The 56,761-nt window shown below is 73.4% G+C and carries 48 protein-coding genes and 3 pseudogenes; 32 read left to right on the plus strand and 19 right to left on the minus strand.

The window, feature by feature from the left end:
• Positions 1-360: 360 nt before the first annotated feature.
• The 6 genes from rimO to ACZ3KJ_RS30595 all read left to right on the plus strand — a co-directional run bounded on the left by rimO (position 361) and on the right by ACZ3KJ_RS30595 (position 4,809).
• The gene (gene rimO / locus ACZ3KJ_RS30570) at positions 361-1,830 is read left to right on the plus strand and encodes a 30S ribosomal protein S12 methylthiotransferase RimO (protein ID WP_467531722.1); all 1,470 of its coding nucleotides are present in this window, start codon (positions 361-363) and stop codon (positions 1,828-1,830) included.
• Complete coding sequence (pgsA, locus tag ACZ3KJ_RS30575) at positions 1,827-2,558, plus strand: CDP-diacylglycerol--glycerol-3-phosphate 3-phosphatidyltransferase (RefSeq protein ID WP_467531724.1); 732 nt, start codon at positions 1,827-1,829, stop codon at positions 2,556-2,558. Before rimO ends, pgsA begins: the two co-directional genes overlap by 4 nt.
• Positions 2,555-3,100 (plus strand): CinA family protein, encoded by a 546-nt coding sequence (locus tag ACZ3KJ_RS30580; protein ID WP_467531726.1) that lies wholly within the window; start codon positions 2,555-2,557, stop codon positions 3,098-3,100. Before pgsA ends, ACZ3KJ_RS30580 begins: the two co-directional genes overlap by 4 nt.
• Positions 3,101-3,209: 109 nt before the next feature.
• A complete protein-coding gene (locus ACZ3KJ_RS30585; RefSeq protein ID WP_167997591.1) occupies positions 3,210-3,590 on the plus strand; it encodes a helix-turn-helix domain-containing protein in 381 nt (126 codons plus the stop codon).
• 285 nt (positions 3,591-3,875) lie between these two features.
• The gene (locus ACZ3KJ_RS30590) at positions 3,876-4,346 is read left to right on the plus strand and encodes a Dps family protein (protein WP_467531728.1); all 471 of its coding nucleotides are present in this window, start codon (positions 3,876-3,878) and stop codon (positions 4,344-4,346) included.
• 157 nt (positions 4,347-4,503) lie between these two features.
• A complete protein-coding gene (locus tag ACZ3KJ_RS30595) occupies positions 4,504-4,809 on the plus strand; it encodes a hypothetical protein (RefSeq protein ID WP_467531730.1) in 306 nt (101 codons plus the stop codon).
• 84 nt (positions 4,810-4,893) lie between these two features.
• Here the strand turns inward: ACZ3KJ_RS30595 and ACZ3KJ_RS30600 are convergent, their stop codons facing one another.
• Together ACZ3KJ_RS30600 and ACZ3KJ_RS30605 are read right to left on the minus strand one after the other, a co-directional pair.
• Positions 4,894-5,736 (minus strand): Fpg/Nei family DNA glycosylase, encoded by an 843-nt coding sequence (locus tag ACZ3KJ_RS30600; protein WP_467531731.1) that lies wholly within the window; start codon positions 5,734-5,736, stop codon positions 4,894-4,896.
• Between the two features lie 36 nt (positions 5,737-5,772).
• Positions 5,773-10,674, minus strand: coding sequence for an ATP-dependent helicase (locus ACZ3KJ_RS30605; protein WP_467531732.1), 4,902 nt, complete (start codon positions 10,672-10,674; stop codon positions 5,773-5,775).
• Positions 10,675-10,920: 246 nt separating this feature from the next.
• Between ACZ3KJ_RS30605 and ACZ3KJ_RS30610 the strand changes: the two are divergent.
• The 3 genes and pseudogenes from ACZ3KJ_RS30610 to ACZ3KJ_RS30620 all read left to right on the plus strand — a co-directional run.
• Positions 10,921-11,760: pseudogene (locus tag ACZ3KJ_RS30610) on the plus strand (AraC family transcriptional regulator); the annotation flags it as partial.
• Positions 11,761-11,783: 23 nt separating this feature from the next.
• Positions 11,784-12,548: an AzlC family ABC transporter permease gene (locus ACZ3KJ_RS30615; protein WP_467531733.1), complete on the plus strand. Its 765-nt coding sequence runs from the start codon at positions 11,784-11,786 to the stop codon at positions 12,546-12,548.
• Positions 12,545-12,853, plus strand: coding sequence for an AzlD domain-containing protein (locus ACZ3KJ_RS30620; protein ID WP_467531734.1), 309 nt, complete (start codon positions 12,545-12,547; stop codon positions 12,851-12,853). The genes ACZ3KJ_RS30615 and ACZ3KJ_RS30620 overlap by 4 nt, the downstream gene beginning before the upstream one ends.
• A gap of 195 nt (positions 12,854-13,048) precedes the next feature.
• Here ACZ3KJ_RS30620 and ACZ3KJ_RS30625 read toward each other — a convergent pair whose 3' ends face one another.
• The gene (locus ACZ3KJ_RS30625) at positions 13,049-13,993 is read right to left on the minus strand and encodes a prenyltransferase/squalene oxidase repeat-containing protein (RefSeq protein ID WP_467531735.1); all 945 of its coding nucleotides are present in this window, start codon (positions 13,991-13,993) and stop codon (positions 13,049-13,051) included.
• A 79-nt stretch (positions 13,994-14,072) separates the two neighbouring features.
• Between ACZ3KJ_RS30625 and ACZ3KJ_RS30630 the strand changes: the two genes are divergently transcribed.
• The 6 genes and pseudogenes from ACZ3KJ_RS30630 to ACZ3KJ_RS30655 all read left to right on the plus strand — a co-directional run bounded on the left by ACZ3KJ_RS30630 (position 14,073) and on the right by ACZ3KJ_RS30655 (position 19,644).
• Entirely contained in the window at positions 14,073-14,267 is a 195-nt protein-coding gene (locus tag ACZ3KJ_RS30630; RefSeq protein WP_467531737.1) for a DUF3046 domain-containing protein, read from the plus strand.
• Between the two features lie 60 nt (positions 14,268-14,327).
• Positions 14,328-15,584, plus strand: a complete 1,257-nt coding sequence (locus ACZ3KJ_RS30635) for an AI-2E family transporter (protein ID WP_467531738.1) — start codon at positions 14,328-14,330, stop codon at positions 15,582-15,584.
• 313 nt (positions 15,585-15,897) lie between these two features.
• Entirely contained in the window at positions 15,898-17,025 is a 1,128-nt protein-coding gene (recA, locus tag ACZ3KJ_RS30640) for a recombinase RecA (protein WP_389515867.1), read from the plus strand.
• Positions 17,026-17,028: 3 nt separating this feature from the next.
• On the plus strand, positions 17,029-17,787 hold the full coding sequence (recX, locus tag ACZ3KJ_RS30645; protein WP_467531740.1) for a recombination regulator RecX: 759 nt from the start codon (positions 17,029-17,031) through the stop codon (positions 17,785-17,787).
• Positions 17,788-17,931: 144 nt separating this feature from the next.
• Positions 17,932-18,278: pseudogene (locus ACZ3KJ_RS30650) on the plus strand (FtsX-like permease family protein); the annotation flags it as partial.
• A gap of 400 nt (positions 18,279-18,678) precedes the next feature.
• Positions 18,679-19,644 carry a sugar ABC transporter substrate-binding protein gene (locus ACZ3KJ_RS30655; protein WP_467531742.1) on the plus strand — a complete coding sequence of 322 codons (966 nt, stop codon included), beginning with the start codon at positions 18,679-18,681 and terminating at the stop codon, positions 19,642-19,644.
• 44 nt (positions 19,645-19,688) lie between these two features.
• On the opposite strand, the gene ACZ3KJ_RS30660 is transcribed toward ACZ3KJ_RS30655, so the two are convergent.
• From ACZ3KJ_RS30660 to ACZ3KJ_RS30695, 8 genes are all read right to left on the minus strand, one after another.
• Positions 19,689-20,090 (minus strand): rhodanese-like domain-containing protein, encoded by a 402-nt coding sequence (locus ACZ3KJ_RS30660; RefSeq protein WP_467531907.1) that lies wholly within the window; start codon positions 20,088-20,090, stop codon positions 19,689-19,691.
• Complete coding sequence (locus tag ACZ3KJ_RS30665; protein ID WP_467531744.1) at positions 20,081-20,653, minus strand: cupin domain-containing protein; 573 nt, start codon at positions 20,651-20,653, stop codon at positions 20,081-20,083. Before ACZ3KJ_RS30665 ends, ACZ3KJ_RS30660 begins: the two co-directional genes overlap by 10 nt.
• 86 nt (positions 20,654-20,739) lie before the next feature.
• Complete coding sequence (locus tag ACZ3KJ_RS30670) at positions 20,740-20,853, minus strand: putative leader peptide (protein WP_373428926.1); 114 nt, start codon at positions 20,851-20,853, stop codon at positions 20,740-20,742.
• 90 nt (positions 20,854-20,943) lie between these two features.
• Entirely contained in the window at positions 20,944-22,575 is a 1,632-nt protein-coding gene (locus tag ACZ3KJ_RS30675) for an FAD-dependent monooxygenase (protein WP_467531745.1), read from the minus strand.
• A 175-nt stretch (positions 22,576-22,750) separates the two neighbouring features.
• On the minus strand, positions 22,751-23,659 hold the full coding sequence (locus ACZ3KJ_RS30680; RefSeq protein ID WP_467531747.1) for an amino acid ABC transporter permease: 909 nt from the start codon (positions 23,657-23,659) through the stop codon (positions 22,751-22,753).
• Positions 23,656-24,324, minus strand: a complete 669-nt coding sequence (locus ACZ3KJ_RS30685) for an amino acid ABC transporter permease (RefSeq protein ID WP_467531748.1) — start codon at positions 24,322-24,324, stop codon at positions 23,656-23,658. The genes ACZ3KJ_RS30680 and ACZ3KJ_RS30685 overlap by 4 nt, the downstream gene beginning before the upstream one ends.
• A gap of 234 nt (positions 24,325-24,558) precedes the next feature.
• Positions 24,559-25,404, minus strand: coding sequence for a glutamate ABC transporter substrate-binding protein (locus tag ACZ3KJ_RS30690; RefSeq protein WP_467531750.1), 846 nt, complete (start codon positions 25,402-25,404; stop codon positions 24,559-24,561).
• A 93-nt stretch (positions 25,405-25,497) separates the two neighbouring features.
• Positions 25,498-26,274 (minus strand): amino acid ABC transporter ATP-binding protein, encoded by a 777-nt coding sequence (locus ACZ3KJ_RS30695; RefSeq protein ID WP_467531751.1) that lies wholly within the window; start codon positions 26,272-26,274, stop codon positions 25,498-25,500.
• A gap of 325 nt (positions 26,275-26,599) precedes the next feature.
• On the opposite strand from ACZ3KJ_RS30695, the gene ACZ3KJ_RS30700 reads away from it, so the two are divergent.
• Together ACZ3KJ_RS30700 and ACZ3KJ_RS30705 are read left to right on the plus strand one after the other, a co-directional pair.
• Positions 26,600-27,286: a response regulator transcription factor gene (locus tag ACZ3KJ_RS30700; protein WP_467531753.1), complete on the plus strand. Its 687-nt coding sequence runs from the start codon at positions 26,600-26,602 to the stop codon at positions 27,284-27,286.
• Positions 27,287-27,295: 9 nt separating this feature from the next.
• Positions 27,296-28,708: a sensor histidine kinase gene (locus ACZ3KJ_RS30705; RefSeq protein ID WP_467531754.1), complete on the plus strand. Its 1,413-nt coding sequence runs from the start codon at positions 27,296-27,298 to the stop codon at positions 28,706-28,708.
• Between the two features lie 85 nt (positions 28,709-28,793).
• Here ACZ3KJ_RS30705 and ACZ3KJ_RS30710 read toward each other — a convergent pair whose 3' ends face one another.
• Positions 28,794-29,792, minus strand: coding sequence for a TAXI family TRAP transporter solute-binding subunit (locus ACZ3KJ_RS30710; protein ID WP_467531756.1), 999 nt, complete (start codon positions 29,790-29,792; stop codon positions 28,794-28,796).
• 236 nt (positions 29,793-30,028) lie between these two features.
• On the opposite strand from ACZ3KJ_RS30710, the gene ACZ3KJ_RS30715 reads away from it, so the two are divergent.
• Positions 30,029-30,436: a pyrophosphohydrolase domain-containing protein gene (locus ACZ3KJ_RS30715; protein WP_467531758.1), complete on the plus strand. Its 408-nt coding sequence runs from the start codon at positions 30,029-30,031 to the stop codon at positions 30,434-30,436.
• A gap of 123 nt (positions 30,437-30,559) precedes the next feature.
• Here ACZ3KJ_RS30715 and ACZ3KJ_RS30720 read toward each other — a convergent pair whose 3' ends face one another.
• Both ACZ3KJ_RS30720 and ACZ3KJ_RS30725 read right to left on the minus strand, forming a co-directional pair.
• Positions 30,560-31,783, minus strand: a complete 1,224-nt coding sequence (locus tag ACZ3KJ_RS30720) for a cation:proton antiporter (protein WP_467531759.1) — start codon at positions 31,781-31,783, stop codon at positions 30,560-30,562.
• Positions 31,784-31,787: 4 nt separating this feature from the next.
• Positions 31,788-32,273, minus strand: coding sequence for a cation:proton antiporter regulatory subunit (locus ACZ3KJ_RS30725; protein ID WP_401696894.1), 486 nt, complete (start codon positions 32,271-32,273; stop codon positions 31,788-31,790).
• A 261-nt stretch (positions 32,274-32,534) separates the two neighbouring features.
• Between ACZ3KJ_RS30725 and ACZ3KJ_RS30730 the strand changes: the two are divergent.
• Positions 32,535-33,479: pseudogene (locus tag ACZ3KJ_RS30730) on the plus strand (sensor histidine kinase); the annotation flags it as partial.
• Positions 33,480-34,090: 611 nt separating this feature from the next.
• Positions 34,091-34,759, plus strand: a complete 669-nt coding sequence (locus ACZ3KJ_RS30735) for a response regulator transcription factor (protein WP_467531761.1) — start codon at positions 34,091-34,093, stop codon at positions 34,757-34,759.
• Between the two features lie 148 nt (positions 34,760-34,907).
• Here ACZ3KJ_RS30735 and ACZ3KJ_RS30740 read toward each other — a convergent pair whose 3' ends face one another.
• Positions 34,908-35,681 (minus strand): IclR family transcriptional regulator, encoded by a 774-nt coding sequence (locus ACZ3KJ_RS30740; protein WP_467531763.1) that lies wholly within the window; start codon positions 35,679-35,681, stop codon positions 34,908-34,910.
• Between the two features lie 89 nt (positions 35,682-35,770).
• Between ACZ3KJ_RS30740 and ACZ3KJ_RS30745 the strand changes: the two genes are divergently transcribed.
• From ACZ3KJ_RS30745 to ACZ3KJ_RS30760, 4 genes are all read left to right on the plus strand, one after another.
• The gene (locus tag ACZ3KJ_RS30745) at positions 35,771-36,940 is read left to right on the plus strand and encodes a cupin domain-containing protein (RefSeq protein WP_467531764.1); all 1,170 of its coding nucleotides are present in this window, start codon (positions 35,771-35,773) and stop codon (positions 36,938-36,940) included.
• Positions 36,937-37,785 carry a fumarylacetoacetate hydrolase family protein gene (locus ACZ3KJ_RS30750; protein WP_467531765.1) on the plus strand — a complete coding sequence of 283 codons (849 nt, stop codon included), beginning with the start codon at positions 36,937-36,939 and terminating at the stop codon, positions 37,783-37,785. The genes ACZ3KJ_RS30745 and ACZ3KJ_RS30750 overlap by 4 nt, the downstream gene beginning before the upstream one ends.
• On the plus strand, positions 37,785-38,504 hold the full coding sequence (locus ACZ3KJ_RS30755; RefSeq protein WP_467531766.1) for a maleylpyruvate isomerase family mycothiol-dependent enzyme: 720 nt from the start codon (positions 37,785-37,787) through the stop codon (positions 38,502-38,504). The genes ACZ3KJ_RS30750 and ACZ3KJ_RS30755 overlap by 1 nt, the downstream gene beginning before the upstream one ends.
• A 401-nt stretch (positions 38,505-38,905) precedes the next feature.
• Complete coding sequence (locus ACZ3KJ_RS30760; RefSeq protein WP_467531768.1) at positions 38,906-40,270, plus strand: FAD-dependent oxidoreductase; 1,365 nt, start codon at positions 38,906-38,908, stop codon at positions 40,268-40,270.
• Positions 40,271-40,374: 104 nt separating this feature from the next.
• Here ACZ3KJ_RS30760 and ACZ3KJ_RS30765 read toward each other — a convergent pair whose 3' ends face one another.
• Together ACZ3KJ_RS30765 and ACZ3KJ_RS30770 are read right to left on the minus strand one after the other, a co-directional pair.
• On the minus strand, positions 40,375-40,686 hold the full coding sequence (locus ACZ3KJ_RS30765; RefSeq protein WP_467531769.1) for an STAS domain-containing protein: 312 nt from the start codon (positions 40,684-40,686) through the stop codon (positions 40,375-40,377).
• On the minus strand, positions 40,686-45,068 hold the full coding sequence (locus tag ACZ3KJ_RS30770; RefSeq protein WP_467531770.1) for a SpoIIE family protein phosphatase: 4,383 nt from the start codon (positions 45,066-45,068) through the stop codon (positions 40,686-40,688). Before ACZ3KJ_RS30770 ends, ACZ3KJ_RS30765 begins: the two co-directional genes overlap by 1 nt.
• 416 nt (positions 45,069-45,484) lie before the next feature.
• Here ACZ3KJ_RS30770 and ACZ3KJ_RS30775 point away from each other — a divergent pair, with 416 nt between their 5' ends.
• The 3 genes from ACZ3KJ_RS30775 (at position 45,485) to ACZ3KJ_RS30785 (ending at position 48,400) form a co-directional block, all read left to right on the plus strand.
• Positions 45,485-45,853 carry an STAS domain-containing protein gene (locus tag ACZ3KJ_RS30775; protein WP_467531772.1) on the plus strand — a complete coding sequence of 123 codons (369 nt, stop codon included), beginning with the start codon at positions 45,485-45,487 and terminating at the stop codon, positions 45,851-45,853.
• A gap of 85 nt (positions 45,854-45,938) precedes the next feature.
• On the plus strand, positions 45,939-47,468 hold the full coding sequence (gene miaB / locus ACZ3KJ_RS30780; protein WP_467531773.1) for a tRNA (N6-isopentenyl adenosine(37)-C2)-methylthiotransferase MiaB: 1,530 nt from the start codon (positions 45,939-45,941) through the stop codon (positions 47,466-47,468).
• 215 nt (positions 47,469-47,683) lie between these two features.
• Entirely contained in the window at positions 47,684-48,400 is a 717-nt protein-coding gene (locus ACZ3KJ_RS30785; RefSeq protein WP_467531774.1) for a class III extradiol dioxygenase subunit B-like domain-containing protein, read from the plus strand.
• 331 nt (positions 48,401-48,731) lie between these two features.
• Here the strand turns inward: ACZ3KJ_RS30785 and ACZ3KJ_RS30790 are convergent, their stop codons facing one another.
• Together ACZ3KJ_RS30790 and ACZ3KJ_RS30795 are read right to left on the minus strand one after the other, a co-directional pair.
• Positions 48,732-49,001: an antitoxin gene (locus tag ACZ3KJ_RS30790; RefSeq protein ID WP_467531775.1), complete on the minus strand. Its 270-nt coding sequence runs from the start codon at positions 48,999-49,001 to the stop codon at positions 48,732-48,734.
• A gap of 24 nt (positions 49,002-49,025) precedes the next feature.
• The gene (locus ACZ3KJ_RS30795; RefSeq protein ID WP_467531777.1) at positions 49,026-49,358 is read right to left on the minus strand and encodes a hypothetical protein; all 333 of its coding nucleotides are present in this window, start codon (positions 49,356-49,358) and stop codon (positions 49,026-49,028) included.
• A 182-nt stretch (positions 49,359-49,540) separates the two neighbouring features.
• On the opposite strand from ACZ3KJ_RS30795, the gene miaA reads away from it, so the two are divergent.
• The 5 genes from miaA to ACZ3KJ_RS30820 all read left to right on the plus strand — a co-directional run bounded on the left by miaA (position 49,541) and on the right by ACZ3KJ_RS30820 (position 56,663).
• The gene (gene miaA, locus ACZ3KJ_RS30800) at positions 49,541-50,479 is read left to right on the plus strand and encodes a tRNA (adenosine(37)-N6)-dimethylallyltransferase MiaA (protein WP_467531778.1); all 939 of its coding nucleotides are present in this window, start codon (positions 49,541-49,543) and stop codon (positions 50,477-50,479) included.
• 108 nt (positions 50,480-50,587) lie between these two features.
• Positions 50,588-51,097 carry a hypothetical protein gene (locus ACZ3KJ_RS30805; protein WP_467531909.1) on the plus strand — a complete coding sequence of 170 codons (510 nt, stop codon included), beginning with the start codon at positions 50,588-50,590 and terminating at the stop codon, positions 51,095-51,097.
• Positions 51,098-51,314: 217 nt separating this feature from the next.
• Positions 51,315-52,184: a diaminopimelate epimerase gene (gene dapF, locus ACZ3KJ_RS30810; protein WP_467531779.1), complete on the plus strand. Its 870-nt coding sequence runs from the start codon at positions 51,315-51,317 to the stop codon at positions 52,182-52,184.
• Between the two features lie 300 nt (positions 52,185-52,484).
• A complete protein-coding gene (locus tag ACZ3KJ_RS30815; protein ID WP_467531780.1) occupies positions 52,485-54,830 on the plus strand; it encodes a RelA/SpoT family protein in 2,346 nt (781 codons plus the stop codon).
• A gap of 189 nt (positions 54,831-55,019) precedes the next feature.
• Complete coding sequence (locus ACZ3KJ_RS30820) at positions 55,020-56,663, plus strand: M1 family metallopeptidase (protein WP_467531782.1); 1,644 nt, start codon at positions 55,020-55,022, stop codon at positions 56,661-56,663.
• The last annotated feature ends 98 nt before the right edge of the window (positions 56,664-56,761 follow it).

A 56,761-nucleotide genomic window follows, 5' to 3' on the forward strand; every position in this document is an offset into this window, starting at 1 on the left:
AATCCACACCGAACCGGAAGGCCCTCACCTGTTCAAGACCCCTCAGCCGAGACCTGGCTCACCCGTCCACAACCTCCCGAGACAGAACACCTAGGGCGCTTCTGACGGATCTCCGCGGCGTCGCAACGCCCGGCACGCCCCCTCGCCGCACGGTGTGCAGGGCCAGGTGGCTCCGCCACATGACCCTTCACACCGCACGCCGAGGGCACGCACCGAACGCCGCTCCTTCTCCCACGGAGATCCGTCAGAAGCGCCCTACCCACCGCGTGAGGGGCCGTCGGCACCCGTCGGCCCCTCACCCAGGAAGATCGCCAACCCCGTCGGCGGGGGCTGACAGCCGGACGAAGTAGTCTTGAGCCCATGCCTGAACGCCGTACCGTCGCACTCGTCACCCTTGGCTGCGCCCGTAACGAGGTGGACTCGGAGGAGCTCGCAGGCCGTTTGGAGGCGGACGGCTGGCACCTGGTGGAGGACGCCGCGGACGCGGACGTCGCCGTCGTCAACACCTGCGGTTTCGTCGACGCCGCCAAGAAGGACTCCGTCGACGCCCTCCTCGAGGCGAACGATCTCAAGGGACACGGCAGAACCCAGGCCGTCGTGGCGGTGGGCTGCATGGCCGAGCGGTACGGCAAGGACCTCGCCGAGGCGCTCCCGGAGGCCGACGGCGTCCTGGGCTTCGACGACTACGCCGACATCTCCGACCGCCTCCAGACCATCCTGTCCGGCGGCATCCACGCCGCCCACACCCCGCGCGACCGCCGCAAGCTGCTGCCGATCAGCCCGGCCGAGCGGCAGGACTCGGCCGCCGGTGTCGCGCTCCCCGGGCACGCTCCGGCGGACCTCCCCGACGGGCTCGCCCCGGCCTCCGGCCCCCGCGCGCCCCTGCGCCGCCGTCTCGACGGCGCCCCGGTCGCCTCGGTCAAGCTCGCCTCCGGCTGTGACCGGCGCTGCACCTTCTGCGCCATCCCCTCCTTCCGCGGCTCCTTCATCTCCCGCCGCCCGAGCGACGTGCTGAACGAGACGCGGTGGCTGGCCGAGCAGGGCGTCAAGGAGATCATGCTGGTCTCCGAGAACAACACCTCCTACGGCAAGGACCTCGGCGACATCCGCCTGCTGGAGTCGCTGCTGCCCGAGCTGGCGGAGGTCGACGGCCTCGAGCGGGTGCGCGTCAGCTACCTCCAGCCGGCCGAGATGCGGCCCGGCCTCATCGACGTGCTGACCTCGACCCCCAAGGTCGCCCCCTACTTCGACCTGTCCTTCCAGCACTCCGCGCCCGACGTGCTGCGCGCGATGCGCCGCTTCGGCGACACCGACCGCTTCCTGGAACTGCTCGACACCATCCGCAGCAAGGCGCCCGAGGCCGGCGTCCGCTCCAACTTCATCGTCGGCTTCCCCGGCGAGTCCGAGGCCGACCTGGCCGAGCTGGAGCGGTTCCTGAACCACGCGCGGCTGGACGCCATCGGCGTCTTCGGCTACTCCGACGAGGAGGGCACCGAGGCCGCGACGTACGAGAACAAGCTCGACGAGGACGTGGTCGCCGAGCGGCTCGCCCGGGTCTCCCGGCTGGCCGAGGAACTCGTCTCACAGCGCGCCGAGGAGCGCCTCGGGGAAACCGTCCGCGTGCTCGTGGAGTCGGTGGACGACGAGGGCGTCCACGGCCGCGGGGCGCACCAGGCGCCGGAGACGGACGGCCAGGTGCTGCTCACGTCGGGCGAGGGACTGGTCGTCGGCCGTATGGTCGAGGCGAAGGTGGTCGGCACCGAAGGCGTCGACCTGGTGGCCGAGCCCCTGCCGGGCTCGGCCGGGTGTCGTGAGGAGGCGGACAGATGACGGGTGTCCCGGCATCGGCCGCGGGCGGCGCCTCACCGGCGAAGGGCGCCGCGGCCGCTGCGGGCGCGTCCGCCGACGACGAGACCCCGGGTGCCGGCAAGGCGCCGCGGGGCGGCAAGCTGGCGGCCGCGGCCGTCAACCAGGCGAGCGTCTGGAACGTCGCCAATCTGCTGACGATGCTCCGCCTGGTCCTCGTGCCGGGCTTCGTCGCGCTGATGCTGGCCGACGGCGGCTACGACCCGGCGTGGCGTGCGCTCGCCTGGGCGGCCTTCGCCGTCGCCATGATCACCGACCTGTTCGACGGCCATCTGGCGCGGACGTACAACCTCGTCACCGACTTCGGGAAGATCGCCGACCCCATCGCCGACAAGGCGATCATGGGAGCGGCCCTGATCTGCCTCTCCGCGCTCGGTGACCTGCCGTGGTGGGTGACGATCGTGATCCTGGGCCGGGAACTCGGGATCACCCTGCTGCGTTTCCTCGTCATCCGGTACGGCGTCATCCCGGCGAGCCGGGGCGGCAAGCTGAAGACGCTCACCCAGGGCGTCGCCGTCGGCATGTACGTGCTGGCGCTGACGGGCTGGCTGGCCACCCTGCGGTTCTGGGTGATGGGCGCGGCGGTCGTGCTGACCGTGGTGACCGGGCTCGACTATGTGAGACAGGCCATCCTGCTGCGCCGGCAGGGGATCGCCGAGCGCAGCACGGTGGCGCAGGAGACGGAAGGGTGAGTTCCACGGCCGCCGACGTGGTCCGACTACTGACCGTGACGGGCCAGACGCTGGCCGTCGCGGAGTCGCTGACCGGTGGCCTGGTGGCCGCCGAGATCACCTCGGTCCCCGGCGCGTCCAAGGTCTTCCGGGGATCCGTGACGGCCTACGCCACCGCCCTGAAGCAGGAGCTGCTCGGCGTCGACGGTGATCTGCTGGCCGCCCGGGGAGCGGTGGACCCGCAGGTCGCGGCCCAGATGGCGGCCGGGGTGCGCAAGGCTCTGGGCGCCGACTGGGGTATCGCGACGACCGGCGTCGCAGGTCCGGACCCCCAGGACGGGCAGCCGGTCGGGACGGTCTACGTGGCCGTGGACGGTCCGTCGGGGGCGGACTCCGGTTCTGCCTCTGGCGGAAAAGTGGAGGCCCTGCGGTTGAACGGCGACCGTGCGGAAATTCGTAGAGAGAGTGTACGGAGCGTACTCGCAGTGCTTCTGAAGGAGCTCGCGGGCGAACAGACCGGGAATGAGCGGGCACAGGATACGGAACAGAACGGGGGGTTTTGATGTTTGCAGCCCTGAGTGAACACGACATCGCTCCCCGCACGGCCGCAGCGCAAGGCGGTACGGTGGGGCGTGAAGGATGCGGCTACGCGGTCCGAGGAGGGAGCCACCGATGATTCTGCTCCGTCGCCTGCTGGGTGACGTGCTGCGTCGGCAGCGCCAGCGCCAGGGCCGTACTCTGCGCGAAGTCTCCTCGTCCGCCCGAGTCTCACTCGGCTATCTCTCCGAGGTGGAGCGGGGGCAGAAGGAGGCTTCCTCCGAGCTGCTCGCCGCCATCTGCGACGCGCTGGACGTACGGATGTCCGAGCTCATGCGGGAAGTGAGCGACGAGCTCGCCCTCGCCGAGCTGGCCCAGTCCGCTGCGGCCACCCCCAGTGAGCCTGTGCCCACGCCGGTCCGTCCGATGCTGGGTTCCGTGTCGGTGACCGGTGTGCCACCGGAGCGGGTGACCATCAAGGCCCCCGCCGAGGCGGTGGACGTGGTCGCCGCGTGAGAAGCCCCTCGGCGGCCGTGCCGGCCGGCGGGTGTGTGCGAGGCGTACGGCACGAGCGCGGGTGAGTCGCTCACTGCGTGTGTGAGGCCCCGGCCGGGGCTTCTCCGGATCAGGCCGGAGGGGAGCGGTCGGGGTTTTTGCATGGGGTCCTTCCCTGTTCCGGGTGTCTGGGTGGAATCAGGTTGATTCAGGAGAGCTCGGGCTGATTCAGGTCCGTTTGCCGGTCGTGCGTGCTGCGGTCATCGTGGAGGGGCATGACGGGAGCCGACCCACCCGGAGGTAGGGATGAACGCCGTCAAGAGCCCGCTGCCCGACGCCGATCTCAAGACCGTCGCCGAAGCCCTGCAGGGGGCGCTGGTCGATCTGATCGACCTCTCGCTCGTCGCCAAACAGGTCCACTGGAACGTCGTCGGGCCCCGTTTCCGCTCCATCCACCTCCAGCTCGACGAGGTCGTGGCCAGTGCCCGCACGCACACCGACGCGGTCGCGGAGCGTTCCTCGGCGCTGGGTGTGTCGCCCGACGGCCGGGCGGCTACGGTCGCCTCCGGCAGCGGCATCGACACGGTGTCCCAGGGATGGATCAAGGACGCGGACGCGGTGGGCGCCCTGGTGGCGGCGCTCGGTGCGGTGATCACCCGGATGCGGGACCGGGTCGCGGCCACCGAGGACCCCGATCCGGTGAGCCAGGACCTCCTCATCGGGATCACCGCCGATCTGGAGAAGCATCACTGGATGTTCCAGGCGGAGAACGTGTGATGTGAGGCGTGACGAGTGGTCCGCGCGGACGGTGGTGCGCCCTCCCGGTGGTACGGGTGGGCGCTTCGCCGTCCTGCCGTTCCTGCCGTCCTGCCGTGCGCAGGCGGTGGTCCGCCCGCGTCGGGCCGGTGGTGGCGGGTGGGAGGAGGTGACGGCCGTGGCGGGCCGGACAGTGGGCCGGGGGGCGTGCCTCGGGCTCGGGGTGCTGTGGTGGTGGGCCGTGCTGCGGCTCGCCGTGGTGCCCGAGGCCGGGGTGCTGGAAGGGGCCGTCGCCGCCGGGGGGTGGGGCCTGAGTCTGCTGCCGGTCCACTGTGCGGCCAAGGGGCGGGCGGTGGGGGCGGTCGCCGACGGGCGGTGGGCGGCTGCCTGGCGGGGGACGCGCGGGGGTCGGGGGGTGCCGGAGAGCGGGGGCGGGGGAGGGAGGCGGCGGGGGCGCGGCCTCGGCCGTGTGCGGCACCGGTGACGGGTGCGCGGTGCGGCCGGTGGGGCGTACGGTCGCGCAGCGCTTGCGGGAGCGCGCGCATGTTTCTCGTCGACCGGTGGGGCGTCAGACGGCCGGGTGCGAGCGGACACGGCGGGTGGCCGGGGAGCCGGGGGCCGGGGCGGGGCCGGTCTGGCAGCTCGGGCACCAGTACGTCGGGCGTTCGCGGGAGCCGTCGCCCTGGTCGGCCACCCGTACGGGTGTTCCGCAGCGCAGACAGGGGCGGCGTGCGCGGCCGTAGACGAAGAGGTCCTGGCCGCGCCGGCCCGTGGTGACGCGGGTGGGGCGGTCGCGGTTCACCTCCAGGAGCCGCTGTGCGAGGACGGGCAGTTTCGCCGCGCGGTCGGCGGGGAGCGCGCCGACGGGCAGCCAGGGAGTGGCGCCGAGGAGGAAGCAGAGCTCGCACTTGTAGACATTGCCGATGCCGGCGAGGTTGCGCTGGTCGAGGAGGGCCTCGCCGAGGGAGCGGGCCGGGTCGGCGAGGAGGTTGGCGAGGGCCCGCTCCGGATCCCAGTCGGGGCCCAGCAGGTCGGGGCCGAGGTGGCCGACGGCCCGTTCCTCCTCGGAGGTGCGCAGGAGTTCCAGGACGGGGAGGCGGTAGCCGACCGCGGTGCGGTCGTCGGTGCCGAGGACGGCCCGGATCTGGTGGGCCGGACCGCCCGTCCAGCGCTGGTCGTTCGCGTACACCTTCCAGGAGCCGTCCATCCGCAGGTGGGAGTGGAGCGTCAGGCCGCCCTCGACGCGGGTGAGGAGGTGCTTGCCGCGCGGGGTGACGTCCAGGACGGTACGGCCGGTGAGGTCGGCGGTGGCGTACTTCGGCACGCGCAGGTCGGAACGGGTCAGCACCTTCCCCGCGAGGGCGGTGTGCAGCCGCCTCGCGGCCTGCCAGACCGTGTCGCCTTCGGGCATGGGTCAAGGGTGGCACGGAGCCGCGGCCGGGCGGCCTCAGGCCCTCAGTCTGAGGCCGCGGGGGGTCGCGATGAAGCCGGCGCCCTCCAGCAGGGTGCCCAGCGGGGCGGTCAGGGCCGAGGCGCCGTTGACGCGTTCCACGGTGACCGTGCCCAGGGAGCCGGCGCGGGCGGCGGCGGCGAGGGCTTCCGCCGCCGCGGGCAGGCGCGGGTCGTCGCCGACGGCGCCCTCGCCGTCCGCGGTGGCGGGCCAGGCCAGCAGGGTCTTGCCGCCGCGCTCCATGTAGAGGGTCAGCTCGCCGTCCACGAGCACCACCAGGGAACCCGCCTTGCGGCCGGGCTTGTGCCCGGCGCCGGTGGGCGGCTCGGGCCAGGACAGGGCGGCGCCGTACGCGTTCGCGGGATCGGCCGCGGCGAGCACCACGGCGCGCGACGCGGGCGAGGGCGTACGCCGGTGGCGGTCGGGGAATCCCGAGGCGTACGGGAAGCCGTCGCCGCCGCGGGGGCCGCCGGCGCCGGGGGAGGCGAGGTCGCGCGGGGAGAGGCGGCCGCCCGGTGCGGTGGGGGCCGCCGGGGAGTCGAAGGCGCCGTCGAGGCCGGGGACGTCCCAGCCGAGATCGTCGGAGGGAGCGGTGTCGGGGAAGGCGAGGCCGTCGGGAGCGCCGCTCTCCCGGGCCGGGGCGGGCGGCGTCTCGTCCCGGTCGCGGGCGTTGGCGACGGCGCGGACCCGGTCCACGGCGCCGTCCATGGCGAACTGTGCCGCGCCGAGGCCCTCCACCACGTAGCCGCGGCGGGCCTGGCCGCTCTCCTCGAAGACGGACAGGACGCGGTACGTCGCCGAGAAACCGCCCTCGATGCCCTCGGCCGAGACCGCGCCCCGGGTCACCACGCCGTGGCGGTCGAGCAGGGCGCGGGCGACGGCGTGGGCGCGGACGGTGGGGTCGGGTTCGTGGCCCGGCAGGAGCGACCAGCGGCCGGCGACGGTCGGAGGGCCGTTGCGGGAGGCCGACCGCGCGGCGGCCGTCAGCGAGCCGTAGCGCCCGCGCGGGACCGCGCGCTTGGCGCGGTGGGCCGTGGAGCCGGCGGTGCGGCCCGAGCCCAGCAGGGCGCGCATCGGCGCGAGCGTGTCGTTGGTGAGCCGGCCCGACCAGGCCAGGTCCCAGACGGCGTCGGCGAGTTGCGGGTCGGTCGCCTCGGGGTGCGTGGTGGCGCGGACCTGGTCGGCGATCTGGCGGAAGAACAGGCCGTAGCCGCCGGCCAGGGCGTCCAGGACGGACTGGTGCAGTGCCGTCAGCTCCAGCGGATGGGGCGCGGGCAGGAGCAGGGGGGCCGCGTCCGCCAGGTACAGGGAGACCCAGCCGTCCTTGCCGGGGAGCGCGCCCGCGCCGGCCCAGAGCACCTCCCCGGAGGCGGTGAGTTCGTCGAGCATCGCCGGGGCGTAGTCGGTCATCCGGGACGGCAGGACGAGCTTCTCCAGGGCGGAGGCCGGCACGGACGCCCCCTGGAGCTGCTCGACCGCGCGCACCAGGCCGTCGACGCCGCGCAGGGCGTGGCCCTTGCCGATGTGCTGCCACTGGGGCAGGAACTGGGCGAAGGCGGCGGGCGGCACGGGTTCGAGTTCGTGCCGCAGGGCGGCCAGGGAGCGGCGGCGCAGCCTGCGCAGGACGGTCGCGTCGCACCACTCCTGGCCGATGCCGGCCGGGTGGAACTCCCCCTGGACCACCCGGCCCCCCGCCGCGAGGCGCTGGAGGGCGCCCTCGGTGACCGCGACGCCCAGGCCGAAGCGGCCGGCGGCGGTCGCCGACGTGAACGGGCCGTGGGTGCGGGCGTACCGCGCCAGAAGGTCGCCCAGCGGGTCCTTCACCGGCTCGGTGAAGGCCTCCGGCACCCCGACCGGCAGGGCGGTGCCGAGGGCGTCGCGCAGCCGGCCCGCGTCCTCGATCGTCGCCCAGTGGTCGGCGCCGGCGACACGGACCCGGATGGCGCGGCGGGCGGCCGCCAGCTCCCGGGCCCAGTCGGGTTCCGCGCCGCGCTCGGCCAGCTCGGCGTCGGTGAGCGGGCCGAGCAGGCGCAGCACGTCCGCGACGCCTTCGGCGTCCTTCACCCGGCGGTCCTCGGTCAGCCACTGGAGCTCCCGCTCCAGTTCGGTGAGCACCTCCGCGTCCAGCAGCTCGCGCAGCTCCGCCTGGCCGAGCAGTTCGGCCAGCAGACGCGAGTCCAGGGAGAGGGCTGCCGCGCGGCGCTCGGCGAGCGGGGAGTCGCCCTCGTAGAGGAACTGGGCGACGTATCCGAACAGCAGGGAGCGGGCGAAGGGGGACGGCTCCGGGGTGGTGACCTCCACCAGACGCACCCTGCGGGACTCCAGGTCGCCCATCAGCTCGACGAGCCCCGGGACGTCGAAGACGTCCTGGAGGCACTCGCGGACCGCCTCCAGGACGATGGGGAACGAGCCGAACTCGCTCGCCACCTGGAGCAGCTGGGCCGCGCGCTGGCGCTGCTGCCACAGCGGGGTCCGCTTGCCGGGATTGCGGCGCGGCAGCAGCAGGGCGCGGGCGGCGCACTCGCGGAAGCGGGCCGCGAACAGGGCGGAGCCGCCGACCTGGTCGGTGACGACCTGGTCGACCTCGCCCTTGTCGAAGACGACGTCCGCCGCACCGACCGGCGCCTGCGCGGCGTCGTACTCCGCGCCCGCCTTCAGCGGCTCCTGGTCGAGCAGCTCCAGCCCCATGAGGTCGGCGTCCGGCAGGCGCAGCACGATGCCGTCGTCGGCGTGCATGACCTGGGCGTCCATGCCGTACCGCTCGGAGAGCCGGGCGCCGAGGGCGAGGGCCCAGGGGGCGTGGACCTGGGCGCCGAAGGGGGAGTGGACGACGACCCGCCAGTCGCCGAGTTCGTCGCGGAAGCGCTCCACGACGATCGTGCGGTCGTCCGGGACGTGGCCGCAGGCCTGGCGCTGTTCGCTCAGGTAGGAGAGCACGTTGTCGGCCGCCCAGGCGTCCAGACCGGCGGTGAGCAGGCGCAGGCGGGCGTCGTCCTCGGGCAGGGAGCCGACCTCGCGCAGGAAGGCGCCCAGCGCGCGGCCCAGTTCCAGCGGGCGGCCCAGCTGGTCGCCCTTCCAGAACGGGAGACGGCCGGGGACCCCGGGGGCGGGGGAGACCAGGACGCGGTCGCGGGTGATGTCCTCGATGCGCCAGGAACTCGTGCCCAGGGTGAAGACGTCGCCGACCCGCGACTCGTAGACCATCTCCTCGTCGAGCTCGCCGACCCGGCCGCCGCCCTTCTTCGGGTCGGCTCCGGCGAGGAAGACGCCGAACAGGCCGCGGTCGGGGATGGTGCCCCCGGAGGTCACCGCGAGCCGCTGCGCCCCCGGGCGGCCGGTGATCGTGCCGGTGACGCGGTCCCACACCACGCGCGGGCGGAGCTCCGCGAAGGCGTCGGAGGGGTAGCGGCCGGCGAGCATGTCGAGGACGGCCGTGAAGGCGGATTCCGGCAGGGCGGCGAAGGGCGCGGCGCGCCGGACCGTGGCGAGCAGGTCGTCGAACGGCCAGGCGTCCATCGCCGTCATGGCGACCAGTTGCTGGGCGAGGACGTCCAGCGGGTTCGCGGGAATCCTGAGGGACTCGATGGCGCCGGTGCGCATGCGCTCGGTGACCACCGCGGCCTGGACGAGGTCGCCGCGGTACTTGGGGAACACCACGCCCGTGGAGACGGCTCCCACCTGGTGGCCGGCCCGGCCGACGCGCTGGAGGCCCGAGGCGACGGAGGGCGGCGACTCGACCTGGACGACCAGGTCGACCGCGCCCATGTCGATGCCCAGCTCCAGGCTGGAGGTCGCCACGACGGCGGGGAGGCGGCCCGCCTTGAGGTCCTCCTCCACGAGCGCGCGCTGCTCCTTGGAGACCGAGCCGTGGTGGGCGCGTGCGATGACCGGCGGGGCGCCCTGGGCCGCGCCGGAGCCGCCCATCAGCTCCGCCGGGGCGTGGTGCTCGTCGAGCGGCTCACCGGTGGCCCGCTCGTAGGCGATCTCGTTGAGGCGGTTGCACAGGCGCTCGGCGAGGCGGCGGGAGTTCGCGAAGACGATGGTGGAGCGGTGCGCCTGGACGAGGTCGGCGATCCGCTCCTCGACGTGCGGCCAGATCGAGGGACGCTCCGCCCCCTCGGAGCCGTCCGCGACCGGGGAACCGCCCAGTTCGCCCAGGTCCTCGACCGGGACGACGACCGAGAGGTCGAACTCCTTGCCGGACTCGGGCTGGACGATCTCCACCTTCCGCCGCGGGGAGAGGTAGCGGGCCACCTCGTCGACCGGGCGGACGGTCGCCGAGAGTCCGATGCGGCGGGCCGGCCTCGGCAGCAGCTCGTCCAGGCGCTCCAGCGAGAGCGCCAGGTGGGCGCCGCGCTTGGTGCCGGCCACGGCGTGCACCTCGTCCAGGATCACCGTCTCGATGCCGGTCAGCGCGTCGCGGGCGGCCGACGTCAGCATCAGGAACAGGGACTCCGGGGTGGTGATCAGGATGTCCGGGGGGCGGGTGGACAGCGCGCGGCGCTCGGCGGCGGGGGTGTCGCCGGAGCGGATGCCGACCTTGACCTCGGGTTCGGGCAGCTCCAGGCGCACGGCCTCCTGGCGGATGCCGGTCAGAGGGCTGCGCAGGTTGCGCTCCACGTCCACGGCCAGGGCCTTGAGCGGGGAGACGTACAGCACGCGGCAGCGCTTCTTCGGGTCGGCCGGCGGGGGAGCCGAGGCCAGCTGGTCCAGGGCGGCGAGGAACGCGGCGAGGGTCTTGCCGGAGCCGGTCGGGGCCACCACCAGCACGTCCGAGCCCTCGTGGAGGGCCTGCCACGCGCCCGCCTGGGCCGCGGTGGGCGCGGAGAACGCCCCCGTGAACCAGGCGCGGGTCGCGGGGGAGAAGCCGTCCAGGGCTCGGTGCGCGTTGCTGACCATGCGTCCATCGTGCACCCGGGGTCTGACAACGGGGCCGGGGCGGGGCCGGGACGGGTGCGGCGCGGGGCGACGGGCGGGGGGGAACGGGGTGTCGGGCTGGAAGGGGGTGTCGGGCGGCCGGACCTGGACATGCCGGACAGGAGCGCTTCGGGCCGGGGTGGGGGTGGGCGCCGAGCGTTCGGGGCAGGGGCGCCGAGCGGGCGGGGTCGGGCGGAGGGCGCGCGGAACGGTGCGCAGAATGGGGGTATGGCGGGATCGGGTGAGGTGGCGCGGCACTGGCGGTACGCCGAGCTGCCCGGGGTCGACCTGCTGCGCGCCCGGTACGTGCGGAAGAACTTCGTGCGGCACACCCACGAGCACTTCGTGATCGCCGGGATCGCCGAGGGCGTGGAGGTCTTCCACCACGGTGGGGGTGATCAGTACGCGGGAGCCGGCGCGCTCGCGCTGGTCAACCCCGATACGCCGCACACCGGACGGGCGGGGGTCCCCGAGGGGTGGCGGTACGGGGCGGTGTACCCCTCCGTGGAGGTCGTGGCCGGCATCGCCGCCGAGACGACCGGCCTGCGCGGCACGCCGGGCTTCGTGCGCCCGGTGCTCGACGATCCACAGGCCGTCCGGCTGGTGCACCAGGTGCTGCGGGCCGCCGACGAGGGCAACGCGCTGGCCGCCGACACGCTGCTGCGCGTGGCCGTGACGCGGCTGCTGCGGTCGAACGGCGGGTCGCTGCCCGTTCGGCGGGTGCGTACGGCCGGGGGCCTGGTCGCCGTACGCGCGCGTGCCGTGCTGGAGGAGCGGATGGCCGACCCGCCGACGCTGGAGCAGCTCGCGCGGGAGCTGGAGACCGGTCCGTTCGCGCTGCTGCGCGCGTTCCGCGACACCTACGGGATGCCGCCCCACACCTGGCTCACCGACGCGCGGGTGCGTCGGGCGCGGCGGCTGCTGGACGCGGGCAGGGCACCCGCGGAGGCGGCCCTCGCGGTGGGGTTCACGGACCAGCCGCACCTCAACCGTCACTTCGCCCGGATCGTGGGAGTGCCGCCGGGCGCCTACCAGCGTGAGCGCAAGAACGTACAAGACGCGCGGCGGTGACCGCTCCTACCGTCCGACGTGTGGCGGAACAGGCAGAAAAAGCACGTCGGACAGCTCGCTCGGACACCGGTGACGGCCGCCGGTACGGCAGGCCGGACGCCGCCGTCGTACGGGACGCCCTCGGCGTCGGGGTCGCCGTCGGCCTCTCCGGGTTCGCCTTCGGGGTGACCTCGGCGGGCAGCGGCCTCACCGTGTGGCAGAGCTGTGCGCTCAGCCTGCTGGTGTTCACGGGCGCGTCCCAGTTCGCGCTCGTCGGGGCGCTCGCGGCGGGCGGCAGCCCCCTCACGGCGGCCGCCGGTGCCTTCTTCCTGGGCGTGCGCAACGCGTTCTACGGCCTGCGCCTGTCGCAGGTGCTGGCCCTGCCGCGCGCGGTGCGTCCGTTCGCCGCCCAGTGGGTGATCGACGAGACGACGGCCGTCTCGCTGGCGCAGCGCGACCGGCGGGGTGCGCGGATCGGCTTCGCGGTCACCGGGCTCAGCCTCTATGTGCTGTGGAACCTCACCACGCTGCTGGGCGCCCTGGGGGCCGAGGCACTCGGGGACACCGACGCCTGGGGGCTCGACGCGGCCGGCCCGGCCGTGTTCCTGGCGCTCCTCGCCCCCATGCTGAAGACCCGCACCGACCGGGCCGCGGCCGCTCTCGCGGTCGTGCTGGGGCTCGGTCTGCTGCCCGTCCTGCCCGGCGGTGTGCCGGTCCTGGTGGCCGCGCTCGCCGCCCCGCTCGCCCTCTGGGGCGAGGGCCGTCGCGCGGGGCGTCCGCGGAACCGTCAGGAGGGCGGGCGATGAACATCTGGATCGCGATCGTGGCGACCGCCCTCGGCTGCTACGCCGTCAAGCTCGCCGGGCTGCTCGTTCCCGCCGGGGTGCTCGAACGGCCCCTGGTGCGCAGGCTCGCGGCCCTGCTGCCCGTGGCCCTGCTCGCCGCCCTCACGGCCCAGCAGACGTTCGCCGACGGGCGGGCGCTGGTGCTGGACGCGAGGACGGCGGGGCTCGCCGCGGCGGCCGTGGCGCTCGCCCTGCGGGCGCCGTTCCTGCTCGTCGTCGCGGCGGCCGTGGTGGTGACGGCCGGGGTGCGGGCCGTGGGGGGATGAGGGCGGCCGGGATGCCGGTCCTCGGAGACCGGTGGTGCCGGTCGGGTGGTGAAGGTGGCGGGGGCGGTCTTCGGACGGCGGGGGCGGTCGGACGGCGGGTGGCGGCCGGGTGGCGGGTGGCGGCCGGGTGGCGGGTGGCGGCCGGGTGGCGGTGGCGGTCGGGGCGGCCGGCCGTGGTGCGGACGCGGTCCGGCGTCAGCCGATGGGGCGTCCGTACGACCTCAGGGTGCGCAGGGCCTCGATGGTCACCACGGGACGTGACTCCAGGTCGGTTCCCGGCGCCCAGCGGCGCCACCGGATCGGCCAGCCGCCGTCCTGCTGCTGGTCGGCGGCGAGGAAGTCCAGGGACCGCTCCATCTCGTCGTCGGTGAACCACGCGCGCGCGAGAGAGCCGGGCGTGCGGGCGTAGTCGTGGGGGAAGTGGTGTTCGCCGGGGGCGTAGCCGGGCGGGACCGGGTGCGTGTCGCGCCGGTCCGGGTCCAGCACGGCGAGCCGCTGGGCCCGGACCAGGCGGCCGAGACGGTCGGCGGCCGCCTCCGCGCGCGGGCGGTCGGGCGCGGAGTCGAGGAACGCCACAGCGGCCTGGATCTCGTAGGGGTGGGACGTCTCCAGGGAGTCCACCGCCTGCCAGCAGAAGTCGGTGGCCCTGAAGAGCCAGGCGTGCCAGACCTCGTTGCCGTGCAGGACGCCCACCGCCGGACCGGTGGCCAGCAGCTCACTGGGCGGGTCGTCCACGATCGGGACGAACGGAGCGGCGGGATAGCCGCGCTGGCCGGGACGGATCGCCGGGAGCGCGCCGTCGGGGTTGGAGACGGAGGTGAGGTAGCGGCACACCTGTTCCACGCGCCGGCCCGCGCAGCGGCCCAGCGAGTCCAGGACGCGCAGGGCGCGCACCACGTGCAGGGGCTGGCTGACGGGCCCGCGCAGATCGGGCTCCAGCGCGTGGCCGTATCCGCCGTCCTCGTTGCGGTAGGCGTCGAGCGCGGTCTCCGCGGGTTCGGCGCCGCCGTGCAGGAAGTGGTACGCGAAGAGGCGCTGCTCCAGCACGCGCGCGGTGAGCCAGACGAAGTGCTCGGCGCGGAAGAGCGGGGTGGGCGCCGGGGGCGCCGGGGGGAGTGGGGATGCTCCGGTTTCGGCCATGGAGCAGACCGTAGGACGGAAAGCGGTGTCGGCAGGCGGTCACGGCCGGGGCCACCCCCGGGGGCGGGATACTGGTGTCATGCGGTTGACGGTCTTCTGGCAGCGGATGGCGGAGCACTTCGGTACGGGCTACGCCGACACCTTCGCGCGCGATCACGTGATGGCCGAGCTCGGCGGGCGGACGGTGCACGAGGCGCTGGCGGCCGGCTGGGACGCGAAGGACGTGTGGCGCGTGGTGTGCGCGGTGATGAACGTTCCGCCGGAGAAGCACTGATCAGCGGTGAAGATCGCAGAGGGCTCTCCGATTGTCGGTGCGGTGGGCGAGACTTGAGCCGTGGCACCCACTGACGAGTCCGGGCAGGCCGGCCCGCACACCTCCCCGTCGGACACGACGTCGCCCGCCCTGCCTCCGGTCGGCGGCGTGGCCGCGTCGGGCGCGCGCATGCCGCGATGGCTCCCGCGCGCGATGGTGCTCGCACTCGCCCTCTTCGGCGTGTTCCAACTGGGCACCTGGGCCTTCCACCAGGTCATAGGCCTGCTGATCAACGTCCTCATCGCGTTCTTCCTGGCCCTGGCCATAGAACCCGCGGTGAGCCGGATGGCCGCCCACGGCATACGCAGGGGGCTCGCCACCTTCTTGGTCTTCCTCGGCCTGCTGATCGTGGTCGCGGGCTTCTTCACCCTGCTCGGCTCGATGCTCGCGGGACAGATCATCAGGATGATCGAGGGCTTCCCGGAGTACCTCGACTCCGTGATCAACTGGATCAACACGACGTTCCACACCGAGCTCAGACGCGTGGACATCCAGGAGGGACTGCTCCACTCGGACTGGCTGAAGAGGTACGCGCAGAACAGCGCCGCCGGTGTCCTGGACGTGTCCACGCAGGTCCTCGGCGGCCTCTTCCAACTGCTGACGATCGGGCTGTTCTCGTTCTACTTCGCCGCCGACGGACCCCGGCTGCGCCGCGCGCTCTGCTCCGTACTGCCGCCCGCGCGGCAGGCCGAGGTGCTGCGCGCGTGGGAGATCGCCGTCGACAAGACCGGCGGCTACCTGTACTCGCGCGGGCTGATGGCGCTGATCTCCGGAGTGGCCCACTACGTCCTGCTGGAGGCGCTCGGCATCCCGTACGCGCCGGTCCTCGCGGTGTGGGTGGGGGTGGTGTCGCAGTTCATCCCGACCATCGGCACGTATCTCGCGGGCGCGCTCCCCATGCTGATCGCCTTCACGGTCAGCCCGCTGTACGCGGTGTGGGTGCTGATCTTCGTCGTGGTCTACCAGCAGTTCGAGAACTACATGCTCCAGCCCAAGCTGACCTCGAAGACCGTCGACATCCACCCTGCCGTGGCCTTCGGCTCGGTCGTCGCCGGCACCGCCCTCCTCGGCGCGGTCGGCGCGCTGATCGCCATCCCCGCGGTCGCCACGCTGCAGGCGTTCCTGGGCGCGTACGTGAAGCGGTACGACGTCACGGACGACCCCCGGGTGCACGGCCACCGCAGACGGGGCGAGGGGCCGGGGCCGCTCACGCGGGCGCGAGAGCTGTGGTCCAGGTCGCGGGAGCGCATCGCGGGGCGGCGGCGGGAGTCCGGCTGACGAGCCGCGGCCACGCGGCCGCGTGGCCGCGAGCCGCGGACCTGTGACATCGAGGAGGCCCTCAGACCCCGGTGGTGCGGGGCGTGGGTGCCCGGGCAGTGCTCGGTGTGCCGGGTGGTGCGCTTGACACGAAAATCGAACATCCATTCTTATTGGGGTTCCGGCGGAGCTCTCGGTGGGGATTTCGTCCTGGTTTGGGTAGGAAGAGAACCGAGTTATCCACAGGCCGGACCGGCGTCGGGGCGCATTGTCAGTGGCAGGCGTTAGCGTCTTTGACGTGAAGCGATCGACTCAAGCAAACCGGGTGGAACCCATGGCAGGAACCGACCGCGAGAAGGCCCTGGATGCCGCACTCGCACAGATTGAACGGCAATTCGGCAAGGGCGCGGTCATGCGCATGGGCGAGCGGTCCAAGGAGCCCATCGAGGTCATCTCGACCGGGTCGACCGCGCTCGACGTGGCCCTCGGCGTCGGCGGTCTGCCGCGCGGCCGCGTCGTGGAGATCTACGGACCGGAGTCCTCCGGTAAGACCACGCTGACCCTGCACGCCGTGGCCAATGCCCAGAAGGCCGGCGGCCAGGTCGCGTTCGTGGACGCGGAGCACGCCCTCGACCCCGAGTACGCGCGCAAGCTCGGCGTCGACATCGACAACCTCATCCTCTCCCAGCCCGACAACGGCGAGCAGGCCCTGGAGATCGTGGACATGCTGGTCCGCTCCGGTGCCCTCGACCTGATCGTCATCGACTCCGTCGCCGCGCTCGTCCCGCGCGCGGAGATCGAGGGTGAGATGGGCGACAGCCACGTCGGTCTGCAGGCCCGCCTGATGAGCCAGGCCCTGCGGAAGATCACCAGTGCGCTCAACCAGTCCAAGACCACCGCGATCTTCATCAACCAGCTCCGCGAGAAGATCGGTGTGATGTTCGGCTCCCCCGAGACCACGACCGGTGGCCGGGCGCTGAAGTTCTACGCCTCGGTGCGCATCGACATCCGCCGCATCGAGACCCTGAAGGACGGCACGGAGGCGGTCGGCAACCGCACCCGCTGCAAGGTCGTCAAGAACAAGGTCGCGCCGCCCTTCAAGCAGGCCGAGTTCGACATCCTCTACGGCCAGGGCATCAGCCGCGAGGGCGGTCTGATCGACATGGGCGTGGAGCACGGCTTCGTCCGCAAGGCCGGCGCCTGGTACACGTACGAGGGCGACCAGCTCGGCCAGGGCAAGGAGAACGCCCGCAACTTCCTCAAGGACAACCCCGACCTCGCCAACGAGATCGAGAAGAAGATCAAGGAGAAGCTGGGCGTCGGTGTGCGCCCGGAGGAGCCCGCCGCCGAGCCGGGCGCGGACGCGGCGGCCGCCACGGGCACGGCCGCCGACGACGCCAAGACGGTTCCCGCTCCCGCCGCCAAGGCCGCCAAGACCAAGGCCACGGCTGCCAAGAGCTGACCCGTGACACGACGAACGGACTGGGCCGAGTACGACGCCCACCCCGGCGTCCCCCGGGAGCCGGGGAGCCGGGACGGCGCCGGCCTCGCCCGGGGCGGCGACGACCGGCCGCCGGCCGACGGCCGCCGCTACGGGAGCGACGACGGCGGCCGGGGCGGTGCACGCGGCGAGCGTGGACGCCGCCGGCGCGGTTTCGGGGAGCCGTCCACCGAGGACGAAGGCACCTTCACCTCGTCGAGGGCCGGGAAGGGGGAGCCTTCAGGGGACCCGGCTGAGCGGGCACGGGCGATCTGCCTGCGCCTGCTCACCGGGACCCCGCGCACGCGGAAACAACTCGCCGACGCGCTGAGCAAGCGGGAGATTCCGGATGACGTGGCCGAGGAGGTGCTCTCCCGCTTCGAGGAGGTCGGGCTCATCAACGACAGCGCCTTCGCGGACGCCTGGGTCGAATCCCGGCACCACGGCCGTGGACTGGCCCGGCGCGCGCTGGCGCAGGAACTGCGGACCAAGGGTGTCGACTCCACGCTGATCGACGAGGCGGTCTCCCAGCTCGACTCCGAGCGTGAGGAAGCGACCGCCCGCGAACTCGTCGACCGCAAACTGCGCTCGACCCGCGGCCTCGACCGCGACAAAAGGCTCCGCCGCCTCGCCGGGATGCTCGCGCGCAAGGGCTACTCCCAGGGCATGGCCCTGCGCGTGGTCCGGCAGGCGCTGGAGGAGGAGGGCGAGGACACGGACTTCCTCGAGGACGGGGACTTCTGAGGCCGGCCCCGGCCCCGGCAGTGGGCCCTGGCCCCGATCCGGCCTTGGCCCCGATCCGGCCTTGGGCCCGCGGCCCGACCCTGCCCCGGCACGCGGCCATGACGGGGGCGTCGGGCCGCCGTTCGCCGTTCCCGAGCTGATGACTCCACCATCGCCGTCGTCAACACGTTGGCCATGTCCGTCTCCGAACGGGTGAGCGAGTTCGCGCTGCTGCGTCTCGCCGGGGCTACCCGCCGTCAGGTGCTGGGCGTGCTCCGCATGAGGCCCTGTCCCTGCTGCTCCTCGTCACGCCCCTGGCAGCGCCGTCGCCCTGTCCGTCCGGACGGCGTTCAGCGTCGGCATGACGGGCCGGGCCGCGCCCTCGGTCACGTCCCTCGCCTACGTCACGGTCGTCGCCGGGGCCGCGGCTCCTCGCGCTCGTCGCGACCGCGCTGCCCGGCCGTGTGGCGCTCAGGGTTCGCGCGGTGACGGTGGCCACGGCCAAGGGGTGACCCGGGCGGAGCGGCCCGCCCCGCCTGTCGAGCGTTCGAGGCTAGGGGATGTCGCGCCGGACGAGCCCCCTGCGGAGCGCAGGATTACCTTGCGTTCCCGGGAGGGTGAGGTCCCGACGGCCCGGTTGTACCGTCTGCCTCCGTCGCGCCGCCGCAGGGAGCCCTTCGGTCCTGTGCGAACCCCTGGTCTCGTGACCCTCATGCCCGCACAGCCGCCGCGACCCGCACATCCCATACCACCTCGCACATCCCACACCACTCGCACATCGCACTTCACCTCGCATGTCCACTTCACTCGCACGTCCCACCACCTCGCCCATCGGCGCATGCCACGTCACCTCACGCATGCCATCCACCTCGCACGCCCCACTCCACCCGCACGTCCGAAAGGCGCCCAGCCATGCCCGTGTCCGTCCGCTCCCGAAGACCGCTGGTCGCCTCCGCCCTCGGCATCTGCCTGCTGAGCGGCTGCGGACTGTGGGCGCCGCAGGAGACCACGGGCGGCGTCACCGGGCAGATCACGCTCGGCTTCGTCAACGGCGGCACCTCCGAGTTCCACACCTGTCTCCAGGAGTCCGTCCGGCTCACGGCGCGCAACAACAACGTGGAGCTGCTCACGGCGAACTCGCGTCAGGACGCCGCGACGGAGGCCGCCAACATCGAGGATCTGATCGCCTCGGACGTCGACGCCCTGATCGTGCAGACCGTCGACGTGGACGCCCTCAAGGGCGACATCGCCAAGGCCAGGAAGGCGGGTGTGCCGATCTTCCTCACCTCGGTCGCCCCCGACGACACCTCCGACATCCTCGGTGCCGTCGTCGTCGACCTGGAGGAGGTGGGGAAGCTGGACGCCGGGTGGATCGAGAAGGACGCCGGCGGCCGCGCGGTGTCGGTCGGGGTGATCGCGGGAGCCCCCGGCGCCGCCTCCGACGTTCTCGTCGACGCCTTCACCGACGGGCTTCCGGACAGTGCCGAGGTCGTCGCCAGCCGGCCCGGCATGTACGACCCCGACACGGCGCGGACCGTGGCCGCGGACATGGTGCGGGACCATCCCGACCTGGACTACGCGTTCGTCGCCAACGAGGAGATGGCGTTCGCCGCCCGGAAGGCCTTCGACGCGGCCGGCGCGAAGGACGTCCGGATCGTGACGGTCAACGGCACCGACGAGGCGCTGGCCGCGCTCAAGGACGGCCGGTTCTCCGCCACCGTCTCCAACTCGGCCGCCGACACGGGCGAGCTGGCCGTGGAGAACGTCATCTCGCTGCTCCGCAAGGAGCGGGCCGACAAGATCGAGGCCACTCCCGTCCGCCTCGTCACCGCAAACAACGCGGACACGGCCCCGCTGTACTGCCCGCCGGCCGGCTGAGCCCCACGCGCGCGTGGGGCCCCCGCCCGTCCCGCTCCACGGCTCTACGGCGTCACCGGCAGCCCCGCCGCCCGCCATGCCTGGAATCCGCCCACCAGGTCGGTGGCCCGGTGCAGACCCAGCCGGTGCAGGGAGGCGGCGGCGAGGCTCGACGCGTAGCCCTCGTTGCAGACCACGACGATCCGCAGGTCGTGGCCGGTGGCCTCGGGGGCGCGGTGACTGCCCTGGGGGTCGAGGCGCCACTCCAGTTCGTTGCGTTCGACGACCAGGGCTCCGGGGATCAGACCGTCCCGCTCACGCAGGGCCGCGTACCGGATGTCCACGAGCAGCGCCTCGCCCGCGTGGGCGGCCTCGTAGGCCTCCCGGGCCTCCACGCGCGCGTACCCGGAACGCACCTGTTCGAGCAGCTCGTCGATGCCCGGGGGCCGCGCACCGCTCACTGCCAGTCCTCCGGGCGCTCGACCTGCTCCAGACGCAGGACCTGTCCGGTGCGGCTGTAGCGGCGGATGCGGGGCAGCGGCGGGTAGTAGGCGTGCACGGAGATCGCGTGTTCCTCCGTGGACTCGTTGAGCACTTCGTGGACGTGGTGGTGTCCGAAGGCGCGGCCCTTTCCGGCCGGAAGCCGGCGCTCCCGGTCCACGCCCTCCGTCAGCTCCAGGGTCTTCCAGCCGTCGGTGGGCAGCCGCGCGGCGAGCGAGTGCTCCTTCAGCTCGCCCCGCGCGGTGAGGAAGGCGCCCAGCGAGTCGGCGTGGTCGTGCCAGCCGGTGCCGGTGCCGGGCGGCCATCCGATCAGCCAGGCCTCGCTGCCGCCGGGCCCCTCCAGGCGCACCCAGGTGCGGCCTTCGGGGTCGAGGGGGAGCGAGGCGATCAGATCGGTGTCGGCGGCCGTACGCCGGACGAAGTCGAGGAGGTCCGCCTGCGTGGGCGCGGCGACGGGCGCGGCGGCAGAGAAGGAGACAGGGGCGGAGGCAGGGGTGGAGGCAGGGTCGACGGAGGGGGAGACAGACACGGGTACCGTCCTGGGAACGTTCGCGGAGGAGCGCGCGACGGCGCGGGAGCGCTCGGCGGGGCGCGCAGGGGGAGAAGGTTGCGAATTCAGCAGGACGGACGACACACGCAGCCCGCGTAGCGGACGAGGTCCATGTGGACCCTCCGCCACAGGCGCACATCGGTGTCGGTCACGATCCGGAGTACACCATGCCGGTGCACACCGGTCAACTCGCTGTCACCATGCGGACCGCACGGTGACGGTGTGTGCCGGCGGGCGGCCGCCGATCGCGGCGGCCGTCGCTCGTACCGCTACTTCGCCCCCGCCCCGGCCTCGGCGCCCGCCCCGGCGTCGGCCCCGGCTCCGGCCTGCGCGCCGGCCGGACCGCCCACCGCCGCCTCCGCCGCCGCGTACAGGTCGGCCGGGCGCACCCCGCCCAGCGCCGCGACGAGATGGCCGTCGGGCCGGATCAGCAGGACGGTGTGGGCGGCCGCCCCCGGGTAGCTCTCGGCCACCAGCAGCTCGGCCGGACAGGGCAGCGCCGTCACGGCGGCGGCGAGCCGGGGCATGACCCCGGCGCCCACCCAGTGCTTGCGCTCCCACACCCCCGTGCCCGGTGCGATCAGCAGGACGAGCAGGGCGCCCCGGCCCAGCCGGTCCGCCAGCCGTACGGAGGAGCCGTCCTCCGCCGTCACCCGTACGTCCTCCACCGGCGAGCCGGGGAGCGTGTCCACGGAGACCTCCGACTCCAGCCGCCCGGGCGCGAGGGGGGAGGCGGCGTACGTGCCCGGCGCGCCCAGCGGGCCGCGGCCCAGATGACCGTCCGTGAGCAGCGCGTCGTGACCGCGGCCGGAGCCGGGGACGTACGCCCTTATGCCGCCGCCGCTCCGCAGCAGCGGCAGTGCCTGGTCGGCGGCGCGCAGCCGGGCGGCGACCACCGCGCGGCGTTCCGTCTGGTAGCTGTCGAGCAGTCCCTCGTGCGGCCCGTGGTGCCAGGCGAGGGCCAGCTTCCAGGCGAGGTTGTCGGCGTCCCGCAGGCCCTCGTCGAGGCCCTGGGTGCCGAGCGCGCCGAGCAGGTGGGCGGCGTCCCCGGCGAGGAAGACCCGTCCCGCGCGCCAGCGGCGGGCCAGCCGGTGGTGGACCGTGTGCACCCCGGTGTCGAGCAGTTCGTACACGGGGGCCGTCTCGCCGCTCCATCCCGTGAGGGTCTCGCGGATCCGGCCGACCAGCAGCTCCGGCGTGACGAGGTCCTTGCCGGGCGGCAGCAGCCAGTCCAGCCGCCAGACGCCGTCCGGCAGCGGACGTCCGGTGACCTCCCCGGCGGACGGTCCGGACGTCCGCCAGGGCGGCATCCGGTGGAGCAACGCCTCACCGGCCCAGGGGAGTTCCGTGCGCAGCGCGGCGACGGCGTGCCGTTCCACCGCCGTACGGCCGGGGAAGCGGATGTCCTGGAGCTTGCGGACCGTGGAGCGGGGGCCGTCGCAGCCGACCAGGTAACTCCCGCGCCACCACGTGCCCCGGGGGCCCCGGGTGTGGGCCGTGACGCCGGAAGGTTCCTGCTCCAGGGCGTCCAGGCGGCTGTCCACGGCGATCCGCACCAGCCGCTCGCGCGCGAGGGCGGCGCGCAACGCGCCCGTCAGCACGTGCTGGGCCAGGTGCAGCGGGGCCGGTCCGCCGTCCTCGAAGGTGATCTCGCGCGTCACCTGCCGGCGCCGCATCGCCCGCCATCCGGTCCAGCGCAGCCCGGCCCCGGCCAGGGACGTTCCGGTGAGCCGCTCGACGAGGGCCGTGGTGTCGTGGCGCAGGACGACGGTGCGTGCGAGGCGCGGCTCGTCCTTGCCCGGGCCCTCGTCGAGGACGATCGAGGGAACCTCCTGACGTGCCAGTGCCAGGGCGAGCGTGAGCCCCACGGGCCCCGCTCCGACGATGATCACCGGTTCCACGGCGTGGCGCCCCCTGCCCGCGACGGTGTCCTCAGGGACGTGGGTGAACAAGAGGTTGGAGCAGGGTGCACGATCACAGAACGTATGCAACCCATTGCCACCGCTTGCGTCAAGCGACGGAGGCAGTGGCGAGCACGCCACTGCCTCCGTACAGGTCACGCCGCCTGAGTGCGCGTCAGGCCTTGTCGGCCTGGCCCGCCCCGTGGAGGCCGCCGACCTCCGCCGCGTTGATGTCGTCGACGTCCTCGGCGCCGAGCACCGCGCCCGTGCCGCGCTTGCTGCGCCGCAGGCGGCCCTCCAGCCAGGAGGCGAAGGAGGTGAGGAGGAAGTTCAGGACGATGAAGATGATCGCCACGACGATGAAGCTGGGGACGACGTTGGCGTAGTTGGCCGCCAGCGTGCTGCGCGCGTTCAGCAGCTCGGTGAACCCGAGCATCACGCCGCCCAGCGCGGTGTCCTTCACGATGACCACGAGCTGGCTGACGATGGCCGGCAGCATCGCGGTGACCGCCTGCGGCAGCAGGATGCTGGTCATCGTCTGGCCCTTGCGCAGACCGATCGCGTACGCGGCCTCCGTCTGGCCCCTGGGCAGGGCGAGGATGCCGGCCCGGACGACCTCGGCGAGGACCGAGGCGTTGTACAGCACCAGGCCGGTGACGACGGCGTACAGGGGCCGGTCCTCGCTGCTGACGCCCGTGGAGCGGACGTAGAACTCGTTGGCGAACAGCATCAGCAGCAGCACCGGGATGGCCCGGAAGAACTCGACCACCACGCCGGCCGGGACGCGCACCCAGCGGTGGTCGGACATACGGGCGATGCCGAAGAACGCGCCCAGCGGGAGGGCGATGACCATGGAGAGCGCCGCGGCCTTCAGGGTGTCGCCGAGGCCGGGCAGCAGGTAGGTCGTCCATGCCTGGGAGGTGGTGAACGGCTCCCACAGCGCCCATTCGAGCTGCTTCTTGTCGTCCATCTTCTGCCAGATCCACCACAGCGCCAGGACCAGGAGGACCACGAAGAGGACCGAGAGGAGGACGTTGCGCCGCCGGGCGCGCGGTCCGGGGGTGTCGTAGAGGACCGAGCTCATCGCTTCACCGCCAGTCGCTTGCCGAGCCAGCCGAGCAGCAGGCCGGTGGGAAGGGTCAGGACCACGAAACCGAAGGCGAAGACCGCGCCGATGGCCACCGTCTGGGCCTCGTTCTCGATCATCTCCTTCATCAGGTAGGCGGCTTCGGCCACGCCGATCGCGGCCGCCACCGTGGTGTTCTTGGTCAGGGCGATCAGGACGTTGGCCAGGGGGCCGATGACCGAGCGGAACGCCTGCGGCAGCACGATGAGCGACAGCGTCTGGGTGAAGCTCAGCCCGATCGCGCGCGCCGCCTCGGCCTGGCCGAGCGGCACGGTGTTGATGCCGGACCGGATCGCCTCGCAGACGAAGGCCGCGGTGTAGGCGACCAGACCGAGCACCGCGAGACGGAAGCCCTGGAGTTTGAAGTCGTCGGCCGCGCCCATCGTCATGCCGAAGATGTCGGCGAGGCCGAGCGAGGTGAACACGATGATGACGGTCAGGGGGATGTTCCGGACGATGTTGACGTAGGCGGTGCCGAACCCGCGCATCAGCGGGACCGGGCTGACCCGCATCGCGGCCAGCAGGGTGCCCCAGACCAGGGAGCCGACGGCGGAGAGGAGGGTCAGCTGGACCGTCATCCAGAACGCCGCGAGGACGTCGTAGCCTTCAAGAAAGTCGAACACGATCTCCCGCGCTTCCGGGTGTGTGGCGTACGTGGAGGGAGGGCGGACGCGCCGCCGCCGTGATCGCGGCGGACGGCGGCGCGCCCGCGGAACCCCACGTCGGCCGCGGGATTCCGGGTCCGGTCGGCATCCTCCCGTCGGCCCGCCCCTCGGGCGGACGACGGGAGGGCGCCGGCCGGACCTACGGCAGCGAATGCCGCATGGCGTGCGGAGGACGCCTCATGTGACGACGCCTTACTTGACGACGACACCGATCTTCGGCGCCGGCTCGTTCTCGTAGTTCGCCGGGCCGAAGTTGGCGTCGACCGCCTTCTCCCAGGAGCCGTCGGAGACCATCTTCTCCAGCGCGGTGTTGATCTTGTCGACGGTGGCGGTGTCGCCCTTCTTGACGCCGATGCCGTAGTTCTCGTTGCTGAGCTTCTCGCCCACCAGCTTGAACTGGCCCTTGTACTTGTCCTGCGCGGCGAAGCCCGCGAGGATCGAGTCGTCCGTGGTCAGCGCGTCGACCGCGCCGCTCTGGAGACCGGCGACGCACTCCGAGTAGCCGCTGTACTCACGCAGGTTGGCCTTCGGCGCGATCTTGTCCTTGACGTTCTGCGCCGAGGTCGAGCCGGTCACGGAACACAGGTTCTTGCCGTTGAGGTCCGCGCCCTTGGCGATGTCGGCGTCCGCCTTGACCAGCAGGTCCTGGTGGGCCAGCAGGTACGGGCCCGCGAAGTCGACCTTCTGCTTGCGCTCGTCGTTGATCGAGTACGAGGCCACGATGAACTTTACGTCGCCACGGGCGAGCGCGTTCTCGCGGTCGGCGCTCTTGGTCTCGACGAACTCGATCTGGTCCGCGTCGTAGCCGAGCTCCTTCGCCACGTACGTCGCCACGTCGACGTCGAAACCGGAGAAGGAACCGTCCGGCTCCTTCAGGCCGATACCGGGCTGGTCGTACTTGATGCCGATCTTGATCTTCTCGCCGCCGCTGGACCCGGAGCCGCTGGAGGCGTCCTTGTCGTCGCCGCCGCACGCGGTGGCGGACAGGGCGAGGGCGAGGACGGCGGCCGAGGCGGCGGTGACCTTGCGAAGCTTCATGGTGAACTTCCTTTGGGTGGTGCCTTCGGGTGACGAAGGGTTACGGGCCGTCGAAAGGCGGGTGACGCAGGTCGTCGGGCGCGCCGGGGCGCGTCAGTGGTGCAGGATCTTCGACAGGAAGTCCTTGGCGCGGTCGCTGCGCGGGTTGCTGAAGAACTGGTCGGGCGCGGCCTGTTCGACGATGCGGCCGTCCGCCATGAACACCACGCGGTTCGCGGCCGACCGGGCGAAGCCCATCTCATGGGTCACGACGATCATGGTCATGCCGTCCCGGGCGAGCTGCTGCATGACCTCCAGCACCTCGTTGATCATCTCCGGGTCCAGGGCGGAGGTCGGCTCGTCGAAGAGCATGACCTTCGGTTCCATGGCCAGCGCCCGCGCGATCGCGACGCGCTGCTGCTGGCCGCCGGACAGCTGCGCGGGGTACTTGTCGGCCTGGGTGCCCACGCCGACCCGGTCCAGCAGCTCGCGGGCCCGCTCCGCGGCCTGCTTCTTGTCGGTCCTGCGGACCTTGACCTGCCCCAGCATCACGTTCTCGAGCACCGTCTTGTGCGCGAACAGGTTGAAGGACTGGAAGACCATGCCGACGTCGGCGCGCAGCCGGGCCAGCGCCTTGCCCTCCTGGGGCAGCGGCTTCCCGTCGATGGTGATCGTCCCCGCGTCGATCGTCTCCAGGCGGTTGATGGTGCGGCACAGGGTGGACTTCCCGGACCCGGAGGGTCCGATGACCACGACGACCTCACCGCGCTCGATCGTCAGATCGATGTCCTGGAGAACGTGCAACGCGCCGTAGTGCTTGTTGACGCTCTTCAGGACGACCAGTTCGCCGGGCGCGGCCGCGTCTTCCTTGGCCACCGATACTTCGGTCATCGCTCTCAGGCTCCGTCCTCCTCGGTTTCGGAGGACAGTAGTAACCAGTCTCGACCAGCGTCATTACATCTGAGAAAGATCTGAGCATCACGATCCGATAGCAATCGGACACGTGTCGTAGCACTGGTGATCAGCGCGCGTATCGGCCGGATAACGGAAGCGGCGCGCAACCGGAACGCACTTGACGGCGTCCTCGTCCATCAGCGTGACTGCCATGGTGCGCACGCGAGTGCGCACCGCTGTCGCGCGCGGAACCGCACGCCCCGGGTGCACGACCGGGTCTACCGGGCCGGGCCGTACGACCGATGAACCGAAGGGGGCCGGGATGAGGCTGCTGCTCGTCGAGGACGACAACCATGTCGCCGCCGCGCTGTCCGCGGTCCTGAGGCGGCACGGTTTCGACGTCACCCACGCGCGCAGCGGCGAGGAGGCGCTCCGCGCGCTGGTCCCGGAAGGCCCCGGTTTCGGCGTCGTCCTGCTCGACCTCGGCCTGCCCGACCAGGACGGCTACGAGGTCTGCGGCAAGATCCGCAAACGCACCTCCACCCCGGTCATCATGGTGACGGCCCGCTCCGACGTGCGCTCGCGCATCCACGGCCTCAACCTCGGCGCCGACGACTACGTGGTGAAGCCCTACGACACCGGGGAGCTCCTCGCCCGGATCCACGCCGTCAGCCGGCGCACCGTCCCGGAGGACCCGGCCGAGGCCGGCGAGGGCGCGCTCGGCCTCGGGCCGGTGCGGATCGAACTGCCCACCCGGCGCGTCACCGTGGACGGGACGGTGGTCCAGCTCACCCGCAAGGAGTTCGACCTCTTGGCCCTGCTCGCGCAGCGCCCCGGCGTCGTCTTCCGCCGGGAGCAGATCATCAGCGAGGTGTGGCGCACCAGCTGGGAGGGGACGGGGCGCACCCTGGAGGTGCACGTCGCCTCCCTGCGGGCCAAGCTGCGCATGCCCGCGCTGATCGAGACCGTACGCGGCGTCGGCTACCGGCTCGTCGCCCCGGCCGGGTAGCGGGGACCGTTGCGCACACGTCTCCTGCCGCTGCTCATCGTGCTCATGGCGGCCGTGCTGCTCGCGCTGGGCGTGCCCCTGGCCGTCAGCGTGGCCGGCGCCCAGCAGCAGAAGGTCGTCGTGGACCGTATCGACGACACCGCGCGGTTCGCGGCCCTCGCCCAGTTCGTCACCACCCCGACCGCCGGCTCCGGCGAGGCGTCCACGTCCAACGACGAGCGGCGCGTGACCCTCGGCCGCGAGCTGACCAGCTACTACGAGGTCTACGGCATCCGCGCCGGTGTCTTCTACCGCAGCGACACCCCCATGGCCCACGCCCCGAGGGACTGGTACCTGCCCGAGACGGGTGAGGTCAGGGACGCGTACGAGGAGGCCTTCCTCAGCCGCCGGAGCCATGACCCGCGGCAGGTGTGGCCGTGGCAGCGCAACCGCCTGGTGGTGGCGTCCCCGGTGATCCGCGACGGTGACGTCGTCGCCGTCGTCGTGACCGACTCGCCCACCGGTGCGATGCGGTCGCGGATCCTGCACGGGTGGCTGGTGATCGGCGCGGGCGAGATCGCCGCGATGCTGCTCGCCATAGGGGCGGCCCTCCAGCTGACCGGCTGGGTGCTCAAGCCCGTACGCGTCCTGGACACCACCACCCACGCCATCGCGAGCGGCCGTCTGAAGTCCCGGGTCGCGGTCGCCAGCGGCCCGCCGGAACTCAGACGCCTGGCCAGGTCGTTCAACGAGATGGCCGACAACGTCGAGGACGTGCTGGAGCAGCAGCGCGCCTTCGTCGCCGACGCCTCCCACCAGTTGCGCAACCCGCTCGCGGCGCTGCTGCTGCGCATCGAACTGCTCGCCTACGAACTCCCCGAGGGCAACGAGGAGATCGCCTCCGTCCAGAACGAGGGAAAGCGCCTCGCCCAGGTCCTGGACGACCTGCTCGACCTCGCCCTGGCCGAGCACAGCGAGGCCGACCTGCGGGTCACCGACATCGGCGCGCTGGCCGCCGAGCGCGTCGCGGCCTGGGCGCCCACGGCCGAGGCCAAGGGCGTCCGCCTGCTGGGCGACTGCCCGCCCACCACGGCCTGGGCCGACCCGGTCACCCTGTCCAGCGCCCTGGACGCGGTGATCGACAACGCGGTGAAGTTCACCCCGGAGGGAGAGAGCGTGGAGGTGGCGGTCGCGGCCGACGGCGAGACCTCCACCGTCGTCGTCACGGACAACGGACCCGGTCTGACCGACGAGGAGCTCGCGCGCGTCGGCGACCGGTTCTGGCGCAGCGGCCGCCACCAGAACATCAAGGGCTCCGGCCTCGGCCTGTCCATCTCCCGGGCCCTGCTCGCGGCCGGCGGCGGTTCGCTGTCCTACGACCGCCACGAGCCCACCGGGCTGAGGGTGACGGTGTCGGTGCCGCGGTCGCGGCCCGTGGCCTGAGCCGGCCGGGGGGCGGGTGCGTCCACGGCCGGCCTACGGCTGGACCGGCCGGTCTGCGGCTAGGTCTACGGCTGGACCGGCCGGGCTACGGCTTGACGGACCGGTAGTAGCGTCGTGCGCCCTCGTGCAGGTCGAGCGGGTCGGTGTAGATGGCGGTGCGCAGGTCGACCAGCTGGGCGGAGTGGACGTGCGCACCGATGCCGTCCCGGCTCTTGATCACGGTCCGGGTCAGCCACTCGGTGAGCCGGGCATCGGTGTCCGTGCGGGTCATCAGCAGGTTGGACACCGCGATCGTCGCCACGGTGGCGCCGTTCTGGATGGTGGGGTAGGCCGACTCGGGCATGTTGGTGGCCCGGTAGTAGCCCGTGGTGTCGTCCTGCTCGTGCATCCTGGCGACCAGCGCGGCGTCGATCGGCACGAACCGGAAGCTGAATCCGTCCGCCAGCTTCTCCAGCCCGGCAGTCGGCACCCCGCCGGACCAGAAGAACGCGTCGATCGTGCCCTGCTTCAGCTGCTCCGGCCCGGTGTCGATGCCCTCCGACACCGCGCTGAGGTCCTTCGCCGGGTCCAGGCCCGCCGCCTTGAGCACCCGGTTGGCGATCAGCCGCACACCCGAGCGGGGCAGGCCCGTGGCGACCGTCCTCCCCTTCAGGTCGGCGACGGACCGGACGTCCGAGTCGCGCGGCACGACGAGCTGGACGTAGTCGTCGTACAGCCGGGCCACACCGCGCAGCCGGGCGGCCGAGCCGGGGTACTGCGCCTCGTACGTGGCGACCGCGTCGGCCGCGGCGATGGTGAAGTCCGCGCGGCCCTCCGCCACGCGCGCGACGTTCTCCTGCGATCCGTTGCTCGTCGTCAGGTTCACGTCGAGGCCGGGCATGTCCTCGGCGAGCTCGGTGCGCAGACGGGTGCCGTACTCGTAGTAGACGCCGCTCGTCGTGCCCGTGCTGAAGGTGATCGATCCGCTCGGCGGATCCTCGCCCAGGGGCAGCAGCCACCACAGCAGCAGCCCGAGCACGACGACGCCGGCGGCCGCGCCCTGGAAGGCCCGGCGCCTGCCGACAGGGGGGAGCGCCTTGGACATGAGCGCGATCCTGCCAGGCCGGGACGGGGACTGGCCAGGGCGGGGTTCATGCGCAGGGGACCGACCGGGCGGGGTCCACACGTCCCGGACCGACCTGGCAGGGGCTCACATCCGCTGGACCGGCCGGGGAGGGGATCACACTCCGGCGGTTGCCGGGGAGGGGCTCACACCCCGCCGCGGGAGGGCGGCGGACGGTCGAGGGCGGGGGTGTCGGTGGGCGTCGCTACAGTCGGTGCATGAGTTCCTCGCCCGCCGACCTGGTCCGTGAGTTCCACCGAGCCTGCGGGCTCGACGTCCGCAGTACGCCCACGGAGGTGTCGCCCCGGCTCGCCGCGCACCGCGGGGAGCTGCTCGCCGAGGAGGCCGCCGAGGTCGCCGAGGTCTCGGTGAGCGGCCCGCTGGACCGGCTGGCGCACGAGCTGGCCGACGTCGTCTACGTCGCCTACGGGACGGCCCTGGTGCACGGCATCGACCTCGACGCGGTGATAGCCGAGATCCACCGTTCCAACATGACCAAACGGGGCCCCGACGGCCGGATCGCCCGCCGTGACGACGGCAAGGTCCTCAAGGGCGAGCACTACGAGGCCCCGGACGTGTCGGCGGTGCTGCGGCGCCAGGGGTGGGTTCCGGGCGGGGCGGACTGAGGGGCGGGGGACGCGCGTACCGCCCGCCGCGCCCCCCCCGCGTTCGCAGTGCCCACTGGGGCTGCCAGGACTGCCGGGACTGCGGGGCGGGCCCGCCCGGCGTCCGGACGGGCCCGCCTGCCGTCAGTCCCCGACGCGGGATCCGGCCCCTACCTCGGCCGGCGGCCGCGCCGGGCCCGGGGGCGTGCCCCGCCGCCGGGTCCACCACGACGCCAGCGGTTCCGTGTAGCGGGCGGTGAGCGGTCCCACGACGACCAGGATCAGGACGTACGCCGTCGCCAGCGGGCCCAGCGAGGGCTCGATGCCGGCGGTGACTGCCAGCCCGGCGATGACGATCGAGAACTCGCCGCGCGCCACCAGCGCCCCGCCCGCGCGCCAGCGGCCCCGGACCGAGATCCCGGCACGCCGGGCCGCCCAGTAGCCGGTGGCGATCTTCGTCGCCGCGGTGACGACGGCCAGCGCGAGGGCCGGCAGCAGGACCGGCGGGATGCTCGCCGGATCCGTGTGCAGCCCGAAGAAGACGAAGAAGACGGCGGCGAACAGGTCGCGCAGCGGGCTGAGCAGGGTGTGCGCGCCCTCGGCGACCTCCCCGGACAGCGCGATGCCCACCAGGAAGGCGCCCACCGCCGCCGACACCTGGAGCTGCTGCGCCACGCCGGCGACCAGGATCGTCAGGCCCAGGACGACGAGCAGCAGCTTCTCCGGGTCGTCGCTCGACACGAACCGGGAGATGACCCGGCCGTAGCGCACCGCCGCGAACAGCACGAGACCCGCGACGCCCAGCGCGATCGCCAGGGTCACGCTGCCGGCCGCGAAACCGACCCCCGCGACCAGCGCGGTGACGATCGGCAGGTAGACCGCCATCGCCAGGTCCTCCAGCACGAGGACGCTCAGGATCACCGGGGTCTCCCGGTTCCCGACCCGGCCCAGGTCGCCCAGGACCTTGGCGATCACCCCGGACGACGAGATCCAGGTGACGCCGGCGAGGACCACGGCGGCCACCGGCCCCCAGCCGAGCAGCAGCGCGGCGGCCGCACCCGGCAGGGCGTTCAGGGCGCAGTCCACGAGACCGGACGGGTAGTGCGCCTTGAGGTTGGAGACCAGATCGCTCGCCGTGTACTCCAGGCCGAGCATGAGCAGCAGCAGGATGACGCCGATCTCGGCGCCGATGGCCACGAACTCCTCGCTCGCGCCGAGCGGCAGCAGGCCGCCCTCACCGAAGGCCAGACCGGCCAGCAGGTACAGGGGGATGGGCGAGAACTGGAAACGGGCCGCGAACCGGCCGAGCAGGCCGAGGCCCAGGATGATGGAACCGAACTCGATCAGCAGGACGGCGGAGGAATGCACCGGTTCACCCCCGCCCGAGTATCGCCGCGGCCGCGTCCACGCCCTCACGGGTGCCGATGACGATGAGGGTGTCGCCGCCCGCCAGCCGGAAGTCCGGCGCCGGTGACGGGATGGCCTCGGCCCGCCGCAGCACCGCCACGATCGAGGCGCCGGTCTCCGTGCGCATCCGGGTGTCGCCCAGCAGCCGCCCGTTCCAGCGCGAGGTCGCGGTCACCTCCACGCGTTCGGCGACCAGTCCCAGGTCCGTGGTGTACAGGAGGCTCGCGCTGTGGTGGGAGGGCTTGAGCGCGTCGATCAGCGCGCCCGCCTCGGAGCCGGTCAGCCGCAGGGACTGCGCGCAGGAGTCCGGGTCGTCGGCGCGGTACACGCTCACCGTCCGGTTGCCGTCGCGGTGCGCCACCACGGACAGGTGCCGTTGCTCCCGCGTCACGAGGTCGTACTGGACGCCGATCCCTGGCAGCGGGGTCGTGCGAAGACGCGGAGCAGACACGTTTCTTCTCCTTGTGGAAGTGAGGGCCGACGTCGTGGTCGACGTGGTGCCGGTGGGGTCGTGTTCCCGGGGCCGGGATCCCGTCGCGGCCGACCGCCCACGGGTGCCCGGAGCAGCCATGCTGCCATCCCCCCGTACGGTGGCGACATGGGTGTCGCGACGGATGGACAGGGTCGGTGCAGGACGGAGAGGCTGGTCACGGCGGTGCCATGGACGAGGACCCGGCGGACTGCGGGGCCCGGGAGAGGAGGATCCGCGCACGTGTCGCTGTTCTGGCGGATCTTCGCCCTCAACGCCGCCGGCCTCGTCGTGGCCACCGCGCTGCTCCTCGGGCCGATCACCGTCTCCACGCCCGTGCTGCCCGGCGAGGTGCTGGTCGTGGTGGCGGGCCTGGCCGCGCTGCTCGCCGTCAACGCGGTCGTCCTGCGCGTCGGTCTGGCCCCGCTGGGGCGGCTGGGCCGGGCCATGGCCGACGCCGACCTGCTGCACCCCGGGGCCAGGGCCGTCGTCTCCGGGCCGGTGGAGACGGCCGAACTGATCACGACCTACAACGCCATGCTCGACCGGCTGGAGGCCGAGCGCGCCACCAGCGCCGCGCGGGCCCTTTCCGCGCAGGAACGCGAGCGCCACCGCATCGCCCGGGAACTCCACGACGAGGTCGGCCAGACCCTCACCGCCGTGCTCCTCCAGCTCAAGCGTGTCGCCGACCGCGTCCCGGAGGGACTGCGCGAGGAGGTGGGCCAGGCGCAGGAGGCCACCCGCGACGGCCTCGACGAGATCCGCCGCATCGCCCGGCGCCTGCGCCCCGGCGTCCTCGACGAACTCGGGCTGACGAGCGCCCTGCGCTCCCTCGCGGCCGAGTTCACCACCCACGGGCTGACGGTCCGGCGCGACCTGCGCGGCGGCCTGCCCCCGCTGACCGAGGAGACGGAACTGGTGCTGTACCGCGTCGCCCAGGAGGCCCTCACCAACACCGCCCGGCACTCCGGCGCCGACCGCGCCGACCTCAGCCTCCGCCCGGTCGCCGGCGGTGTGGAACTCCTCGTCCGGGACAACGGCACCGGTCTCGGCCCTGCGGCCGAGGGCTCCGGCATCCGCGGCATGCGCGAACGCGCCCTGCTGGTCGGAGCCACGCTCACCCTCGCACCCGGCGCCGAGGGCGGGACGGACGTACGGCTGCGGATCGGGCGGACCGGGAGCGGGCAGGGGCCGGGGGCAGTGACCGGGGAGGGCTCAGGGACCGTGACCGGGGAGGGGCCGGGATCAACGCTCGGGGAGGGGCCGGGAGCAAGGCTCGGGGAGGGGCCGCGGACCGGCACCGAGGGGTGGCTTCCCGCCGACTCGGCCTGCGGCATCCGAGCCGTCGGCCGTGGGGTGGGCCGGTTCCGAGCCGCCGCCCTGCGCGACCGCCCCGCGGCCACACCCGGCGGCCGCCGATGACCCACGCGACACCGCCGCTCCCGTCCGCTCTGCCGCTCGCGTCCGCTCTGCCGCTCGCGTCCGCTCTGCCGCTCGCGTCCGCTCTGCCGCTCCCGTCTGCTCCGCCGGCCGCGTCCGCTCCGCCGCCTAGGTCTGCTCCGCCGCCTGCGTCTGCTCCGCAGGCCGCGGCGGCTCCTCTCGTCGCGTCGGCATCTCCGGCCCGGCCGGCTCCGCCGGTGTCTCCGGCCTCGCCCGCTCCGCCGGTGTCTCCGCCCTCGCCCGCTCCGCCGGTGTCTCCGCCCTCGCCCGCTCCTCCGCCCTCGCCCGCTCCTCCGCCCGCGCCGACTCCTCCGCCCGCGCCCGCTCCCCAAGCCGCCTCGGCACCTCGTGTCCCGCCTGTGCCTCCGGCCCCGCCGGTCCGTGTGCTGCTCGCCGACGACCACACGCTGGTGCGCCGGGGCGTGCGGCTCATCCTCGACGGTGAACCGGACCTGACGGTCGTGGCCGAGGCCGGGGACGGGGCCGAGGCCGTCGAGCGGGCCCGGGCCGGCGACATCGACCTGGCCGTCCTCGACATCGCGATGCCCCGCACCACCGGGCTCCAGGCGGCCCGGGAACTCTCCCGCCGCCTCCCCGGCCTGCGCATCCTCATCCTCACCATGTACGACAACGAGCAGTACTTCTTCGAGGCCCTCAGGGCCGGCGCCGGCGGCTACGTCCTGAAGTCGGTCGCCGACCGCGACCTCGTCGAGGCGTGCCGGGCGGTCATGCGCGACGAGCCCTTCATCTACCCGGGAGCGGAACGGGCGCTCGTACGCTCCTACCTCGAGCGGCTGCACCGGGGGGACGGCATCGAGGGGCTGCCCGAGCGGCCCATCACCGAACGCGAGGAGGAGATCCTCAAACTGGTCGCCGAGGGCCACACGTCGAAGGAGATCGGCGTGCTCCTCTTCATCAGCGCGAAGACGGTCGAGCGGCACCGCGCCAACCTCCTCCAGAAGCTGGGCATGCGCGACCGTCTCGAACTCACCCGCTACGCCATCCGGGCAGGTCTGATCGACCCCTGACGGTTCGTGCCACCAGCCCCGGAGGACCCGGAGCCCCCTCCGGGCGCCGGCATCGGCCATGTGTGGCGCTCCCGGCGGGCCACCGTCGTTCGCGAGCCCCTGGAGCGGTGACCGCCCGTCCGCCCGCGCGGCCCGTTCGGGTCTCGGGTCAGCCCGCGGCCAGGTCGTCCTCGACACCGCGGGCGGCCGCGTTCAGGGTCGCGACCAGGGACTGGAGGCGGCCCGGGTCGTAGCGCACGCCCGGCATCGACACCGACACCCCCGCCAGGGCCACCCCGTCCGTGCCGCGCACCGGTACGCCGACGGCCACCAGACCCCGTTCGGAGCGGTCCTGGTTCACCACGAACCCGCCGCGGCGCGCCCGCTCCAGGTCCGTGGCGAGCGCCGCGAGGTCGGGCCGCTCGCCGGGCCGGTCGTGGTAGCGCTCGACGGCGTACACCTCCCGGAGCTCGTCCTCGGTCAGCTCCGCGAGCAGCAGCAGACCGGCGGTCGTGCGGTGCGCGGGGAAGACCATGCCCTCGCGGGACCCCACCCGCAGCGACTGCGCGCACTCCACGCTGGCGATGAACCGGGCGGTGTCCCCGGTGCGGATCGTCAGGTTGGCGGTCTCCTCCAGCAGGCCCACCAGCCGGTGCAGATGCGGCAGGGCGACCGCGCGCAGCCGGGACACCTGCGACTGCGAGTGCGCGGCCAGCTCCAGGACGGGACCCGCCCGGTAGACCCGCTGCTCGTCCTGCACGGCGAAGTCCCGGTACACGAGCATCGCCAGCAGCCGGTGCGCGGTCGACCGGGCCACCCCGAGGCGCTCGGCGACCTGCGACACGGTCAGCCCGCCCTCCAGCTGGAGCATCGCCGCGGCCCGCAGGGCGTGGTCGACGCTGCTGATGGCGTACGGCGGCGGGTTCTTCAGCGGCTTGTCCAACGCGGCCTCCCGGTTCCGCTCGCCCCCCGCTTCGTTCTGTCCTCCAGAATCTACATGTCTTCCAGGTGAACGCGGCGCACTCTGGGCCCGTGACCGACACCTCCTTCGCACCCGACATCGCCACGGGCTCCCCCGTCCGCCTGGAAGCCGTCTCGGCGCCGGGCCAGCCCGAGGTCACCCCGGCACTGGAAGACCTGTACCGGGGCTTCGAACAGGAACTCCTCGTCCCGCTGTGGACCGAGATCGGCGACCTGATGCCCGCCCACCCGCGCTCGCGGGCCGTGCCGCACCTGTGGCGCTGGGAGCAGCTGCGCGCGCTCGCCGCCCAGGCCGGCGAGCTGGTCCCGGTGGGCCGGGGCGGCGAGCGCCGCGCCATCGCCCTGGCCAACCCGTCGCTCGGCGGCCGGCCCTTCGCCACCCCGACCCTCTGGGCCGCCATCCAGCACCTGATGCCCGGCGAGGACGCGCCCGAGCACCGGCACACCCAGCACGCCTTCCGCTTCGTCGTCGAGGGCGAGGGCGTGTGGACGGTCGTCGGCGGCGACCCGGTCGCCATGCGGCGCGGCGACTTCCTGCCGCAGGCGGGCTGGAACTGGCACGCCCACCACAACGCCACCGCCGAGCCCATGGCGTGGATCGACGGCCTGGACATCCCCTTCCAGTACGCCTCCGAGGCCCAGTTCTTCGAGTTCGGCCGCGACGAGATCAGCGACGCCGAGCGCATCACTCCCGACCGGTCGCGCGCCGAGCGCCTGTGGGGCCACCCCGGCCTGCGTCCCGTCGCCGCGGGCGAACCCACCCCCGGCTCCCCGCTGCTGGCGTACCGCTGGGAGCACACCGACCGCGCCCTGGCCGACCAGCTCGCCCTGGAGGCCGAGGGCTTCGGCGGCACCGTCGAACGCGGTCACGCCGCCGTCCGGTTCACCGACCCGTCGACCGGCGCCGACGTGCTGCCCACGATCCGCGCCGAGATGCACCGCGTCGCCCGCGGCACCGAGACCGCCCCGGCGAAGGAGACCGGCTCCTCGGTCTACCAGGTGTTCGACGGCTCCGGCACGGTCACCGTCGGCGACACCTCCTGGTCGGTCACCCGGGGCGACCTGTTCGTCGTGCCGTCCTGGCAGCCGTTCTCGGTCCGCTCCGAGGCGGGCGCCACCGACTCCGACTCCGGAGCGCTGGACCTGTTCCGCTTCAGCGACTCCCCGATCTTCGAAGCGCTGCGCCTCGACCGTACCCATGTGGAAGGAACCACCCGATGAAGCTCGCGACCATCCGTACCGAAGGCACCACCCGGGCCGTCCGGCTCGACGGTGACGTCCTGGTCGACCTCGGGGTCCCCGATGTGGGCGCACTGCTGGCCGAGGACGGCTGGGCCGAGCGCGCCGCCGCCGTCACCGCCGGGGGCGCCGCCACCTATGCCGTCGCGGACGCCGACTTCGCGCCGGTCGTGCCGGCTCCCTCCAAGGTGGTGTGCGTCGGCCTCAACTACCGCAACCACATCCAGGAGATGGGCCGCGACCTGCCCGAGCACCCCACCCTGTTCGCCAAGTTCGCCGACTGTCTGATCGGCGCGGGCGACGACATCCTGCGCCCCGAGGAGACGGAGGAGTTCGACTGGGAGGTCGAGCTCGCGGTCGTCGTCGGCAAGCAGGTGCGCCGCGCCCGGGGCGCCGAGGCCGAGGCGGCCATCGCCGGCTTCACCGTCCTGAACGACATCACCTGCCGCGATTGGCAGTTCCGCACCCGTGAGTGGCTCCAGGGCAAGATGTGGGACTCCTCCACCCCCGTCGGCCCCTACCTGGTCACCCCGGACGACCTGCCCGGCGGCGTCCGCCCCGCCCTCGACGTCAGGCTGACCGTCGACGGTGAGGTCATGCAGTCCGACAACACCGGCGACCTGCTCTTCGACCCGGTCGCGCTGGTCGAGTACGTGTCGACGGTCATCCGCCTGAACCCCGGCGACGTCATCGCCACCGGCACCCCCGGCGGCGTCGGCCACGCCCGCAAGCCCTCGCGCTACCTGCTCGGCGGCGAGACCGTCGTCACCGAGGTCGAGGGCATCGGCCGCCTGGAGAACAAGGTCGTCAAGGAGGGTGCGGTCTGATGGGCCGCCCCGCCCGCACCTTCGACGACGCCCGCGCCTGGGAACGCCTCGGCACCGAGCTGTTCCTCAGCGCCGCCGGAGTGGACGACGCCGCGATCGCCGCGCCCAGCGCGCTGCCCGGCTGGAGCCGGGGCAACGTGATCGCCCACGTCGCCGCCAACGCCGACGCCCTGGGCAACCTGGTCCACTGGGCCGCCACCGGCGAGCCGACCCCGATGTACGCCTCACCCGACGAGCGTGCCGCCGGGATCGAGAAGGGCTCCGTCCTCCCGGCCGCCGAGCTGACCGAATGGCTGCGCCGCTCCGCCGGCGAACTGGCCGCGTCCACCGCCGCCCTCGACGACGCGCAGTGGGACAACGAGGTCGTCACCGTCCAGGGCCGCACCGTCCCCGCGACCGAGCTGCCCTGGATGCGCTCGCGCGAGGTGTGCGTCCACGCGGTCGACCTCGGCACCGGCCTCTCCTTCGCCGACCTGCCGGACGGCTTCCTCGCCGCCCTCTGCGACGACGTCGTCGGCAAGCGCTCCCAGAACACCGCCGGGCCCGCCCTGCGGCTGGACGCCACCGACACCGCGGACAGCTGGGAACTGCCCGGCGAGGGCACCCCGACCGTGCTGGCCGGCCCCCTGTTCCAGGTCACGGCCTACCTCACCGGACGGGCCCACGCCCTGACCACCGCCGCCGGCGCGCCCGCGCCGGAGATCGGCCCCTGGCTCTGACCCGCCGCGTCCGGGCCGGCTCCCCGCCGGCCCCGGACGTCCGGGCCGACTCCGGCGAGGGCCACGCCGTCGCCACGCGGCCCTGTACCCGCGCGGACCGGCCGGCGATCTCCTGACGGACCGCCGGCCGGCCGTCCGGAACCCACCTGCCCACCCAGGGCCCCGGTCCGCGCCGGGCCGCCCACCCACCGCCGGTCACCCGGGGGCACCGGCCCCCGCCCGGCGACAGCCCGCCGCGCCGCGCCGCACCCGTGCACCCGCGCACCGGCGCCGGCGCCCGCGCCGTCGTACGCCTCCCCGCTCCGACGGCCCCGCCCTTCGACGCGCCCGCCGCCCGACGGGCACCGCCGAGTCGACGGCAACGCCGCCGACGACCCACGCGACTCGATCGAGGAAAGACGATGAACCCTGCCACCCCTTCCACCGGCGACCAGCCCGACGTCCTCATCGTCGGCGGCGGCATCGGCGGTCTCAGCTCCGCGTTCGCCCTCGCCCGCCAGGGGCTGCGCGTGCGCGTCCTCGAACGGGCCAAGGAGTTCGGCGAGGTCGGCGCCGGCATCCAGATCGCCCCCAACTGCACCCGCATCCTCCACGAGTACGGCCTGCTCGACGAGGCCAAGGACCTCGGGGTGCTCCCCGAGAACATGGTCATGCGCGACGCCGTCGACGCCCGCGAGCTGACCCGCCTCGACCTGCGCGACCTGGAACGCCGCTACGGGTTCCCGTACATGGTCATCCACCGCAGTGACCTGCACGGCCTTTTCCTGCGCGCCTGCCGCCGTGCCGGTGTCGAGCTGGTCACCGACAAGACGGTCACCGGCTACGAGCACACCGAGCGCGGCGCCCTGGTCCGGCTGGAGGACGGCACCAGCGAGTCCGCCCCGCTGGTCGTCGCCGCCGACGGCCTGCACTCCGTCGCCCGCCGGCAGCTCGTCGGCGACGACGTCGTCAGCTCCGACTACGTCGCCTACCGCGCCGCCGTCCCCATCGAGAAGGTGCGCGACAACGGCATCGCCGAGAAGGACGTCACCGTCTACGTCGGCCCCCGCTGCCACTTCGTGCAGTACGCCCTGCGCGGCGGCGACATGTTCAACCAGGTCGCCGTGTTCGAGTCGCCGAAGGCGCTGGCCGGCCGGGACGACTGGGGCACGCCGGACGAGCTGGACGCCGCGTTCGCCCCCACCTGCGACACCGTGCGCAAGGGCATCCCGCTGATGTGGCGCGACCGCTGGTGGCAGATGCTGGACCGCAACCCCGTCGAGACCTGGGTGCACGGCCGGATCGTGCTGCTCGGCGACGCCGCCCACCCGCCGCTCCAGTACATGGCCCAGGGCGCGATCATGGCCATCGAGGACGGCTGGGTGCTCGCCCGGCACGTCGCCCGGCTGCGCGCGGAGTCCGGCGCCGGGGCCACCGCCGTACCCGACTGGGACGCCGCCCTCGCCGCCTACGAGGCGGTCCGCGTCGAGCACTGCCGCCGCGTGGTGGAGACCGCCCGCGCCTGGGGCAAGCTGTGGCACCTCGACGGCACCGAGCGCCTCCAGCGCAACGCGATCATGGCGGAGCGCGACACCTACGACTACGGCTTCACGGACTGGGTGTACGGCCCGACCGCCCTCACCCCCGACGAGGAGCCGGCCATGTTCACGCCGATCCCGCTCGCCTCCGCCGACCTCGGCCCGGGAGCCGGCACCGCCTCCGCCGACCTCGGCACCGGGGCCGGCACCGCCTCCGCCGCCGAACCGGTCGCGGGCGGCGCCCGATGAGCGCCCCCTTCCTCCAGGCCTGAACCCGCACCCCCTTCGCCCGCTTCGACGGGTCCCTCGCCGAGGTCCGCCCCGCGGCCGCGCCGCACCGCGCCCGGCCCCGGTCACCGCGGCGGCGCGTCGTCCGGGGCCGGGCCCCGGACGGTGGTCAGCGCGGCGAGGCCCGAGAAGGTCAGGACGGGCTCCAGGAGCGGGGTGACGACGAGCACCAGGCGGTCCGCGTGCGCGAAGAGCACGCTCAGTCCGGCGCTGTCCAGGTACTCCACCGCGGTCAGGTCCAGGACGAGGGGGCCGGAGGTCGCGTCGAGGGCGTCCGCCAGGGAACCGATGTTGCTCATGTCGATCTCCCCGGCGGCCACGAGCCGGGCGGTGCCGTCCGGGTTCCGGCCGGGAGTGAGGATCAGAGGGGTGGTCATCAGGCGATCCTCATCTGCATGTCGACGGTGGTGCCGGACGGGCCGGGCGTGATGGTGACGTGCTGCATCATGGCGCGCATCAGGGAGACACCCCGGCCGCGATGGGGGTTGCGCTCGGGCCGCGGGGTCTTCCACCGGCCGCTGTCGGCGACCGTCAGACGCAGGTCGTCGCCGGAGACCTCGGCGCGCAGGCGCACCGCCTCCCCGGGGGCGTTCCGGTGGCCGTGCTCGATGGCGTTGGCACACGCCTCGCCGGCGGCGACGAGGACGTTCTGCACGGTGTTCGGCGGCAGGCCGCACTGGGCGAGCCAGCCGCGCAACGCCTTGCGGACCGGCGCGAGCTGCGACGACTCGGCCGGGAAGGTCACCTCCAGCGGCGAAGGGTGACGGTAGAGCAGCAGGGCCACGTCGTCGTCGTAGCCCCCGGCCGGCGCGAGCTGTGCCATCACCTGCGTGGCCAGTTCGTCGACGGGCACGTTGCGGCCCTGCTGCACCGCCCGGCCGGCCAGGTCGATGCCGACGTTGAGCGAACGCCGGCGGCGCTCGACGAGCCCGTCGGTGTACAGCAGCAGCGTGGCCCGCGCCGGCAGTGTGCACTCGCCTTCCGGACGCTGCCGGCCCGGACGTACGGCGAGGGGGAGGGAACGCCCGTCGTCCAGCAGCCGGACCGTGCCGTCGGGGTGGGTGAGGATGCCCGGCGGGTGCCCCGCGCTGGAGTAGGTCAGCAGCCCGGTCTCGGGGGAGAGCACGCCGCAGAAGACGGTGGTGCACATCGCGCCCGTGACGCCCGCGGCGAACTGGTCGAGCGCCATCAGCGTCCGGGAGGGGCTGGAGTACTGGAGCACGAGGGCACGGCAGGCGCTGCGCAGCTGGCCCATGACGGTCGCCGCCTCCAGACCGCGCCCGACGCAGTCGCCGACGACGATGCCGATCCGTCCGTCCGGCAGCGTGACGACGTCGTACCAGTCGCCGCCCACCTCCAGGGGCGGAGTCGCGGGCTCGTAGCGGACCGCGAAGCCGTCGGGCAGCCGCGACGGACCGAGGATGGCGCGTTGCAGGGCGATCGCGGTCTCCCGCTGCTGGTCGATCTGGTGCGCCCGCACCAGCCCCTGCGCGAGCCGTCCGGCCAGCAGCGACAGCAGCAGGTGGTCCTCCCGGGTGAAGGGCCGGTGTTCGCCCAGGTCGATCCAGAGGACCAGCGGGCCGTCGGGGTGTTCCAGCAGGACGCCGGCCCCGGTGCCCTCGGCGACGGGGGTGAGCGGGGTCCGGTCGCGCAGACCGGCCAGCGCCTCCCGCCACGCGGCCGGCAGGTCCTCCCACCGCGGCGGCGGCTCCGTCGCCGTCAGCGCCGGCACGGCCCCCTTGCCGAAGACCGCGGCCATCACACCCCGGGCCCGCCACAGCCCCTTCAGCTCCTCCAGGGCACCCGACAACGCCTGCGGCAGGCTCGACGCCAGGGACAGGGAGGTGCTCAGCGCGGCCAGCGCCGTCTCGCGCTGGACGGCGTAGTGCTCGGCGGTGACGTCCCGGAAGGTGCCGACGGTGACGCCGCGCCCGGAGTCGGGGTCGTCGACCCGGGCGAAGGTGACCGTCACCCACAGCCGGTGGCCGTCGCGGTGGCTGACCGGGACGGTGCAGGAGCCCCGGGCGCGTTCCAGCAGTCCGGCGAACGCCTCCCGGGTCCGCCGGTGCGCCTCGGGATCGGCGGCGGCGTCCGGCCACCACGGGTGGACCGACGGGTACGGCAGGCCTTCCGGGCCGTAGCCGAGGATGTCGGCGAACGCGCTGTTGATCTCCACGACGGCCCCGGCCTCGTCGCAGACGAAGAACGCCTCCTGGAGGGAGTCGACGAGCGCGGTCCGCCAGCGGGCGTGGTGGGTGCGCAGCCGCGCCAGTTCCACGTTGGCCCGCACCCGCGCGAGGAGCTCCGCGGCGGCGAACGGCTTGACCAGGTAGTCGTCCGCGCCCGCCCGCAGGCCCTCGATCGACGCCTCCTGCCCGGCCCGGGCCGACAGCAGCAGCACCGGCACGGAGGCCGTGCGCGGATCGGCGCGCAGCCTGCCCACCAGCCCCAGGCCGTCCAGAACCGGCATCATCACGTCGCTGACGACGAGATCGGGGGCGTCGCGGCGGACGGACCGGAACGCCTCGAGACCGTCGGCGACGGCGGTGACGTCGTAGCCCGCCCCGGTGAGCATCCGCGTCAGGTACTCGCGCATGTCCGCGTTGTCGTCGGCGACGAGCACCCGGGCCGGGCCCCCCGGCGCCGCGGCCCGCGGCGCGCCGGCACTTCCCCCGGCCTCCGCCGCCGCGCCGCCGGCCGGCCCGCCGGAGTGAGTGCCGGAGCCGTCTCCGGGCAGCCAGCGCAACGCCTCCTGCACGTACGGAGCGGCGGTACCGGTATCAGTGGCACCGGAGCCGGCGGTACCGGAATCGGTGGCACCGGAGCCGGCGGCACCGGAGCCGGCGGTACCGGAGCCGGCGGTACCCGAGTCGACGGTTCCGGACTCGATGGCTCCGGAGTTACTGGTTCCGGAGTCGATAGTCCCGGAGTCGATAGTCCCCGAGTCGATGGTCCCGGACTCGATGGTCCCGAAGCCGATCGCACCGCCCGTCTCCGGCACCACCGACTCGGCCGGCAGATGGGCGCTGCCGTACGGCAGCCGGATGGTGAAGCGGGTGCCCGCGCCCTCGGTGCTCTCGGCGGTGATGGTGCCGCCGTGCAGACCCACCAGCTCCTGCACCAGGGCCAGCCCGATGCCACTGCCCTCGCCGGAACGGGACCGGGCGTTCTCGATGCGGTGGAACCGCTCGAACAGCCGGGGCATCTCCGCCTCCGGCACCCCCGTGCCGCTGTCGGCCACGGTGACCACGGCGTGCGCGCCCTCACCCCGCACACCGACCCGTATCCCGCCCTCGAAGGTGAACTTCAGGGCGTTGCTGAGCAGGTTGAGGACCACCTTCTCCCACATGCCGCGGTCGAGGTACACCGGCTCGGCCGGCGACCGGCAGTCGACGTCGTAGTCCAGCCCAGCCCTCTCGACCGCCGAGCGGAAGACGCTGGCCAGCTCGGCCGTCACCTCGGCCAGGTCCACCGGCTCGTACCGGGCCTGCATCCGGCCGGCCTCTATGCGGGAGAAGTCCAGCAGCGTGTTGACCAGCTTGCCCAGCCGCAGCCCGTTGCGGTGGACGACGTCGAGTTCCTGCCGCACCGGCCCGTCGGCCGCCTCGGTGAGCCGCCCGCGCAGCTCCTCGACCGGCCCCATGATCAGCGTGAGCGGGGTGCGGAACTCATGGCTGATGTTGGAGAAGAAGGCGGTCTTCGCCCGGTCCAGCTCGGCCAGTTCCTCCGCCCGCCGCTGCTGTGCCTCGTAGCTGCGGGCGCTGCCGATGCCGGACGCGATGTGACCGGCGGTCAGTTCGACGAAGCTGCGGTAGCCCGCGTCCAGTTCGCGGTAGCGGTTGAGCGCCGCCACCAGGAAGCCGTAGGGCGTGCCGCCCTGCTGGATCAGCGGCACCACGAGCGCTTGGACGGGCGGTTCGGGCCAGTCCCCGCGGGGCAGGCCGGCGAACGCGTCACCGGCGAGCGGCACCAGTCTCGTCCCGCTCTCGGCCAGGGCCGCGACCGGCCACACCGCGTCCGGGGCGTCGACGGCGAAGACCGCCGGCGCGGCCGGGTGGCCGGCCGGGACACCGGCCGCGCCGGCGAGCCGGGCGGACCCCTCCTCGAAGAGATAGGTCAGGGTGAAGGGCAGGTCCCGCCGGTTGCGGGCCAGTTGCCGGTCCACGAAGGCCAGCACCTCCTGCTCGGTGCGGATGACGCTCGGGTCCGACCCCAGGTCGCGCAGCGTGGCCATCCGTCGCTCGCCGATCACCCGTTCGGTGTCCTCGCTGACCACGCACAGCATGCCGACCACGTCACCGGCGTCGTCCCACAGCGGACTGTAGGAGAACGTGTGGTAGGTCTCCTCCGGGTAGCCGGACCGCTCCAGGAACAGCAGCAGCCCCTCGTCCCAGGTGGCCTCGCCCGTGCCGAGCACCGAGTCGATGCGCGGGCCGATGTCGTCCCAGATCTCCGCCCACACCTCGTTCGCCGGACGTCCCAGCGCCCACGGGTACTTGCTGCCCAGCGTGTCGCGCCGGTAGGCGGCGTTGCAGAAGAACGTCAGCCGCTCGCCCCAGGCCATCCACATCGGGAACCGGGAGGAGAGCAGGATGCTCACCGCGGTCCGCAGGCTCTGCTGCCACCCGGCGGGCGGGCCGAGCGGAGTCGCCGCCCAGTCCACCCGGGCGAGGTCCGCGCCGACCTCCCGGTCGGCCGCGAACACATCGCCTCCGGCCGCCGTCGGCGGCCTGGGCCCAGCGTCGTCCGAACGTGCCACGCGACACCCTCCCGTCCTGCCGGTCCACCTCCGGCACCCTCGCCGTACCGACCGCGCGGGGACCCCGACCGCGCCCGCCCCCGGCCGGCACGCGACGGACCGCCGCACCTCCGCGTCCCGCCACCGACGGAGGGCCGCCCCGCCCCTCCGCCCGGCCGACGGCTCCTCGCTCCGGCCCGGGCCCGCACCGTCACCGTGACCCCGGACGCCGTGCTGCCCGAGATGTCGGCGAGGCTCTGTGCGGGCTGTTGACGACCGATAGAGTATTCCAGCCGGTCGGGGAAACCCGGTGCGCGTCAGGGGGGACGACCGATCCGCAGGGACGGGGGACACACGGTCCCCGGACCGTGCGCCGGAGCCCCGGCCACGACCCGCCCCCCGGCGTACCCCATCGCGGCGGCCGGGCAGGAGACAGGGTGACTGAGGAAGAGGGCCCGCTGGCTGTGGAGATCGTTCCGCGGCCCGGCTCCGCGGGGCCGGTGGTGCTGCGCGTCACCGGTGATCTGGACCACTACACGGGCCCCGGCCTGCGCCGGGCCGTGGACGAGGCGCTGCGCGACCCGGGCACCGGCGTCGTCGCCGATCTGTCGGGCCTGGACTACTGCGACTCCACCGGGCTGACCGAGATCATCAGGGCCTTCCACCGCGCCGAGGCGGCGGGCACGGCCTTCTCGGTCGCGGCGCTGACCCCCGCCCTGGACCGGCTCTTCCGCATCGCGGGACTCGACGAGCTGTTCCCCCTCCACCCGGCCGTCCAGGACGCCGTCGACGCCCTGAGCGGCTGAACGCCCGGCCGGCCGCCGAAGGGGGCCCCGCAGGGGTACCCGGCTCGGCAGCGGGCCCGCTCCCCGGAACGCCTACCCTTGAGCCATGACCAGCAGCAGCGACCGGAGCCCGGCAGTGGACGTTCCCGCACCCAAGAGCTACGAGATCCGCACCTACGGGTGCCAGATGAACGTCCACGACTCCGAGCGGTTGTCCGGGCTGCTGGAGGAGGCCGGCTACGTCCGCGCCCCCGAGGGCTCGGACGGCGACGCGGACGTCGTCGTCTTCAACACCTGCGCCGTCCGCGAGAACGCCGACAACCGGCTGTACGGCAACCTCGGCCGGCTGGCGCCGAAGAAGGCGGGCCGGCCGGGCATGCAGATCGCGGTCGGCGGCTGCCTCGCGCAGAAGGACCGCGACACCATCGTGAAGAAGGCGCCCTGGGTGGACGTCGTCTTCGGCACGCACAACATCGGCAAGCTGCCGGTCCTGCTGGAACGCGCGCGCGTGCAGGAGGAGGCGCAGGTCGAGATCGCCGAGTCGCTGGAGGCGTTCCCCTCGACCCTGCCGACCCGCCGCGAGAGCGCGTACGCCGCCTGGGTCTCGATCTCCGTCGGCTGCAACAACACCTGCACCTTCTGCATCGTGCCGGCGCTGCGCGGCAAGGAGAAGGACCGCCGCCCCGGCGACATCCTCGCCGAGGTCGATGCCCTGGTCGCCGAGGGCGTCTCCGAGATCACCCTCCTCGGCCAGAACGTCAACGCCTACGGCTCCGACATCGGCGACCGCGAGGCCTTCAGCAAGCTGCTGCGCGCCTGCGGGACCATCGACGGCCTGGAGCGCGTCCGCTTCACCTCCCCGCACCCGCGCGACTTCACCGACGACGTGATCGCCGCGATGGCCGAGACGCCCAACGTGATGCCGCAGCTCCACATGCCGCTCCAGTCCGGCTCGGACACCGTCCTGAAGGCGATGCGCCGCTCCTACCGCCAGGAGCGCTACCTCGGGATCATCGAGAAGGTCCGTGCCGCCATCCCGCACGCGGCGATCACCACCGACATCATCGTGGGCTTCCCCGGCGAGACCGAGGAGGACTTCGAGCAGACCCTGCACGTCGTGCGCGAGGCCCGCTTCTCGCAGGCGTTCACCTTCCAGTACTCCAAGCGTCCCGGCACCCCCGCCGCGACCATGGAGAACCAGATCCCCAAGGCGGTCGTCCAGGCGCGCTACGAGCGTCTCGTCGCCCTCCAGGAGGAGATCTCCTGGGAGGAGAACAAGAAGCAGGTCGGCCGCACCCTGGAGCTGATGGTCGCCGAGGGCGAGGGCCGCAAGGACGGCGCCACCCACCGCCTCTCCGGGCGGGCCCCCGACAACCGCCTGGTCCACTTCACCAAGCCGGAGCAGGAGGTGCGCCCCGGCGACGTGGTCACCGTCGAGGTCACCTACGCCGCCCCGCACCACCTCCTCGCCGAGGGCGCCGTCCTCGGAGTGCGCCGCACCCGCGCGGGGGACGCCTGGGAGAAGCGCACCGCGGAGAAGGCGGCCAAGCCGGCGGGCGTCATGCTCGGCCTGCCCCGGATCGGCGCCCCGGCCCCGCTCCCGGTGGCCACCGGCACCGGCTGCGGCTGCGACTGACGGACCCCGCCCGCCCGGAGCACGGAGACGGCACGGCACGGAGGCCGCTCGGGCCGGCGGACGCGTGGCCGGACGCGACGGCGGACGCGTCGTGCGACCGGCCGGCCGACGTACGTCCGTAAGTCCGTAAGTCCGTAAGTCCGTAGGTCCATACGTCCGTACGTCCGGACGTGCTGACCGCGGGGTGACGACGGGCGGGGACTACGCTGCCGGTCATGCTTGTCGCCGCCGCAGTCTGCCCCTGCCCGCCACTGCTCGTGCCCGAGGTCGCCGCGGGTGCCGCACCCGAACTGGACGCCGCGCGCGCCGCCTGCTCCGACGCCCTCGGCGTGCTCGCCGCGGCACGGCCGGACCGGCTCCTGGTCGTCGGACCCGCCGACGAGTCGGGGCGGGGCACCTACCCGGAGGGCACCCGCGGCTCGTTCCGGGGATACGGCGTGGATCTCGCCGTACGGCTGGGACGCGGCAGCGGGGAGGGCGTGGCCGAGCGCGAGCTGCCGCCCTCCCTCGCCGTCGGCGCCTGGCTGCTGGCGCGGCACGGGTGGCCGAAGAGCCCCGTCGAGGCACTCGGCGTCGCACCGCAGCTCGCACCCGAACGGTGCGCCGCGACCGGCCGGGAGATCGGCGCCCACCCGGGGCGGACCGCGCTGCTGGTGCTGGGCGACGCCAGCGCGTGCCGCACGCTGAAGGCGCCGGGCTATCTCGACGAACGCGCGGCGCCCTTCGACGCGGAGGCCGCGCGGGCCCTCGGCGCCGCGGACCTCCCGGCGCTCATGGCGCTCGACGCGGGACTGGCGCGCGAGCTGAAGGCCGCGGGCCGGGCCCCCTGGCAGGTGCTCGCGGGCGCGGCCGAGAGCGCGGGCCTCACGGGCACGCTGCTGTACGAGGACGCGCCGTACGGCGTCGGCTACGTGGTCGCGGCCTGGTCGTGACGTCCCTGGACGACCGCTTCCGGGTGGCCGTCCACTGGGCGGCGTGCCTGTCGGTCGTTTCCGGACGGTCGTTTCCGGATGGTCGTTTCCGGATGGTCGTGTCTGTCGGTCGTTTCCGGACGGACGGACGGACGGACGGTCGGACGGCGGACGGCGGACGGCCGCGTGCGTCGTCGCTCCGCGGCCGTCCGCCGGTCTGTCCGCCGATCTCGCTGTACTGCTGCTGTATTGCCGTGTTGCTGCTGTGCTGCTGTGCTGCTGTGCAGCTGTGCTGCTGCGTTGCTGTACTGCTTGTTCTTGACGTGGACCTGTTTTCGCCGTGGACCGCTGCTCAGGAGGACGGCGGGGGCGTCTTCGGCGGTGTGGACGTGTCGCCGCCCGCCCCCGGCTCGTGCCGGTGCGCGAGCCGGTCCATGGCGCCCTTGGCCTTGTCGGTGCCCGTGTGGATCCTGTCGCTGTACTTGCCCTTGGTCCTGTCGTCGACGGCCTTGGCGGCCTTGTCGATCCCGTGCTGGATCCTGTCCCCGTGCTGGTGCGCGAGGCCGGAGACCTTCCCCTTGGCCGGAGCGAGCTTGGTCTTCAGATGGTTCAAGAGACCCATGGGTCACCTTCCCTGGCGGGTCTGTTACCTGCGGGCGCCCTCGCCGGCCTCGCTGCCGACGGCCTCCTCGGAGGACTGCTGCCGGGGGATCTCGACGCCGTCGGCGGCCGGGCTCTCGTCGGCCGACGCCACCGTCTCCCCGGCGTCACCGGCCCCGGTGGAGTCCCGCCCCGGCGCGTCCCCCGTGGTCGGCGCCGCTTCCGCGTCCTCCGCCGGCGTGCCGTCCGACGTCCCGGCGGTGATCTTCGCCTCCCGCGCGGTCACCTCCTCCGTGACCGTCGCCTTCGCCGCCGTCTCCTCCGTAGCCGTCTCCTCCGTGGTCTTCGACCTCCGGAAAAGCCGCGCCAAAACGCCCATATCCACTCCATACGGTACTCGTGCGGGCGAAATCCCGCGTTGCCCGGTGCGTCCGTTTGCGCCGCCGGGATGTGCCGCCCCGTGAACGGGCGACGGGAATCTCGCAACGGGCAACGACACCGCGGCGGCCCCGTCACGTAACTCGTTCGGGAGCCGGGTGAGAGGTTTGCGAAACTGGTGCCGTGAGCAGCGCACCCCTCGCCCCCCGCGTCATCGCCGTCGTCGGACCGACCGCGGCCGGAAAGTCCGATCTGGGCGTCTTCCTGGCCCGGCACCTCGGCGGCGAGGTCGTCAACGCCGACTCCATGCAGCTCTACCGAGGGATGGACATCGGCACCGCCAAGCTGACGCCAGAGGAACGCGGCGGCATCCCGCACCACCTCCTGGACATCTGGGACGTCACGGTCACCGCCTCCGTCGCCGAGTACCAGAGACTGGCCCGCACCCGGATCGACGCACTGCTCGCCGAGGGCCGCTGGCCGATCCTGGTCGGCGGCTCCGGGCTGTACGTCCGCGGCGCCGTCGACAACCTGGAGTTCCCCGGTACCGACCCCGAGGTCCGCGCCCGTCTGGAGGAGGAGCTGACCCTGCGCGGCTCCGGCGCCCTGCACGCCCGGCTGGCCGCCGCCGACCCCGAGGCGGCGCAGGCGATCCTGCCCAGCAACGGCCGCCGTATCGTGCGCGCCCTCGAAGTGATCGAAATCACCGGCAAGCCCTTCACCGCCAACCTCCCGGGCCATGACTCCGTCTACGACACCGTTCAGATCGGCGTCGACGTGGCGCGCCCCGAGCTCGACGACCGCATCACCCGCCGCGTGGACCGGATGTGGGACGCGGGTCTCGTGGACGAGGTGCGCGCACTGGAGGCGCAAGGCCTGCGCGAGGGGCGTACGGCCTCGCGCGCGCTGGGCTACCAGCAGGTCCTCGCCGCACTCGCCGGTGAGTGCACCCAGGACGAGGCGCGCGCGGAGACCGTCCGTGCCACCAAGCGCTTCGCGCGCCGTCAGGATTCATGGTTCAGGCGCGACCCGCGGGTGCACTGGTTGAGTGGGGCCGCGGCGGACCTCGCGGAACTTCCGCGGCTCGCGTTGGCGTTGGTCGAACGACCGGTTACAGCCTGATCACGTCATGGCATCGGGACGCTCAGGCCGTCATCCGGGCCTCCGGCCCCGTGCCATCATCGAGCTTCGATCGACCAAGTGGAGTCCGAGTTGGGAGGGCGCGTGGCGATGGAGGCCGGCCCTCGCGACACCGCACAAGGCACCGAGCACCTCACCCCCGAACGGGGTGAACCGGAGCCGGAGGAAGGACGTCTGAGCCCGGACGGGCCGGACGCCGACGACACGCAGGACGGCGTGACCGCCGACGGGCCCGAACCCGAGGAGATGTTCGCCGGCGGCCCCGAGGTCGAGGTCGAGCTGCGGCCCCAGCGCCGGCTGCGGATATGGCACCTCGCCCCCATCGTGGGCCTGGCCGCCACGGGCTCCCTGATGTTCGCGTTCCCCCTCGCCTTCGACTTCGGCGACAGCGGTGCCGTGATCGCCATGCTGGGGCTGCTGATCTGCTCCTGTGCGGCAGGCTGGGGCATGATGGCCGCCCGCCGCGTCGGACACACCTGGCCCGGCCTGCCCCAGCGCGGCTCCGGCCGCCGCCCCGACTGGCGGGTCGTCCTCGCGTACGTCCTGCTCGTGGCCGCGGTCGTGGTCCTGGCCGTGTGGCGGGTCGCCCGGCTCCGCTAGGTCCGACAGGGCCTGGGCGCCGCGGTTCCCCGCACCGCGCGGACCGCACGCCTGCACGCGCGCGTGCACGGCCGGGTTCCCGCGTGCACGGCCGGGTTCCCGCGTGCATGGCCGGGTTCCCCGCGTGCACGGCCGGGTTCCCGTGTGCACGGCCGGGTTCCCCGGGTGCCGCTCCGACGCGGGCCGCGGTGTCGGAGCCACCCCGTACGATCGAGGGATGAGCACGCGGATCGCCTTCCTCAAGGGTCACGGCACGGAGAACGACTTCGTGATCGTTCCCGACCCCGAGAACGCCATCGACCTCCCCCCGGCCGCCGTCGCCGCCCTGTGCGACCGGCGCGCGGGCATCGGCGGCGACGGGCTGCTGCACGTCGTGCGGTCCGCCGCCCACCCCGAGGCGAAGGACATGGCGGGCGAGGCGGAGTGGTTCATGGACTACCGCAACGGCGACGGCTCCGTCGCCGAGATGTGCGGCAACGGCGTCCGCGTCTTCGCGCGCTACCTCCAGCACGCCGGACTCGCCACCGAGGGCGACCTCACGGTCGCCACGCGCGCGGGCGTGCGGACGGTGCACCTCGCCAAGGACGGGGACGTCACCGTCGGCATGGGACGGGCCCGCCTGCCCGAGGGGGACGTCACGGTGACCGTCGGCGAGCGCACCTGGCCCGCCCGGAACGTGAACATGGGCAACCCGCACGCCGTCGCCTTCGTCGACGATCTCGCGCACGCCGGCGACCTGCTCGCCCCGCCGCCCTTCAGCCCCGCCTCCGCCTACCCCGACGGCGTCAACGTCGAGTTCGTCGTCGACCGCGGCCCGCGGCACGTGGCGCTGCGCGTGCACGAGCGCGGATCCGGCGAGACCCGCTCGTGCGGCACGGGCGCGTGCGCCGTCGCCGTGGCGACCGCGCGCCGGGACGGCGCCGACCCGGCCGCCACCGGCACACCGGCCACGTACACGGTGGACGTCCCCGGCGGCCGCCTCGTCATCACCGAGCGCCCCGACGGGGAGATCGAGATGACCGGCCCGGCGGTCATCGTCGCCGAAGGCGCGATCGACCCGGAGTGGCTGGAAACCGCCGCCCGCTGACGGGTGCGCCGACTTGGCATCGGAGGCCGACACGGCCCGGTGGCGCACAGGAGTGCCGCCGGGACCGGGGTCGTGTCTTCGACTTCGCGACCTGCCGCAGGTCAGGCGGCGCAAAACCGTAAACCTCCTGACGGTCGCTCGAATGGGTGATCCGTTTCACGCTCGGGGAGAGGCGGTCGGTCGGGCGTGGTGGGCTCGGTAGCATCAAGCACCGGCCCGGACGGGAGACCGTTGCCAGGCCCCTGAGCCGTGTCCGCCCCGGGGCACTCCGTCCGCCGGTCCACGCAGCCGGAGGTGCCCATGAGTGCGGAGGCCACGAACCCCGCGACCCCAGGCCCGGTGGTGCCTGTCGCTTCCCGCAGGCGCAGTCGCCCCCGGATCGACCTGCGGCGGCTGGGCCGGGCCGCGTTGCTCGGCCCCGCCTCGCGCGGCCGGCTGCCCGACGCGATCGGCCATGTCGTCGAGGCGCACCGGGCCCACCACCCCGACGCCGACCTGGACCCGCTGCGCCGCGCCTACGTGCTCGCCGAGTCCTCGCACCGCGGCCAGATGCGCAAGAGCGGCGAGCCGTACATCACGCACCCCCTCGCCGTGACCCTCATCCTCGCCGAACTGGGCGCCGAGACCACGACGTTGACGGCCTCCCTGCTGCACGACACCGTCGAGGACACCGATGTGACGCTCGAGCAGGTCCGCGAGGAGTTCGGCGAGGAGGTGCGCTACCTCGTCGACGGCGTGACGAAGCTGGAGAAGGTCGACTACGGCGCCGCCGCCGAGCCCGAGACCTTCCGCAAGATGCTCGTCGCCACCGGCAACGACGTCCGCGTGATGTCGATCAAACTGGCCGACCGGCTGCACAACATGCGCACCCTCGGCGTGATGCGCCCCGAGAAACAGGCCCGCATCGCCAAGGTCACCCGCGACGTCCTCATCCCGCTCGCCGAACGCCTCGGAGTCCAGGCCCTCAAGACCGAGTTGGAGGACCTCGTCTTCGCGATCCTCCACCCCGAGGAGTACGCGCACACGCGTGAGCTGATCGCCGAGAACGCCACCCGCGCCGACGACCCGCTGGCCGAGTTCGCCGACGCGATGCGCGGCGTGCTGCGCGAGGCCGACATCCAGGCCGACGTGCTCATCCGGCCCCGGCACTTCGTCTCCGTCCACCGCGTCTCCCGCAAACGCGGCCGGCTGCGCGGCTGCGACTTCGGCCGCCTGCTCGTCCTCGTCAACGAGGACGCCGACTGTTACGCGGTCCTCGGCGAACTGCACACCTGTATGACGCCGGTGGTCTCGGAGTTCAAGGACTTCATCGCCGTCCCCAAGTTCAACCTGTACCAGTCGCTGCACACCGCCGTCGCCCGCGCGGACGGCCAGGTCGTCGAAGTCCTCATCCGCACCCACCAGATGCACAAGGCCGCCGAGGCCGGTGTCGTCGCACTCGGCAACCCCTACGCCGCCCCCGCGGAGGAACAGAACCTCTCGGGCGACGGCGAACGGGTCGACCCCACCCGGCCCGGCTGGCTCTCCCGCCTCCTGGACTGGCAGGAAGCCGCCCCCGACCCGGACACCTTCTGGTCGACCCTGCGCGAGGACCTCGCCCAGGACCGCGAGATCACCGTCTTCCGTCCCGACGGCGGCACCCTCGGCCTCCCCGAGGGCGCCACCTGCGTGGACGCCGCGTACGCGCAGTACGGCGAGGACGCCCACGCCTGCATCGGCGCCCGCGTCAACGGCCGCCTCGCGACCCTGAGCACCGTGCTGCGGGACGGAGACACCGTCCAGCTCCTCATGGGCCAGGACCCGGCCTCCGAGCCCTCCAGGGAGTGGCTGGAGCACGCCCACACCCCGGCCGCCCGCATCGCCATCCAACGGTGGCTGGCCACGCATCCCGCGCCCGACGACGCGGCGGAGGAGCCCGACGGCGCATCCGGCGGCGGATCTGACGGCGGATCCGGCGGACGGCCCCGGCCCGGCGGACGGCCCCGTCCCGGTGGGCATGGCAGCCACCCCGGCGGGCACGGCAGTCACCCCGGCGGGCACGGTGGGCATGGCAGGCACGGCGGGTTCGGCGGGGACGGCGGGTTCGGCGGCGCCGCCGGGGGAGGCACGACCGCCGGGGCGACGGGCGTGGGGGGAGCCGTCGAGGGCGTCTCCGCGCGACCTGCCTCCGAGGGGCCGGTCTCCCGGCCCGGCGACGCGATCACCGCCGTGGATCGGCCCCGGGCGAGCGTCCGGCTCGCCGGCTGCTGTACCCCCGTGCCCTCCGACGAGGTGACCGGTTTCGCCGTGCGCGGGGGAGCGGTGACCGTGCACCGTGTGGAGTGCGCCGCAGTGGCGCGTATGACGAACGCGGGGCGCGCGCGGGTCGACGTGCGCTGGGGAGACACCACCGAGTGCCGGGTCACCCTGGTCGCTGAATCGTTCGGCCGCCCCCATCTGCTCGCCGACCTCACCGAGGCGATGGCGCTGGAGGGCGCGGAGATCGTCTCCGCGACCGTCGAACCCCCGAGCCAGCAACGCGTACGCCACACCTACACGCTCCAGCTCCCCGACGCGGCCCACCTGCCCGCTCTGATGCGCGCCATGCGGAACGTGCCCGGCGTGTACGACGTGACCCGGGCACAGCACCACGCACCGGCCCCCTGAGACGTGCCCCGCCCGGCCGCCGACCCCGCGCGCCCCAGCCCGGCCGGCGAGGCGGCCGGTCGGGGAGGCAGCCGCGGCCGTCGGCGCGGTGTCCGCCCCTCACCCACCACCCCCACCCGGGCAGTCCGTTCGAGTGGGCCGGTCGCGCGCCGTCGCGGAGCCGCACGCGCGCGCTGGTAGCGGTGGTGCATGCCCCTGACCCCCCGCGCCCCCCGCACCTCCAGCGCCCCCCTCACCTCCGGCATCACCGACACCACCAGCCCTGCCGACACCACCAGCCCTACTGACACCACCGGCCCTACCGACACCACCGGCACCATCAACACCACCGGCATCCCTTTCCCCCTCCGCCCTGCCCGCCCCCGGGCCGCCTCCTCGCGTCGCCTCGCCTCCGCGCTCCTCGCCTCGGCCGTCTCTGTCTGTCTCGTCGCCGCGGGCGCACCCGCGACCCCGCTCGGCATCGGCGACCGCCTCTTCCCGCACCTGGGCAACCCCGGGTACGACGTGACCGCCTACAACCTGTCCTTCACGTACTCCGGTGACAACAGCCGGCCGCTCCGGGCGGTCACCACCATCGACGGCCGGACCACCACCGCCCTGGACCGGATCAACCTCGACTTCGCCCACGGCACGGTCGAGTCCGTCGAGGTCGACGGAGAGCCCGCCGCCTTCGCCGGAGCCGGCGAGGACCTGGTGATCACACCGGAGGAGCCGCTGCGCGCGGGCGACCGGATGCACGTCACCGTGCGGCACACCAGCGACCCGGTGAGCGTCGCCGGACGGGACGGCGGCTGGGTGCGGACCGCGGACGGCCTGGCCATGGCCAACCAGGCGGACGCCGCCCACCTGGTGTTCCCCTGCAACGACCACCCCTCCGACAAGGCGAGGTTCACGATCCGGGTCACCGCGCCCGCCGGCTACACGGCCGTCGCCAACGGTCTGCCGGCCGGCGTCCACAGGTCCGGCCGCACGACCACCTGGACGTACCGCACGCACCACCCCATGGCCACCGAGCTCGCCCAGGTGTCCATCGGCCGCTCCACCGTCCTGCACCGCAAGGGCCCGCACGGACTGCCCGTCCGGGACGTCGTGCCCACCGGGGACCGCGAGCGCCTCGAACCGTGGCTGAAGAAGACCCCCGACCAGATCACCTGGATGGAGAACAAGGTCGGCCGCTACCCCTTCGAGACGTACGGCCTGCTCATGGCCGACGCCGCCACCGGATTCGAGCTCGAGACGCAGACCCTCTCCCTCTTCGAGAAGGACCTGTTCGCCGAGCCCGCCTACCCCCGCTGGTACGTCGAGTCGATCATGGTGCACGAGCTGGCCCACCAGTGGTTCGGCGACAGCGTCACCCCCCGCACCTGGTCCGACCTGTGGCTCAACGAGGGACACGCCACCTGGTACGAGGCCCTCCACGCGGAGGAGAAGGCGGGCCGCACCCTGGATGCCCGTATGAAGGCGGCGTACGGCGCCTCCGACCGCTGGCGGGCGGCCGGCGGTCCGCCCGCCGCCCCCAAGCCGCCGGTGCCCGGCCAGAAGATCGGCATCTTCCGCGCGAACGTCTACGACGGCGCCGCCCTCGTGCTGTACGCCCTGCGCCAGAAGATCGGCACGCGCGCGTTCGAGCAGGTGGAGCGTGCCTGGGTGCGCGACCACCGGGACGCCACGGCGGGCACCGCCGACTTCCGGCGCCTCGCCGAAAAGATCTCCGGACGCGACCTCGGGGCCTTCTTCCGCGGCTGGCTGTACGGAGCGAAGACCCCGCCGATGCCCGGACACCCGGAGTGGACGTCGGCGGCGCCCGCACCCGCCGCGGAGGCCGCGGAATAAGACGGTGACGAGACGGGCCGTACCGTGCGACCATCGTCAGGTCGGCGCGGCACGGGACGACGGGAATCTCCCGGGGTACTCGTGCGTTGACCATGAAG

The sequence above is a fragment of the Streptomyces sp. NPDC003248 genome (genome assembly GCF_055563235.1).

Coding starts and splice junctions, on each gene's coding strand:
- pgsA (WP_467531724.1), top strand. CDS start 1,827: ATGACGGGTGTCCCGGCATCGGCCGCGGGCGGCGCCTCACCGGCGAAG.
- ACZ3KJ_RS30820 (WP_467531782.1), top strand. CDS start 55,020: ATGCCCCTGACCCCCCGCGCCCCCCGCACCTCCAGCGCCCCCCTCACC.
- ACZ3KJ_RS30760 (WP_467531768.1), top strand. CDS start 38,906: ATGAACCCTGCCACCCCTTCCACCGGCGACCAGCCCGACGTCCTCATC.
- ACZ3KJ_RS30690 (WP_467531750.1), bottom strand. CDS start 25,404: ATGAAGCTTCGCAAGGTCACCGCCGCCTCGGCCGCCGTCCTCGCCCTC.
- rimO (WP_467531722.1), top strand. CDS start 361: ATGCCTGAACGCCGTACCGTCGCACTCGTCACCCTTGGCTGCGCCCGT.
- ACZ3KJ_RS30765 (WP_467531769.1), bottom strand. CDS start 40,686: ATGACCACCCCTCTGATCCTCACTCCCGGCCGGAACCCGGACGGCACC.
- ACZ3KJ_RS30680 (WP_467531747.1), bottom strand. CDS start 23,659: ATGAGCTCGGTCCTCTACGACACCCCCGGACCGCGCGCCCGGCGGCGC.
- ACZ3KJ_RS30815 (WP_467531780.1), top strand. CDS start 52,485: ATGAGTGCGGAGGCCACGAACCCCGCGACCCCAGGCCCGGTGGTGCCT.
- ACZ3KJ_RS30625 (WP_467531735.1), bottom strand. CDS start 13,993: ATGGCCGAAACCGGAGCATCCCCACTCCCCCCGGCGCCCCCGGCGCCC.
- ACZ3KJ_RS30715 (WP_467531758.1), top strand. CDS start 30,029: ATGAGTTCCTCGCCCGCCGACCTGGTCCGTGAGTTCCACCGAGCCTGC.
- miaB (WP_467531773.1), top strand. CDS start 45,939: ATGACCAGCAGCAGCGACCGGAGCCCGGCAGTGGACGTTCCCGCACCC.
- recA (WP_389515867.1), top strand. CDS start 15,898: ATGGCAGGAACCGACCGCGAGAAGGCCCTGGATGCCGCACTCGCACAG.
- ACZ3KJ_RS30700 (WP_467531753.1), top strand. CDS start 26,600: ATGAGGCTGCTGCTCGTCGAGGACGACAACCATGTCGCCGCCGCGCTG.
- ACZ3KJ_RS30620 (WP_467531734.1), top strand. CDS start 12,545: ATGAACATCTGGATCGCGATCGTGGCGACCGCCCTCGGCTGCTACGCC.
- dapF (WP_467531779.1), top strand. CDS start 51,315: ATGAGCACGCGGATCGCCTTCCTCAAGGGTCACGGCACGGAGAACGAC.
- ACZ3KJ_RS30605 (WP_467531732.1), bottom strand. CDS start 10,674: ATGGTCAGCAACGCGCACCGAGCCCTGGACGGCTTCTCCCCCGCGACC.
- ACZ3KJ_RS30630 (WP_467531737.1), top strand. CDS start 14,073: ATGCGGTTGACGGTCTTCTGGCAGCGGATGGCGGAGCACTTCGGTACG.
- ACZ3KJ_RS30750 (WP_467531765.1), top strand. CDS start 36,937: ATGAAGCTCGCGACCATCCGTACCGAAGGCACCACCCGGGCCGTCCGG.
- ACZ3KJ_RS30655 (WP_467531742.1), top strand. CDS start 18,679: ATGCCCGTGTCCGTCCGCTCCCGAAGACCGCTGGTCGCCTCCGCCCTC.
- ACZ3KJ_RS30585 (WP_167997591.1), top strand. CDS start 3,210: ATGATTCTGCTCCGTCGCCTGCTGGGTGACGTGCTGCGTCGGCAGCGC.
- ACZ3KJ_RS30795 (WP_467531777.1), bottom strand. CDS start 49,358: ATGGGCGTTTTGGCGCGGCTTTTCCGGAGGTCGAAGACCACGGAGGAG.
- ACZ3KJ_RS30600 (WP_467531731.1), bottom strand. CDS start 5,736: ATGCCCGAAGGCGACACGGTCTGGCAGGCCGCGAGGCGGCTGCACACC.
- ACZ3KJ_RS30590 (WP_467531728.1), top strand. CDS start 3,876: ATGAACGCCGTCAAGAGCCCGCTGCCCGACGCCGATCTCAAGACCGTC.
- ACZ3KJ_RS30710 (WP_467531756.1), bottom strand. CDS start 29,792: ATGTCCAAGGCGCTCCCCCCTGTCGGCAGGCGCCGGGCCTTCCAGGGC.
- ACZ3KJ_RS30755 (WP_467531766.1), top strand. CDS start 37,785: ATGGGCCGCCCCGCCCGCACCTTCGACGACGCCCGCGCCTGGGAACGC.
- ACZ3KJ_RS30790 (WP_467531775.1), bottom strand. CDS start 49,001: ATGGGTCTCTTGAACCATCTGAAGACCAAGCTCGCTCCGGCCAAGGGG.
- ACZ3KJ_RS30695 (WP_467531751.1), bottom strand. CDS start 26,274: ATGACCGAAGTATCGGTGGCCAAGGAAGACGCGGCCGCGCCCGGCGAA.
- ACZ3KJ_RS30805 (WP_467531909.1), top strand. CDS start 50,588: ATGGAGGCCGGCCCTCGCGACACCGCACAAGGCACCGAGCACCTCACC.
- ACZ3KJ_RS30785 (WP_467531774.1), top strand. CDS start 47,684: ATGCTTGTCGCCGCCGCAGTCTGCCCCTGCCCGCCACTGCTCGTGCCC.